The sequence below is a fragment of the Citrobacter sp. XT1-2-2 genome (assembly GCF_023516235.1).
Taxonomy (GTDB): domain Bacteria; phylum Pseudomonadota; class Gammaproteobacteria; order Enterobacterales; family Enterobacteriaceae; genus Citrobacter; species Citrobacter werkmanii.
The window spans coordinates 1-57,671 of the sequence record NZ_CP097324.1 but is presented as its reverse complement, the minus strand read 5'-3'; the positions used below and the strand labels follow the sequence as shown (position 1 = coordinate 57,671).

General features: G+C 53.0%; 55 protein-coding genes, 1 pseudogene and 1 other annotated feature (1 of these 57 running past the window's edge). Of the genes and pseudogenes, 16 read left to right on the top strand and 40 right to left on the bottom strand.

The window, feature by feature from the left end:
- Both M4I31_RS00280 and M4I31_RS00275 read left to right on the top strand, forming a co-directional pair.
- Positions 1–102, top strand: the 3' end of a protein-coding gene (locus tag M4I31_RS00280) for a LysR substrate-binding domain-containing protein (protein ID WP_085049125.1). Its footprint begins 843 nt before the window's first position; 102 of the gene's 945 nt are visible here — the last part of the coding sequence; its start codon lies off the left edge, out of view; the stop codon is at positions 100–102.
- A gap of 25 nt (positions 103–127) precedes the next feature.
- Positions 128–1,030: a carboxylate/amino acid/amine transporter gene (locus M4I31_RS00275; RefSeq protein ID WP_085049126.1), complete on the top strand. Its 903-nt coding sequence runs from the start codon at positions 128–130 to the stop codon at positions 1,028–1,030.
- Between the two features lie 26 nt (positions 1,031–1,056).
- Here the strand turns inward: M4I31_RS00275 and nlpA are convergent, their stop codons facing one another.
- The 10 genes and pseudogenes from nlpA to M4I31_RS00225 form a co-directional block, all read right to left on the bottom strand.
- Entirely contained in the window at positions 1,057–1,875 is an 819-nt protein-coding gene (nlpA, locus tag M4I31_RS00270) for a lipoprotein NlpA (protein ID WP_069323679.1), read from the bottom strand.
- 139 nt (positions 1,876–2,014) lie between these two features.
- Positions 2,015–2,929 (bottom strand): annotated as a pseudogene (locus M4I31_RS00265) (Rpn family recombination-promoting nuclease/putative transposase).
- Positions 2,930–3,140: 211 nt separating this feature from the next.
- The gene (locus tag M4I31_RS00260) at positions 3,141–3,884 is read right to left on the bottom strand and encodes a 2-dehydro-3-deoxy-phosphogluconate aldolase (RefSeq protein WP_085049127.1); all 744 of its coding nucleotides are present in this window, start codon (positions 3,882–3,884) and stop codon (positions 3,141–3,143) included.
- The gene (dgaE, locus tag M4I31_RS00255; protein ID WP_085049128.1) at positions 3,871–4,980 is read right to left on the bottom strand and encodes a D-glucosaminate-6-phosphate ammonia lyase; all 1,110 of its coding nucleotides are present in this window, start codon (positions 4,978–4,980) and stop codon (positions 3,871–3,873) included. Before dgaE ends, M4I31_RS00260 begins: the two co-directional genes overlap by 14 nt.
- A gap of 3 nt (positions 4,981–4,983) precedes the next feature.
- Entirely contained in the window at positions 4,984–5,844 is an 861-nt protein-coding gene (locus M4I31_RS00250; protein WP_176281248.1) for a PTS system mannose/fructose/sorbose family transporter subunit IID, read from the bottom strand.
- The gene (locus tag M4I31_RS00245) at positions 5,841–6,590 is read right to left on the bottom strand and encodes a PTS sugar transporter subunit IIC (protein ID WP_003023960.1); all 750 of its coding nucleotides are present in this window, start codon (positions 6,588–6,590) and stop codon (positions 5,841–5,843) included. Before M4I31_RS00245 ends, M4I31_RS00250 begins: the two co-directional genes overlap by 4 nt.
- A 25-nt stretch (positions 6,591–6,615) precedes the next feature.
- Entirely contained in the window at positions 6,616–7,101 is a 486-nt protein-coding gene (locus M4I31_RS00240; RefSeq protein WP_085049130.1) for a PTS system mannose/fructose/N-acetylgalactosamine-transporter subunit IIB, read from the bottom strand.
- 12 nt (positions 7,102–7,113) lie between these two features.
- Positions 7,114–7,539 (bottom strand): PTS sugar transporter subunit IIA, encoded by a 426-nt coding sequence (locus tag M4I31_RS00235; protein WP_038635600.1) that lies wholly within the window; start codon positions 7,537–7,539, stop codon positions 7,114–7,116.
- A gap of 120 nt (positions 7,540–7,659) precedes the next feature.
- On the bottom strand, positions 7,660–10,458 hold the full coding sequence (gene dagR / locus M4I31_RS00230) for a transcriptional regulator DagR (protein WP_085049131.1): 2,799 nt from the start codon (positions 10,456–10,458) through the stop codon (positions 7,660–7,662).
- Positions 10,459–10,548: 90 nt separating this feature from the next.
- Positions 10,549–10,965 carry a GNAT family N-acetyltransferase gene (locus M4I31_RS00225; protein WP_038635605.1) on the bottom strand — a complete coding sequence of 139 codons (417 nt, stop codon included), beginning with the start codon at positions 10,963–10,965 and terminating at the stop codon, positions 10,549–10,551.
- A gap of 129 nt (positions 10,966–11,094) precedes the next feature.
- On the opposite strand from M4I31_RS00225, the gene M4I31_RS00220 reads away from it, so the two are divergent.
- Together M4I31_RS00220 and M4I31_RS00215 are read left to right on the top strand one after the other, a co-directional pair.
- Positions 11,095–11,388, top strand: coding sequence for a YicS family protein (locus M4I31_RS00220; protein ID WP_038635608.1), 294 nt, complete (start codon positions 11,095–11,097; stop codon positions 11,386–11,388).
- Between the two features lie 94 nt (positions 11,389–11,482).
- Entirely contained in the window at positions 11,483–12,865 is a 1,383-nt protein-coding gene (locus M4I31_RS00215) for a glycoside hydrolase family 1 protein (protein ID WP_085049132.1), read from the top strand.
- Between the two features lie 56 nt (positions 12,866–12,921).
- Here M4I31_RS00215 and nepI read toward each other — a convergent pair whose 3' ends face one another.
- The 3 genes from nepI to M4I31_RS00200 all read right to left on the bottom strand — a co-directional run bounded on the left by nepI (position 12,922) and on the right by M4I31_RS00200 (position 15,504).
- Positions 12,922–14,106 carry a purine ribonucleoside efflux pump NepI gene (nepI, locus tag M4I31_RS00210; protein ID WP_085049133.1) on the bottom strand — a complete coding sequence of 395 codons (1,185 nt, stop codon included), beginning with the start codon at positions 14,104–14,106 and terminating at the stop codon, positions 12,922–12,924.
- 170 nt (positions 14,107–14,276) lie between these two features.
- Positions 14,277–14,729, bottom strand: coding sequence for a DUF1198 family protein (locus M4I31_RS00205; protein ID WP_038635635.1), 453 nt, complete (start codon positions 14,727–14,729; stop codon positions 14,277–14,279).
- Positions 14,730–14,748: 19 nt separating this feature from the next.
- Positions 14,749–15,504 (bottom strand): IclR family transcriptional regulator, encoded by a 756-nt coding sequence (locus M4I31_RS00200; RefSeq protein ID WP_038635638.1) that lies wholly within the window; start codon positions 15,502–15,504, stop codon positions 14,749–14,751.
- Positions 15,505–15,749: 245 nt separating this feature from the next.
- Between M4I31_RS00200 and M4I31_RS00195 the strand changes: the two genes are divergently transcribed.
- From M4I31_RS00195 to M4I31_RS00175, 5 genes are all read left to right on the top strand, one after another.
- Positions 15,750–16,649 (top strand): dihydrodipicolinate synthase family protein, encoded by a 900-nt coding sequence (locus M4I31_RS00195; RefSeq protein WP_085049134.1) that lies wholly within the window; start codon positions 15,750–15,752, stop codon positions 16,647–16,649.
- Positions 16,650–16,670: 21 nt separating this feature from the next.
- Positions 16,671–18,188, top strand: a complete 1,518-nt coding sequence (locus M4I31_RS00190; protein ID WP_085049135.1) for a UxaA family hydrolase — start codon at positions 16,671–16,673, stop codon at positions 18,186–18,188.
- A gap of 63 nt (positions 18,189–18,251) precedes the next feature.
- The gene (locus tag M4I31_RS00185; RefSeq protein WP_085049136.1) at positions 18,252–19,562 is read left to right on the top strand and encodes an MFS transporter; all 1,311 of its coding nucleotides are present in this window, start codon (positions 18,252–18,254) and stop codon (positions 19,560–19,562) included.
- 53 nt (positions 19,563–19,615) lie between these two features.
- Positions 19,616–20,512, top strand: a complete 897-nt coding sequence (locus M4I31_RS00180; RefSeq protein ID WP_085049137.1) for a 2-dehydro-3-deoxygalactonokinase — start codon at positions 19,616–19,618, stop codon at positions 20,510–20,512.
- The gene (locus M4I31_RS00175; protein WP_038635651.1) at positions 20,505–21,125 is read left to right on the top strand and encodes a 2-dehydro-3-deoxy-6-phosphogalactonate aldolase; all 621 of its coding nucleotides are present in this window, start codon (positions 20,505–20,507) and stop codon (positions 21,123–21,125) included. The genes M4I31_RS00180 and M4I31_RS00175 overlap by 8 nt, the downstream gene beginning before the upstream one ends.
- A gap of 47 nt (positions 21,126–21,172) precedes the next feature.
- Here the strand turns inward: M4I31_RS00175 and uhpT are convergent, their stop codons facing one another.
- The 7 genes from uhpT to rbsK all read right to left on the bottom strand — a co-directional run bounded on the left by uhpT (position 21,173) and on the right by rbsK (position 29,572).
- A complete protein-coding gene (gene uhpT / locus M4I31_RS00170; RefSeq protein ID WP_038635654.1) occupies positions 21,173–22,564 on the bottom strand; it encodes a hexose-6-phosphate:phosphate antiporter in 1,392 nt (463 codons plus the stop codon).
- Positions 22,565–22,706: 142 nt separating this feature from the next.
- A complete protein-coding gene (locus tag M4I31_RS00165) occupies positions 22,707–24,035 on the bottom strand; it encodes an MFS transporter (protein ID WP_085049138.1) in 1,329 nt (442 codons plus the stop codon).
- A gap of 9 nt (positions 24,036–24,044) precedes the next feature.
- Positions 24,045–25,547, bottom strand: a complete 1,503-nt coding sequence (gene uhpB / locus M4I31_RS00160) for a signal transduction histidine-protein kinase/phosphatase UhpB (protein WP_085049139.1) — start codon at positions 25,545–25,547, stop codon at positions 24,045–24,047.
- On the bottom strand, positions 25,544–26,137 hold the full coding sequence (gene uhpA / locus M4I31_RS00155; protein ID WP_038635664.1) for a transcriptional regulator UhpA: 594 nt from the start codon (positions 26,135–26,137) through the stop codon (positions 25,544–25,546). The genes uhpB and uhpA overlap by 4 nt, the downstream gene beginning before the upstream one ends.
- A 145-nt stretch (positions 26,138–26,282) precedes the next feature.
- Complete coding sequence (locus M4I31_RS00150; protein ID WP_085049140.1) at positions 26,283–27,296, bottom strand: aldose 1-epimerase family protein; 1,014 nt, start codon at positions 27,294–27,296, stop codon at positions 26,283–26,285.
- 11 nt (positions 27,297–27,307) lie between these two features.
- On the bottom strand, positions 27,308–28,624 hold the full coding sequence (fucP, locus tag M4I31_RS00145; protein WP_161668276.1) for an L-fucose:H+ symporter permease: 1,317 nt from the start codon (positions 28,622–28,624) through the stop codon (positions 27,308–27,310).
- Positions 28,625–28,651: 27 nt separating this feature from the next.
- Positions 28,652–29,572 carry a ribokinase gene (gene rbsK, locus M4I31_RS00140; RefSeq protein ID WP_085049142.1) on the bottom strand — a complete coding sequence of 307 codons (921 nt, stop codon included), beginning with the start codon at positions 29,570–29,572 and terminating at the stop codon, positions 28,652–28,654.
- Between the two features lie 324 nt (positions 29,573–29,896).
- Between rbsK and M4I31_RS00135 the strand changes: the two genes are divergently transcribed.
- Complete coding sequence (locus M4I31_RS00135) at positions 29,897–30,682, top strand: DeoR family transcriptional regulator (RefSeq protein WP_085049143.1); 786 nt, start codon at positions 29,897–29,899, stop codon at positions 30,680–30,682.
- Between the two features lies 1 nt (position 30,683).
- Here the strand turns inward: M4I31_RS00135 and ilvN are convergent, their stop codons facing one another.
- The 3 genes from ilvN to ivbL all read right to left on the bottom strand — a co-directional run bounded on the left by ilvN (position 30,684) and on the right by ivbL (position 32,872).
- On the bottom strand, positions 30,684–30,974 hold the full coding sequence (gene ilvN / locus M4I31_RS00130) for an acetolactate synthase small subunit (RefSeq protein WP_038635677.1): 291 nt from the start codon (positions 30,972–30,974) through the stop codon (positions 30,684–30,686).
- A 3-nt stretch (positions 30,975–30,977) separates the two neighbouring features.
- Positions 30,978–32,666 carry an acetolactate synthase large subunit gene (gene ilvB, locus M4I31_RS00125; RefSeq protein ID WP_085049144.1) on the bottom strand — a complete coding sequence of 563 codons (1,689 nt, stop codon included), beginning with the start codon at positions 32,664–32,666 and terminating at the stop codon, positions 30,978–30,980.
- A 107-nt stretch (positions 32,667–32,773) separates the two neighbouring features.
- Entirely contained in the window at positions 32,774–32,872 is a 99-nt protein-coding gene (gene ivbL / locus M4I31_RS00120; protein WP_003827118.1) for an ilvB operon leader peptide IvbL, read from the bottom strand.
- Positions 32,873–33,394: 522 nt separating this feature from the next.
- On the opposite strand from ivbL, the gene tisB reads away from it, so the two are divergent.
- From tisB to emrD, 3 genes are all read left to right on the top strand, one after another.
- The gene (tisB, locus tag M4I31_RS00115; RefSeq protein WP_003023909.1) at positions 33,395–33,484 is read left to right on the top strand and encodes a type I toxin-antitoxin system toxin TisB; all 90 of its coding nucleotides are present in this window, start codon (positions 33,395–33,397) and stop codon (positions 33,482–33,484) included.
- A 123-nt stretch (positions 33,485–33,607) separates the two neighbouring features.
- Positions 33,608–34,441, top strand: a complete 834-nt coding sequence (locus M4I31_RS00110; protein ID WP_085049145.1) for a DMT family transporter — start codon at positions 33,608–33,610, stop codon at positions 34,439–34,441.
- A gap of 193 nt (positions 34,442–34,634) precedes the next feature.
- Positions 34,635–35,819, top strand: a complete 1,185-nt coding sequence (gene emrD / locus M4I31_RS00105) for a multidrug efflux MFS transporter EmrD (protein ID WP_038635685.1) — start codon at positions 34,635–34,637, stop codon at positions 35,817–35,819.
- On the opposite strand, the gene M4I31_RS00100 is transcribed toward emrD, so the two are convergent.
- Positions 35,746–36,828: a cellulase family glycosylhydrolase gene (locus tag M4I31_RS00100; protein ID WP_085049146.1), complete on the bottom strand. Its 1,083-nt coding sequence runs from the start codon at positions 36,826–36,828 to the stop codon at positions 35,746–35,748. The two genes, emrD and M4I31_RS00100, sit on opposite strands and share 74 nt — an antisense overlap.
- Positions 36,829–36,906: 78 nt before the next feature.
- Positions 36,907–37,833: a DNA-binding transcriptional regulator DsdC gene (dsdC, locus tag M4I31_RS00095; RefSeq protein WP_085049167.1), complete on the bottom strand. Its 927-nt coding sequence runs from the start codon at positions 37,831–37,833 to the stop codon at positions 36,907–36,909.
- Positions 37,834–38,061: 228 nt separating this feature from the next.
- Between dsdC and dsdX the strand changes: the two genes are divergently transcribed.
- Together dsdX and dsdA are read left to right on the top strand one after the other, a co-directional pair.
- On the top strand, positions 38,062–39,399 hold the full coding sequence (dsdX, locus tag M4I31_RS00090; protein WP_085049147.1) for a D-serine transporter DsdX: 1,338 nt from the start codon (positions 38,062–38,064) through the stop codon (positions 39,397–39,399).
- Positions 39,400–39,416: 17 nt separating this feature from the next.
- Positions 39,417–40,739: a D-serine ammonia-lyase gene (gene dsdA, locus M4I31_RS00085; protein WP_085049148.1), complete on the top strand. Its 1,323-nt coding sequence runs from the start codon at positions 39,417–39,419 to the stop codon at positions 40,737–40,739.
- 11 nt (positions 40,740–40,750) lie between these two features.
- Here the strand turns inward: dsdA and M4I31_RS00080 are convergent, their stop codons facing one another.
- From M4I31_RS00080 to ibpA, 6 genes are all read right to left on the bottom strand, one after another.
- The gene (locus M4I31_RS00080) at positions 40,751–41,263 is read right to left on the bottom strand and encodes a radical SAM protein (protein WP_038635697.1); all 513 of its coding nucleotides are present in this window, start codon (positions 41,261–41,263) and stop codon (positions 40,751–40,753) included.
- Between the two features lie 14 nt (positions 41,264–41,277).
- A complete protein-coding gene (locus M4I31_RS00075; RefSeq protein WP_085049149.1) occupies positions 41,278–41,640 on the bottom strand; it encodes a DUF202 domain-containing protein in 363 nt (120 codons plus the stop codon).
- A complete protein-coding gene (locus M4I31_RS00070; RefSeq protein ID WP_038635701.1) occupies positions 41,630–41,977 on the bottom strand; it encodes a YidH family protein in 348 nt (115 codons plus the stop codon). Before M4I31_RS00070 ends, M4I31_RS00075 begins: the two co-directional genes overlap by 11 nt.
- Positions 41,978–42,152: 175 nt before the next feature.
- Positions 42,153–43,814, bottom strand: coding sequence for a putative transporter (locus tag M4I31_RS00065; RefSeq protein WP_038635704.1), 1,662 nt, complete (start codon positions 43,812–43,814; stop codon positions 42,153–42,155).
- Between the two features lie 124 nt (positions 43,815–43,938).
- Complete coding sequence (ibpB, locus tag M4I31_RS00060; RefSeq protein ID WP_005121488.1) at positions 43,939–44,367, bottom strand: small heat shock chaperone IbpB; 429 nt, start codon at positions 44,365–44,367, stop codon at positions 43,939–43,941.
- 92 nt (positions 44,368–44,459) lie between these two features.
- Positions 44,460–44,873, bottom strand: a complete 414-nt coding sequence (gene ibpA / locus M4I31_RS00055) for a small heat shock chaperone IbpA (protein WP_006687722.1) — start codon at positions 44,871–44,873, stop codon at positions 44,460–44,462.
- Positions 44,867–44,939: a sequence feature (ROSE (Repression Of Heat Shock gene Expression) occurs in the 5'-region of heat shock genes and acts as an RNA thermometer to modulate expression.), on the bottom strand. (Overlaps the previous gene by 7 nt.)
- 238 nt (positions 44,940–45,177) lie before the next feature.
- On the opposite strand from ibpA, the gene M4I31_RS00050 reads away from it, so the two are divergent.
- A complete protein-coding gene (locus M4I31_RS00050) occupies positions 45,178–45,510 on the top strand; it encodes a YceK/YidQ family lipoprotein (RefSeq protein ID WP_085049150.1) in 333 nt (110 codons plus the stop codon).
- On the opposite strand, the gene M4I31_RS00045 is transcribed toward M4I31_RS00050, so the two are convergent.
- From M4I31_RS00045 to dnaA, 9 genes are all read right to left on the bottom strand, one after another.
- The gene (locus tag M4I31_RS00045) at positions 45,511–46,737 is read right to left on the bottom strand and encodes a DUF3748 domain-containing protein (RefSeq protein WP_085049151.1); all 1,227 of its coding nucleotides are present in this window, start codon (positions 46,735–46,737) and stop codon (positions 45,511–45,513) included.
- Positions 46,738–46,873: 136 nt separating this feature from the next.
- Entirely contained in the window at positions 46,874–47,995 is a 1,122-nt protein-coding gene (locus M4I31_RS00040; protein WP_085049168.1) for a DUF4056 domain-containing protein, read from the bottom strand.
- A gap of 17 nt (positions 47,996–48,012) precedes the next feature.
- The gene (locus M4I31_RS00035; protein ID WP_233638395.1) at positions 48,013–49,098 is read right to left on the bottom strand and encodes a BamA/TamA family outer membrane protein; all 1,086 of its coding nucleotides are present in this window, start codon (positions 49,096–49,098) and stop codon (positions 48,013–48,015) included.
- 41 nt (positions 49,099–49,139) lie between these two features.
- Positions 49,140–50,150, bottom strand: a complete 1,011-nt coding sequence (locus M4I31_RS00030) for a hypothetical protein (protein WP_051594498.1) — start codon at positions 50,148–50,150, stop codon at positions 49,140–49,142.
- A gap of 173 nt (positions 50,151–50,323) precedes the next feature.
- The gene (gene yidA, locus M4I31_RS00025; RefSeq protein WP_038635719.1) at positions 50,324–51,136 is read right to left on the bottom strand and encodes a sugar-phosphatase; all 813 of its coding nucleotides are present in this window, start codon (positions 51,134–51,136) and stop codon (positions 50,324–50,326) included.
- Between the two features lie 212 nt (positions 51,137–51,348).
- Positions 51,349–53,763, bottom strand: coding sequence for a DNA topoisomerase (ATP-hydrolyzing) subunit B (gyrB, locus tag M4I31_RS00020; RefSeq protein ID WP_204526749.1), 2,415 nt, complete (start codon positions 53,761–53,763; stop codon positions 51,349–51,351).
- Between the two features lie 28 nt (positions 53,764–53,791).
- Complete coding sequence (gene recF / locus M4I31_RS00015; RefSeq protein ID WP_069323651.1) at positions 53,792–54,865, bottom strand: DNA replication/repair protein RecF; 1,074 nt, start codon at positions 54,863–54,865, stop codon at positions 53,792–53,794.
- Between the two features lie 197 nt (positions 54,866–55,062).
- The gene (gene dnaN, locus M4I31_RS00010) at positions 55,063–56,163 is read right to left on the bottom strand and encodes a DNA polymerase III subunit beta (RefSeq protein WP_005121477.1); all 1,101 of its coding nucleotides are present in this window, start codon (positions 56,161–56,163) and stop codon (positions 55,063–55,065) included.
- A gap of 4 nt (positions 56,164–56,167) precedes the next feature.
- The gene (gene dnaA / locus M4I31_RS00005) at positions 56,168–57,571 is read right to left on the bottom strand and encodes a chromosomal replication initiator protein DnaA (RefSeq protein ID WP_003827078.1); all 1,404 of its coding nucleotides are present in this window, start codon (positions 57,569–57,571) and stop codon (positions 56,168–56,170) included.
- Between the last annotated feature and the right edge of the window lie 100 nt (positions 57,572–57,671).

Below are 57,671 nucleotides of genomic sequence, written 5' to 3'. Positions count from 1 at the left end.
GCGGTAATGCGTCCGGAAGTGAAAATCTTTAATGACTGGCTGATTGCGGATGTGCTGGCAGAAATCGCAGCTATCTCTGCTATGATGCCTGCACACAAATAAAACAAAACAACATGCCGAGGGAAAGATGGGTTCCACCAGAAGAGGGATGATGAACGTCCTGATTGCCGCCGTATTATGGGGAAGTTCGGGCGTTTGTGCACAGTACATCATGGAGCAAAGTCAGATGTCATCTCAGTTCCTGACCATGACGCGTCTGATTTTCGCCGGACTTATTCTGCTGATGCTCTCTTTCGTTCACGGCGACAAAGTATTCTCCATTATCAAAAACCGCAAAGACGCGATTAGCCTGCTGATTTTCTCGGTGGTAGGCGCGCTTACCGTACAGTTGACCTTTCTGTTAACTATTGAAAAATCTAACGCCGCCACTGCGACGGTACTGCAATTTTTATCACCAACCATCATCGTGGCGTGGTTTTCCGTAGTACGTAAAGCGCGACCAGGCATTTTGGTGCTAACCGCGATCCTGACCTCGCTCATTGGCACGTTCCTGTTGGTCACCCACGGTAACCCGACATCGCTGTCTATCTCACCTGCCGCGCTGTTCTGGGGAATTGCCTCCGCATTTGCCGCCGCGTTTTATACCACCTACCCTTCAACGCTTATCGCGCGCTACGGTACGCTGCCGGTTGTTGGCTGGAGTATGTTAATTGGCGGGATGATCCTGCTGCCGTTTTATGCCGGGCAGGGAACCCACTTTGTCGTCAATGGCAGTTTGATTCTGGCATTTTTCTATCTGGTGGTTATCGGTACGTCACTGACGTTTAGCCTGTACCTGAAAGGTGCGCAGATGATTGGCGGCCCGAAAGCGAGCATTTTGAGCTGCGCGGAACCGCTAAGCAGCGCGTTGCTGTCTCTGCTGCTGTTAGGCATTACGTTCACCCTGCCTGACTGGCTGGGCACGATGCTGATCCTCTCGTCGGTAGTGCTGATCTCAATGGACTCACGTCGCCGCGCCAGAGCGGTTTAACCCCAACCGGCGCGGCAACGGGTTAATTACCAGCCCGGAACCGCGCCGCCGTTGAAGATGGATTCCGCCGCTTTTGCCACTTCCGGTGATTGATAAGATTGCAGAAATTCTTTCACGTTTTCGGCATCTTTGTTGTCTTCTCGCGCCACCAGGATATTCACATACGGCGAGTTCTTATCTTCGATAAATACGCTGTCATGCACCGGGGAAAGTCCGGTTTGTTGGATATAAGTGGTACTGATAATAGCCACATCCACTTTCCGATCGTCCAGTACGCGTGGTAGCTGCGCGCCTTCCAGCTCCATGATATTCAGATGCCGTGGATTATCAGTAATATCCAGTGCCGTAGGCAGCAGGCCTGTCCCCGCTTTCAGGGTGATTAACTTTTCTTTTTGCAGCAACAACAGCGCCCGCCCAAGGTTGGTCGGATCGTTAGGTATTGCAATCGTTGCGCCGTCTTTCAGTTCCGCTACCGTTTTGATTTTCTTCGAATAACCGGCCATTGGAAAAACAAAGGTATTTCCCACCGCCACCAGCTTATAGTTATGCGCTTTATTATCCTGTTCAAGGAACGGACGATGCTGGAAGACGTTGGCATCCAGCTCACCATGATTAGTGGCATCGTTGGGTAATAATGAACCGCTGAAGCCCACCAGCTCGACGTCCAGGCCGTATTTCTCTTTGGCTACTTTCTTCGCGACCTCCGCCACGTCCTGCTCTGCGCCGTTAATCACGCCCACTTTAATATGTTTCGCGTCGTTGCTCTGCTGATCGCACCCTGCCAGCAATAATCCCGCCAGTAATACCACCGTCCCGGCTGCAAAATGAGGTATCTTCAGTTTCACGTTTTTATCCTTTTGAAATAACCGCCTGATGAGTAATGAAATGACTATAGCGGGAAGGCCACTGCGGTTTAAAAAACGAAAAAGCATCAGCAAGAAGAAAAAAGCATAATGGAAAAAAGGATAATGGAAAAAAGGATAATTAGTCAGAATGTGCCGTGAGCTCATCAATGGAAAGCCCGGTAATCATCAGCACCAGTTCACGATCGATGCCCTTCTCAAGCATGGCATGGGCGATCCGCAACGCTTCATCCTTTTTGCCTTCGAGTTTGCCTTCCAGCAATCCTGTTCTTCGCCCCGACTCACGTAAGCATTCTGCAATCGTCATTTATCTCTCCTTATGTCTGGGAACACGCCTGGCAACCTCGCGAATAAACGCTTCAAAACGCGGTGCGCTGCCGGACTGTACCAGGTAATTAAATAGCGTTTCTACCTGACTGTCATTAGCGTGTCCCTTAATCAGCAGGGCAACCAGTTTATCGACCAGCACCATCAAATCGCGCTCACGTATATGCTTTTGGACAAGTTCCAGTAGCGCCATGCGCCGATGCTGCATAATCTCGTCATCAGACACCACTGTGATGTCTACCAGCGGGAAAGCCGCGCCATAAAGCTGCCGCGCAGTTTCTGAATCGTCAAACTCATCCAGCCAGCACAGTGAAAAAGGGTACGGGCTAGCAACGCCATGATAAAAAAGTATCGGCACCACTAGCGGCAGCGTTTTGTTTCCGGCATCAAGATGGCTCTGCATCGCGGCAATGGCATAACGCATCATCCGGAACGCCATATGCGCATCCGGCGAACTCTGGTGTTCAATCAACGCATAGATATAGCCTTTTCCAGTCCTTGTTTTTAGTGACCACAGTACATCGGAATATCTGACACGCAGGTCTTCCTCAATAAAACTCCCGGATTCCAGCTTCAGTGTGTTCAGATCGCAAAGTTCACGCAATGACGCTGGGAGATAGGTATCAAGAAAATCCCTCGCCGTTTCTGGATGGTTTAAGAACTTTTTAAAAACTGCATCATGCGGGGTAGAAGTTGTAGGATTTTTCATGGCGATCCGTCACCAAAAGAACAAGATGACGGAACCTTACTCGCCAGCAGCGCAACCAACATTAGGGAAACTCTTCATCTGCGAGGCGCTTTGGCGAATAAATACATACTTTTGCAATGTATTCATTTTCCGGGAATGGTGTTCGCAAAAATGCCCGGTGAAACCTAACGCTTACCAGGCATCTTTTATGCACCATCCGGCGATAACAACGTCACACCATCTCTTTCACTATCTCCATTAACCTGGCGACATCTTCAGGGCGGGTATTACCCGTTTGTGGATCGATAATCGAGCTGTAAACATGCGGCATCACGCGGGGCACTCCCGCCTCCAGACAGGTTTTCAGGATAATGCCGAAGTTATCGAGATCGATCCCGCCCGTCGGTTCAATCAGCGTCATGCCGTTGCGCGCAGCGGTCGTCGCCAGTGCGTACAGCTCTGGCAGCGACAGCTCTCCCCCCATGGGGAAAAACTTCGCCGCGTGCGCCCCTGAATCCAACATCATCCGTACCGCTGCATCGCAGGAAACGCGGGCAGGCGTGCCCTGGCTACTGCAAACGCCCGTCGAGATCAGCACTTCCCCCGGTGTGCCCGTCGGGCTGACCAGCGCATTGATATGGGTTTGTTCGCCGCCCGTTGCCGCCAGCGCCCCTGCCGCAAACCCGCAGCCGGTAAAGGTCTGGTTGACGTGCGCCGGATGAACCGCTGAGGCTATCATCGCCGCTTTGTAATACTGTGCCGGGTCGCCAGCCCCCAATCCGACGGAGATCGACGGCACCTCCGTCATCCAGCGTTTAACTTCCCGAACGCCCTCATCAACTGACGTAAACTGCGCGGAAAGCACGCCGATCACCGCATGGCCTTCAGCGGCATCATAGATTTCCCGGGCATTGGCGATATCCTTCGCCAGCACGTTAATGGCCACTTTATTCCGATAAAAATTAATGTGCTGCATGGTCTGCAATCTCCTTTAATCGCGCTACGATCAACGCCATTTCCCCTTCTGCGACCGTACGCGGGTCAAGACTAAAAACGCCCTGATGAAGGTTGTAACGACGAGCGTAAATCGCGATATCGCCCCCGCGAAGTTGCGCTTCTACAGCATAAGCATCCAGCCCCAGTGCCTGCGCGTTCACCCGGATTCGAATCCGCCAGATGGCGCGTCCGGCTTCGTCCTGCTCGATATCGGCGTCCAGTCCGTGAATCGCTGATATCGCCTGTGCCACGGGCTGGAGTTCCTCAGCAGTCACCACAGCCTGCCCCTGATGGTAGTTTTCCAGGGCATACACCAGCCCGACCATATTCTCTTTGCCGATTTTCATCGCCCGGGCAATCCCGTGGTGTTGCGCTTTACACGCGGCAATCCACTGTTTCTTACCGGTGATAAACCCGGAGGTCGGCGCATTAAAGGCTTTTGCCCCGCTGTAGACCACCATATCCGCCCCGCTCGCCACCCAGGCGTGTAAATCCTCCTCGGCGGCGGCATCAACAATCAGCGGCAGATTGTGAACCTGCGCGACCTGCACAAAATCCGCAATGCTCAACATGCCCTTCTGCACGCAATGGTGCGATTTCACGTACAACAGCGCGGCGGTGTTATCGGTAATCGCGCTCTCCAACTGCCAGCGGGCCGCCAGATTACTTGAGCCGACTTCCACCACGCGACCACCGCCCAGGCGAATAGCGCTGGTGATTGGCGCCCCGTAGTCAACGTTATGCCCGCGCAGCATGACCACTTCATTCGCCATACCTGTGCTATCAGGCATTAGCGAGACTCGCGCCGGGTCGCCGCGGGTAATGGCTGCGGCGACAGAGATAGCAATACCCGCCGACGCACAAGAGGTGATATAGCTGTCCTCCGCGCCGGTATAGCGGGAAACCAGCTCGCCGGTGCGGTCCACCAGCCGATCGATTTCAACAAAGGCTGAGGCCGCCCGCGCGGTGGCCTGCATCACCTCCGGCGCTACGCTGGAAACGCCCAGAATCGTCATCTTGCCGCAGGCGTTAATGACCTGTTTTAGCCCCAGTTGTTGATAAATATTCTGTGTCATGGCTTACAGCACTCCCAACAGCGAACAAACCACGCTGAGCGCGACAATTGACAGCAGGATCGTGGTGTAACGTGGCCCTTTCTTCACCAGATAAAAGTAGATGGCGAACACCGCCGCCAGCGGCAACAGGCCGGGGGCAATAGAGTCGAGAATTTGCTGAACCACCACTTCAGAGCCTTTCAGGGCGCTGAGTTTTAGCGGGGTGGTGATCTTGACGTAACTCGCAGAAAGCGCGCCCATCATGATCAGACCCAGCACGTTAGCACCGTAGATAAGCTCCTTAATTCGCCCTCCCTGCAGCAGACCGATAATCGAGTCACGCCCCAGCGTATAACCTTTGTGGACCATGCCGTAGCTGATTGCCAGCGTAATAGCAGGATAGAGAATTAACGGTACAATTCCGCCCATCGCGCTGCCATTGGCGGCGAACGGGATGAAAATAGCAATTAACAGCGGCATAACGGCGGCCCAGATAATGGAGTCGCCCATCCCGGCCAGTGGTCCCATTAAGCCAGTTTTAATCCCGGTGATCGAAGCGTCGCTAATCGGCTCGCCGCGCGTTTTCTGCTCCTCCATCGCAATGGAAATCCCCTGAATCACCGCCCCGAACGTTTGCTCCGAGTTGAAGAAGTTCAGATGGCGTTTCAGCGCTTCCACCTGCTCCTCTTTTTGCGGGTATAGTTTTTTGATGATCGGTGTCATCGAGGCGCAGAAAATCAGGCTTTGCAAACGCTCATAGGAGCTGGAAACTTCCGCACCCAGCCAGTAGATAAACCAGGCTTTGGTGATATCTGCTTTGGTCAGCGTGCCGCTTTCACGTGCACGCCCCACCAGTTCATGCTGCATTACGTCGCTGCTCATCATGCTGCTCCTTCATTTTTCGCCAGACCTTTAATCAGGAAGGCCACGCAGGTACCAAAGATTGCCATCGCCATGATGTCCACCTTCAGGTACAGCACTGCAAAGAATCCGCCGATAAACCACGGCAGCAGGCTCTTTTTACCGATCACCATAATGGTGATGGCAAAGCCCAGCGCCGGCAGAATGCCGCCCATAATTTCAAAGGAGTGTGTGAGCCAGTGCGGCATCAGCTTCAGGAAGCTTTCCACCACGTCCTGACCAAAATAGTTAGCGGCAAAGACCACCGGGAAACGCAGCACCAGCCCGAGTAACGCCGGGTAGAGGAACGCACAGCGCATAATCCCCGCCATGTTGGCCGTTTCCGCGTGCTTGTCGGCCATATGTACCCACGCGGCGTTTAACGTACGACGCAACTGGTCGAGGAACACACCGATAACGCCAAACGGGATCGCCAGTGCGATGGCCAGGTTCGGGTCCATTCCGGCCTTCACGGCGATAGGAATTGAAATACAGGCAGCCAGCGCCGGATCCGACGGGACGTTGCCGCCCGGCGTAGAGGTCACGCCGAGGTAAACCAGTTGCATACCTGCGCCGATGATCATCGCCGTTTCCATGTTGCCTAACAGCAGGCCAACGAATACGGCAATCACCACCGGCTGTAGCAGCATGGCGGAAAAGGTGTAGCCAAGGCGTAATCGGGCAAACCAGTAATACAACCCCATCAGGCTTGCAAAGACTAAAGTATCCATAGTTAAGTACCCTGTTATCAACGAATTAGAATTTTTTCAGGATATCGTCCAGCGACTGCGGCTTATCTTCCGGGATAGTCTGGAAGAACACCTGAATCCCACGATCTTTCAGGTCGCTCAGAATGCCGACGTCTTTTTCATCCAGCGTGATGTTCTGGAATACCGCTTTGCGGTTTGGCCCACCGCCCAGCCCACCGACCTGAATGGTGGAGACATCAAAACCCAACTGGACCGCCTCCTGGACCGCAGCCAGAGAGGGGAACAGCACCAGAACCTTGCCGTCACCAAGCTGATTTTCTTTCCATGCGGCGGCAAAACTCTGGTTACCGAAGCAATCCACTTTGATATTTGGCGGCGCTGCCATCAGGTAGATATTTTTCATAAATGGGTCGGCGTCCAGCTCATCGCTAACCACCGCAATCCGGTTTGCCTGAGATTGTCCAACCCACTTAGTCACAACCTGACCATGAATCAGACGGCTATCGATACGACATAAAACGATGTTTGCCATGATGTTTAATCCTTATTGTGATTGTTGTAATTGACGTACGTGAGCAACAACGTCCAGGCAGCTGCTCCGCCCGGCCTCGACCAGTTCGGCCACACAGGCGGTCAGTTGACCGTGCTCGCGTTTGTCCAGCGCCTCCAGTAACAAAGAGGCATTCAGCCCGGAAATGACTGCCACCGGGTAATCGGCGCTCAGCCGCGCCGCAACATTAGAAGTGGTGCCGCCAATAAAATCGGTCAGGATCAGTGAGCCTTCCGGCATGGCTTTCACCACGACTTCGACGCGCTGATAAAACTCGCCGAGCGTATCAACGGGCATCAACGCAATTTCGGTCACGCCTTTGATTTCGCCCATCACCATGCGCAGGCTGTTGCAAAGCTGTTGCCCCCAGCCGCCATGGGTCAGCAGCAGGATCTGGGGCAAGGATTCAGTGGTAGTCAAAATGGCCTCCTGGCTCGATTACATAGACATAGGTAAACAGAGCAAAGGCTGTGCCAGAATTTGTGTCACACGGGGGAGTTGTGGATGCTGGCGGGGCGCAAAGCCCCACCAGACAAGAGATTAGCTATACAGCAGTTCGTAGATATAAAAATATTCCGCGTCCGATAAGCGAATGGCATAGGCCTCTTCGATCGGCAGGAAAGCCGATTTAATGACACTAAACGCGCGGATATCAAGATCCGGCTTGTTCTCTAACGCCATCTGTAACGGTTTGCGGTTAATCACGATACGCTCAACCATACAGCAGCAGTGGATCAGGAAGCGCAGTGTCACCTGGCGGCTCGGTTTTAGCGAAAGCACGGTGGTCAGATGATTCAGCACACCTTCCATCTCTTTCAGAATGCGCTGCGGGTTAAGCACCGAAATGTGGTTAATGATGCTTTCCATGGTCAACGCGCTGATGAAACGCATTGCGCTGCGCTCCATCTCCAGACGACGTTCACTGCTGGAGAGATCCGGCGTCAACAGGCTGAGCACCAGTTCGGGTCCCTGCTCAGAGAACAACTCCTCGAGCGAGATAAACGGTATATCCGGCAGTCCCGGCTGGAAAGTGCCAACGATCCCCGCCAGACGCTCGCTGGCGTTAATCGCCTGCTGAACGCGCTCCAGGCTGCGGACTTCGTTATAGTCGAGGATCACCATCCGCGTGTCCTGCGACATCAGCTCGCCGAAGCTCTCTTCCAGCACCTTTTTGATTTTTTCCGCCGTACCCATACCGGTAATACAGGAGATGACCAGCACTTTACCGCTGTTTTCCTGCTGCGGCGTACAGAGCTGACAGGGAATATTTTTGCTCTGCATTAATGCCGCCAGCTGCGGTAACTCACTGGTTTCATAGCTTAAATCCAGTCCTACCTCCAACAAGCTGGTGAGCGTAATATTTGGCATCAACAGAACGTCTATCTGGAATAATTTGCTGATCGTGCTGCCAAAATGGACCAATGAGCCAATATCCACCATCAGGATCAGTCGGCGATATTGCCGGGCCTGGATCATCTGCGTCAGGGCTTCCAGCGTATCATGCACCGACTGCTCGAAAGGCATATCAATAGCGCTGAACAGCTCGCGCTCCAGCACGCGATTCACATACTGCGCCTGGCTGGTGGCGGTCGTCGCGCCGTGAGCAATCAAAATCACCCCGCAGTCCGGGCTGGCGTCAATTCGTTGGCGGTAATGCCGACACTCTTTGAGGAACAGACACAGCCAGACCACCTCCGTCGCCGGACACTGAATATGCAGCAGTTCGTTGATTTTTCGGCATAACAGCGTGGCGTTTTCGTATTCATCTTTACAGCGGTCGAGGATCAGACTGGAAGAATAAAGCTGGGGAATAAGCCCGCGCTGCACGTAGCCAATCAGCGCCAGAAAGTGTTTGCGCAGCGGGTTAACCAGATTCTCCGGCAGCGTGAAACCAAGCACTTGCTCAACGCAGCCGATCAGCAGCGTCACGCGTTCTTCTATCTGATCGCCATAGCGCGGGGGATGCGCCACGCTGTCGCGGCTGTAGAGACCGTATTCAAAAATCGAGCTGAGTTTGTTTTTAAGTATCGCCAGGGTTTCAGCTGGCGGAACATTGCTGTTACGCAGGTTGATATATTCCCGGGTCAGGAAGCTGTAAAAGAGATCGCTCTCTTCAATTTCGGCTCCGGTCGCCAGCGAATTTTTCAGTGCGGGCAGCGTACGGGCGTCGATGCTTAGGTGCTCTTTGCCTTCAAACAGCGCTCCCACCAGCAGGCGTTGTTCCGGCGTGGCGTTAAACGGCATTTCTGCCAGACGTTTATCCAGCTGTAGCGTATCGCTGTGTTCCGTCATCCCCGAGGCCCAGGCCTGGGCGCAGAGAAACTGAATGTCGCTCTTGAGCTGACCAATATTGCCTTCCAGCGGCTTATTCAGCAGCCAGAGCAGCAGGGTACGGTCGATGCTTATCGTGCGTTCGATTTTACGGCTCTCACGCTGTAAAAAGCCGACGATAAGTTCAACCTGCTCTTCCACCGAGCGCTGGCGGATGCCGGGTAAATCGATGCACACCTGAATACGTCGCTGGAAGGTGCGCAGCAGCGCCGAGCTGACCGGTTCGGTGGTTGCACAAATCAGACGGACCGAAATAGAACGCGCCACGGCGCTTGAGCCGAGCGGTCGGTATTCGCCTTTGTCGAGAATTGAGAACAGCTTTTCCTGACCTTCATACGGCAGGCGATGCACTTCATCAAGCAGCAGATAACCGCCGTCAGCCTGCTCGACCAGACCCGGTTTATTCTCATTTGCGCCGGTAAAGGCCCCCTGTCGATGGCCAAATAAATGGGACGAGAGCAGCTCCGGGTTATGGGCGTATTCCGCGCAGTTAAAATAGACCAGCGGCGGCGATGTTCCCGTTGCGCGTTCGCAGGCAAAACGGTGCATCAGTTCGGCGAAAAAGGTTTTGCCCACGCCGGAAGGACCGGTCAGCAGAACGTGCAGCCCGTGGGGATAAAGCACCGCCGCGCGGCCTTTTTCCACCGCATCGCGCAGACTGCGATCGTAACCAATCAGGCCGAAAAAGGGATCGTCTGTCGCCTGGGCTTCCTGAACAGGCAACAGATCGGCAACGGTTTGCACTTCGCGCTCGGACTCATCCAGTTTGCGTCCCAGCAGCGTTTCAATCGTCTGACGATGCAGAAAGAATACCGGACGTCCGCGACTTTTAATCGCCAGACCGTCATTCCAGAGTTGATTGAGATCTTTACTGACCGAGTTACGCGCCAGCCCAAGATTAAAGCCGATGGCCTCCGCGGTGAACGCCGTTTCCTGCGCCAGTTGGGCAAGATTCAGTCCTCGCGTCAGCCGTTCCAGCTCTCCCAGTATTATCTCAATCCGTCTCATCTCTTTACCGCTTAAGAAATAAATGATTGTTCAGAACATACACTATTCTGCTGCGCAAGAAAGTGAGGCGGCATCCAGACCTTCCGGTCATCAAAATGTTTTCGACAAATAATGGCGCGCGGCACCGGTTTCCGGGAAGTTATCGAGGGTCATTTGCAGCTGATAGCCGTTTTTCTGATAAAACGGCAGCGCCTGGAAACTCATCGTATCCACCAGCGCATGCAGACACCCTCTCTCACGCGCGGTTTGTTCCGCCGCCTGCATCAATTTTGTGCCGTAACCGCCTTTACGCAGCGAATCATGCATCCATAAAAACTCAATGCATAGCCATTCGCCTTTAATTTTGCCGATCAACCCGCCCAGAATTTCATTGTGCTCATCGCGCCAGTACACCGCCAGGTCGCCAAAATTGGTGGTTCTGAGAAACTGGCGATTGTACGCACGCAATCCGGCCAGCAGCGCGTTTTGATCGTCTTCGGTAACCGTATCGGTAATCTGTATTTGCATCCTATCCTCCTGAAAAACTACAACGTCTGGCTGATTTAGTTTTAGGCATTAACACAGGCTGATGAGTGAGTCGTATGCCGTCTACACTTACTCTTGAGATGATGCGCATAGACAACAAGGATTATTATCATGAAACGAGTCATTTTTCCGATTATTGCCGTCCTTTTCACGCTACCCGCACTGGTACAAGCCGACTCGGCGTATGGCGGACTGCAGGCAGTGCACGAAAAAAACACCGTTATGAAGGACTTACGTAAGATTTGCACCCCGCAAGGGTCGCCATCGGATGAGGTATGGGAAAAAACGATTATGGCTGATACGCGTAATCAGCAGCACATCCGCGAAGCCATTCTGGCAATACAAAGAAATAACCAGAACAACTACTGGGAAGCGCTTGGCAAAGTGGAATGCCCGGATTTATAGGCGTTTATGTTGTAAAATGAGTACTGTAACCGGTTTCTGTATCGTAAAAACACGTATTGTTGCCTGAATGAATCAATAGCAATGGAGCAACAATATGCGATACCGTTTTCCTGAAAACTTCTGGTGGGGCAGTGCCTGCTCGGCGCTACAAACCGAAGGCGATAGCCTGAACGGCGGTAAAAGCCCGACCACGTGGGATGTGTGGTTCGACCGCCAGCCAGGTCGTTTCCATCAGGGGGTTGGCCCGGCGAACACCTCGGGCTTTTATCAGCACTGGAAACAGGACATCGCACTGCTCAAACAGCTGAAACACAATAGCTTCCGTACATCTCTGAGCTGGTCACGCCTGATCCCGGACGGCACCGGTGAGGTTAATCCTGAGGCCGTCGATTTTTATAATAACGTCATCGACGAGTTGCTGGCGCAAGGCATAACGCCATTTATCACCCTGTTCCACTTCGACATGCCGATGGTGATGCAGGAAAAAGGCGGCTGGGAAAACCGTGAAGTGGTTGAGGCGTTTGGCCGCTACGCACAGACGTGTTTCAAATTGTTCGGCAACCGCGTTAAGCACTGGTTCACCTTCAACGAGCCGATTGTTCCTGTAGAAGGCGGTTATTTGTATGACTTCCATTATCCTAACGTGGTGGATTTCAAGCGTGCCGCCACTGTGGCGTACCATACCGTGCTGGCGCATGCGACGGCGGTGCGGGCGTATCGTGATGCAAACCATGACGGTGAAATTGGCGTAGTGCTGAATTTAACGCCTTCGTATCCGCGCTCGCAGCATCCGGCAGATGTCAAAGCCGCGCACCATGCGGATCTGCTGTTTAATCGCAGCTTCCTCGACCCGGTACTGAAAGGGGAATATCCGGCGGATCTGGTGGCATTGCTGAAAGAGTACGATCAGCTTCCGGCCTGCCAGCCAGGCGATGCGCAGTTGATCGCCGACGGCAAAATCGACCTGCTGGGGATTAACTATTACCAGCCGCGTCGTGTGAAATGTCGCGATACGGCAGTCAATCCGAATGCGCCGTTTATGCCGGAGTGGCTGTTTGATTACTATGAAATGCCGGGACGTAAAATGAACCCTTACCGCGGCTGGGAAATTTATGAGCCGGGTATTTACGATATTATTACCAATCTTCGCGATAATTACGGTAACCCACGCTGCTTTATTTCAGAAAACGGTATGGGTGTAGAAAACGAACAGCGCTTTATTCAGGAAGGACAAGTTAACGATAGCTACCGTATTGAATTTATTACTGAGCATCTGAAATGGCTACATAAAGGCATTAGCGAAGGCTGTCATTGTCTTGGCTACCATATGTGGACCTTTATTGATAACTGGTCATGGCTCAACGGCTATAAAAACCGCTACGGTTTTGTCCAGCTGGATTTAGAAACACAAAAACGTACAGTGAAAAAGAGCGGCGAATGGTTTGCCCATACCGCCGAAAATAATGGTTTTGATTGATTAAGTTGCCGGATAACCGTGTTGACTGAAAACGATGCGCCATCCGGCAACAGTTTTCACTGAATCCGGACCTTCATCGTTACCAGAAGCGCTGTCAGCAGCATCAGGCTGCCCGAGAGCATCAGGGGCGACAGCAGTCCGAGGTTATCGAGCGCATAGCCTCCCACCGCAGCCCCGCAGGTATTGGCAAGCTGGATCACGGCGACCTGGACGGATCCGGCTTTTTCTGCCTGATCGGCAAGCGAGCGGGTGATCCACGTCGACCAGCCAACCGGTACCAGCGCAAACGCCAGCCCCCAGATAATCGCAATGCCCGCGGCCACCACTTTATCGTTACCCCACAAAATCAGGACCAGCGCGCTGAGCGCCAGCACCAGCGGCGCACCGGCCAGGGCCAGTTTGACCGAGCGCTTCAGAATCACCGAAGAGAACGACGTCCCGACAAAGCTGGCGATACCAAAACTCAACAGCACCAGCGTCAGGCCATCAACATCAAAGCCCGCCAGATTCATATAGACAGGGCGAATATAGGTAAAGAAGGCGAACTGCCCGGCGAAGGACATGAAGATAGCAATCATCCCGGCCATTACTCCGGGGCGCTGCAGCAGGCTGAACATATTTTGCTTGTGATGCGCAGGTTCGCCCGGCAGCGAAGGCAGCGCTCTCACCCCCCAGATGGTGCACAGCACGCCCATTACCGCCGCCGCGTTAAACACGTTGCGCCAGCCGATGATGCCGCCCAAAAAGCTCCCCAACGGCGCGGCAATCACCAGCGCGATGGACACCGCGCCAAATATCACCGACAGCGCTTTCGGTACCGTACGCGCGGGAACCAGACGCATGGTCAGCGACGCTGACATCGCCCAAAACCCGCCGAGCGCCAGCCCCAGACAGGCACGACCGATCAGCAGGAGCGTAAAAGAGTTAGCAAATGAAACCAGCAGGCAGGAAAGCGTCAGCAGAACCGAAAACAGGATCACCACATAGCGACGATCGGTCGCCTGGATAATTTGCGTCACAAACAGGCTGGCGAACATGGCGACAAACGCCGTCACGGTCACTGATTGTCCGGCAACGCCTTCTGAAATGCCCAGATCCTGCGCCATTGGCGTCAGCAGGCTAACGGGCAGAAACTCAACGGTTATCAGGCAGGCAACACAGAACGCCACGGCGAATACCGCCGACCAGTTTGGCCGGGTATTTACCTCAGCGCGGGATTTTTGTTCAACAGCGTCACTCATTTTGTTACCTGCGTGGGGTTATTGTAGAAAAGTTACGCATTGTAACATTAAAAGTGTGACGTATTTAACGTTTTGACAACTCTCACCGCCGGATGGCGGCGTCGCCTTATCCGGCCTACGGCTGAGCTCTTTTGTCGGCCTGATAAGCGTAGCGCCATCAGGCATCACTATCAGTGCAGCCAGTGCACGCCATCTTCAGGTTGGAAAAAGGCGTTATAGCGCATCTGGAACGCGTTAAGCTCCTGCATATCCGGCTCCATTTCACGTAGAAACCCGAGCGCCAGGCGCACCTGCGCGTCGGTGATCGGGGCGGCCAGGCGAGATTTTTGTAGCAGGCGGTGCCACTGCAGCAGGTTCTGCTCGCTGCCGTCGACAATGACGATTTGCCAGATTAACAATACCTGGGCGGCATTTTGCAGATGCGATTCATCAGGGCGGTGCAGGTACTGTAAAAACGCCTCCCCCTGTACTTTTCCCATCTGGTCAATCATCGATTCTACTGGTACTACATCAATACTCAGTCGCTCACTCAGACGGCGAATGGCCCGTCGTGATCCGGACGTCAGCACCCGGAAACCCACTACAAAAACAACCACCAACGTGGCCAGCATTATCCAAATCATTAATGACGATACCGCCCGTTTAAACTAATTTTTCCGAGAGTGACTGACAGGCTTCGCGCACCCACTGCGAATATTGTGGAATACAATTTTTTGGCATTTGTAGTTCAACGCCGCTGATACTTATTGCCGCAATCACGTCTTTATTACGGTTAAAAACCGGTGCGGCAATGCAATAGATGCCAGGGGAGTCTTCGGCGTTATCAAAGACCCAGCCTTGCTCGCGGATTCTGGCAAATTCCTTCATTAATGCTTTTTTGCTGGTAATGGTGGTTTCGGTATATCGTGGCAACACTTCATCAGGCAACAGCTCATCAATTTTATCTTGCGGCAGCCAGGCACAAAGCGCTTTGCCCACACCGGAGCTGTGCATCGGTAATTTTTTACCGACCCAGGTCCGAATGCCAATCGGCTGGGTATTCTCCAGCTTCATAAGATAAATTGGCGCGACTTCATCCAATATACCTAAGTGACAGGTCAGGTCCGTTTGCTGACGCAGTTTTTCCAAAACAGGAAGTGCCGCATTACGAATATCAAATTGTTCCAACGAACGATTTCCCCATTCGTACAGCTTCAAGCCCAAAAAGAAACGTCCCTTTTCCAGGCGCAAAAGATGATGCGCAACCAGTGCATTTAGCAGGGAAGACGTGCTGCTTTTTGGTAATGCCAGATCCTGCTGAATCTGACTGAAGGTCGCTCCTGGGGAGTTAAAAAGATAATTACAGATTTTTACTGTCTTATCCAATGCGGGAACAGAGGTCGTAATGTCTTGGTTCATGCGCTATTAATCTTTTTTATTCATAGACTCTGCACAGTATACCGCAATCACTTTTCTCAGGAATGCGGCTTTTTTGCACATACGCAAACTGGGCTCTATTACCTAAATTTTATACCCACAAACCCGATCCATCTCACAGTTGTTCATTTGTTCTGCAAAAAACGTTGACGAACGATTTGGATATTTGCTGTACTAACTTCAATATACAGAACATGAGTTCCATATACAGAACTAAAGGAGTGGCAATGTTGAACATTTTTAAGGGCATCTTCCCGCCAGTACCGACTATCGTTGACGAAAGCGGGGAATTGGATCGCGCTGGAATGGCAGTAATGATTGACCATGTGATTAGCAATGGTGCCGACGGAATGCTCATTCTGGGCAGTGGCGGCGAATTTTCCCATTTCTCGTCCGAACAAAGAAAGCAAATTGCAGAGTTTAGCCTGCAGCATGTTGCCGGTAGAGTTCCTGTTCTTATTGGTATCGCCTGCGCCAGCACAGCGGAAACTATCCAACTTGGAAGGCATGCTGAAAACGCGGGCGCAAAAGGAGTACTGGTAGTCAATCCTTATTATGCAAAACTCAGCGATGAGGCCCGCTTTACGCATTACAAACGAATTGCTGAAGCGCTAAGCATTCCCGTCTTCTTATATAATTTTCCAGAACTAACTGGCCAGGATATTGGTATAAATGTCATCACTCGCCTTGCCCGCGAAGTACCAAATATCGTTGGCATTAAAGATACAATTGATAACATTAGCCACACCAGGGAAGTTATCAATCAGGTTCACTGTTTCCGCCCAGATTTTATCATTTTTAGCGGCTATGACGAATATTTACTTGATACATTATTACTCGGTGGACATGGCGGCATTCCGGCAACATTTAACTTTGCGCCTCATATTACACGCGGAATTTATCAGGCGATTCAGCAGAACGATCTCGCTACCGCCAAAGCACTTCAACAACAACTTGCCGGATTATCACCTTTATATGCCTTAGAACAACCTTTCTTTGCCGTTATCAAGACCGCCATTAAATTAAGTGGCGTGGATATATCAACTGCAGTTGTCCCGCCAGCATTACCGTTAAATGAAGAAAAAAGAGAACAGGTTAAAAATATTTTATCCCGTATTACGGTATAAACCAGCATGAGAGCAAAGATAATGAACATCAACCCTGTATTAAAATTGAATCCCAAAGATGATGTGGTTATCGCAAGGCAGGCTGTCCCCGCAGGCACCCGGCTTGAAGAAGAGCACATTACTGTACTCAGTGATATTCCCGCAGGGCATAAAATCGCCCTGCATGCACTGAAGGTTGGCGATGCGGTCAGACGTTATGGGCAAATTATTGGCTTCGCAACTCAGCCCATTAAGCCTGGCGAACACATCCACATGCATAATTTGGGAATGGGTGACTTTGAACGCGACTATGCCTGGGGTGAAGATTGCCATTCACCTTCTCCAGCCCCTCAACAGGATACCTTTATGGGTATCCGCCGCGCCGATGGCCGTGCAGCTACACGTAATTACATCGGTATTTTAAGCTCCGTAAACTGTAGTGCCACGGTCGTAAGAGCTATTGAGGATCACTTCCGTCTGCAGGGTCTTGCAGATTACCCGAATGTTGATGGCGTGGTGTCATTACCACAAAGTTTTGGCTGTGCTATTGGCTCTAAAAGTGAATCAATGGACGTCATGAGACGTACGATGGCCGGTTATGCCACCCATGCCAACTTTGCCGGCGTAATCATCGTTGGACTGGGATGCGAATCCAGTCAAATTCAAGACATGATGAATGCCCATGGACTAGCCGATGGCCCAATGATGCACAGTTATACCATTCAGGATGTGGGCGGTACACGTCACGCCATTGAGAAAGGAATTTCCCTGGTTAACCAAATGTTGCCCGTTGCTAACCAGGTAACACGTCAACCTATCCCTGCATCAGAAATCATACTCGCGCTCGAATGTGGCGGTTCCGACAGCTATTCCGGGATCTCAGCCAATCCAGCTCTGGGCTATGCGGTAGATAAACTGGTGCAACAAGGCGGAACAGCGATTTTATCTGAAACCTCTGAAATTTATGGTGCAGAACATCTTCTTACCCGCCGTGCCGTTTCCCGCGAGATAGGTGAAAAACTCATTGCCCGCATTCACTGGTGGGAAGAGTATTGTCGCCGCACCGGAAGTGAAATGAACAATAACCCCTCGGCGGGTAACAAAGTCGGCGGACTGACGACAATTCTGGAAAAATCACTTGGTGGTATTGCTAAAGCGGGTACAACCAATCTGACAGAAGTGTATGAGTATGCTGAACCGGTAACCGCGAAGGGTTTTGTCTTTATGGATACCCCTGGATATGACCCTATTGCCGTCACGGGGCAAATCGCCGGAGGAGCAAATCTTCTGTGTTTCACCACAGGCCGAGGTTCTGCCTTTGGTTCCAAGCCAACCCCAAGCTTGAAGCTGGCCACCAATAATGCGCTTTGGCAACGCCAACAGGAGGATATGGATATTAATTGCGGAACCATTGTCGAGGGGGAAGAATCCATTGCAGAAGTCGGTGAACGTATCTACCAGATGATCCTTGAGATGGCATCAGGTAAAAAAACGAAGAGTGAGGAATTTGGCTATGGCAGTCAAGAATTCGTCCCCTGGACTGTTGGCTCCATAATGTAACACTCCACAAGATAATAATACCTCGTACCGCCATACTCATTATGAGTATGGCAAGGAGCCCTTATGTCTATTGTTAACGTAAATACTGAAGAAGAAAAATTAAAGGCAACAACAGTAAGGTGGCGCATATTTATTATTATGCTCTTATTAGGTGCTATTAACTATATTGACCGCACCTCTCTTTCTATTGCTATGCCTTATATTACAGATGAATTTGGTATTACCGATACTCGCGTTGTTGGTGTGATTCATAGTGCCTTTTTCTGGGCTTATGCATTAATGCAAATTCCTAGTGGGGTCATTGCTGATAAATTCAAAGCCAGACATATCATTGCGCTGGCCACTATCTTATGGGGAGCATTTCAAGCCGTTGCGGCTCTGTGTCACTCTATTTTCACCCTTTCACTTTCTCGTCTGGGGTTAGGCGTCACTGAATCTCCAATCATGCCCGCCGGCGCGAAGTTAATGGGTACATGGTTAACGCCAACCGAACGCGGACGTGGTTCGATGCTACTTGATGGCGGCGCGCCATTGGGTACGGCACTGGGTGCGGTGATCATCGCCGGACTTATTGCCTTTTTCGACTCATGGCGTATGGCATTCGTGGTGGCTGGTGTGGGAACCATGATTGTCGGTTTACTGGCCTGGTGGTACATCCGCACTTATCCATCAGAACACCCCAGCATCAATAAAGCTGAACTAGACCATATTGTTGCGGCAAACGGTGCTGAAACCAGTAGCAAGAAATACCGTCTGGCCGATATCAAACCTTACCTGAAACAACGTAATGTGATTGCACTTATCTGTGGCTGGGTCTGCTACAGCTTCGTGTTCTATGGCCTGATGACCTGGCTACCGCTCTATTTCCAGGCCACCTACGGTTTTGATATCAAATCGATGGGCGGAGCAATGGCGCTGATCTTCCTGGTGTGTTTTGTCGGCCAACTGACTGGCGGCTACATTATGGATAAATGGCGCAGCAAAGGAGCAAAAACAAGCCGCGTTATGCATACGATGTTGGCGATTTCGGCTACCACCGCTGGTGTTGGTATTTTCCTTTGCGCACAAAGCTCGACGCCAGCCGTCGCAATTACCTTGCTCACTATTGCCCTTTTTCCCCTGCGATGGGCCAGCGTTTACTGGTCAATACCCGGACTACTGGGCGCACAATCAGTTGCAGGCACCATTTGCGGAACCATGAACTTCACCAGTAATTTGTTTGCAGCCATCCTGCCTATTTTTATCGGTTTCCTGGTGCAATCCACGGGGAACTATTACGCAGCGATGATGTTCTTTGCGCTGGCTGCTGTGGGTTATCTCATCTGCTCGCTGCTGATCAACTTTGATAAAAAAATGGTCATTACTGACGAGTAATCCGCCTGAATCTGGCCCGTTTACGGGCCATCTTTCAACATCAGGAACGATGTATGTTCAATTCAGAGAATTTCATTGCCGTAGACTGGGGCTCAAGCAACCTGCGCATTTGGGTCTATCAACAGAATCAATGTGTCTGGCAACACGTCAGTCAGAATGGGGTACTCAAACATCAACCAGGTGTATTCAAAGACACCTGGTTAACACTGCTCAGTTTGTGTCCGCGGCCATTAAACACAGATACAACCGTCATAATGAGCGGAATGGTGGGCAGTAATATCGGGTGGGTAGATAGCCACTATTTACGCTGTCCAACCCCGTTAAATGAATTATCACAGCATCTAACAAAGGTTGAAGATGCGGGCCCTTTTCCCACTTTCATCGTTCCTGGCCTGCAAATTGCCGGGCCGGAAAACTACAACGTCATGCGTGGAGAGGAAACTCAGCTTTTTGGCGCCTTAGCTGATGAGAACTGGTACGTATTCCCGGGAACACACAGCAAATGGGTGCAGGTACAAGAAAGTAACGTCTGCGATTTTCAAACCGTCATGACCGGCGAGTTTTTCCACTTACTTTCACACTACTCCATCGTTGGGAAAAACGCCGAGGAACAAAACAAGAACGAACAGGCTTTTTTAGCAGGAGCCGAACGCGGCTGGCAGGAAACATGTTTATCCCGCAGCCTATTTGATCTGAGAGCCAGAATACTCACCCATGCGTTGTTACCCGATACGCTTTACGAATCTCTGTCAGGGTTATTGATTGGCCATGAAATAGCACAAATGCTACAGCACTATGCCATTAACACTGAAGAAGAAGTCATTCTGGTGGGCAATGACGATTTGCTCAGCCGCTATCAAAGCCTGTTTCATCATTTCGGTTATCGCTGTCGGCTGTGTAACGGTGAAAAAGCATTTATTAATGGCATCAGGAGACTTTTAAATGAATAGTCGTAACCCTTTGGTCGCAATTTTACGTGGGGTGAAGCCCGATGAAGTGCTGGCCCATATTGATGCACTTATCACAGCCGGATTCAGCACAATAGAAATACCGCTGAATTCGCCAGACTGGCAACGTAGTATTGCTCTTGCCGTGGAACATTATGGTCATACAGTAAAAATCGGTGCCGGAACGGTCACTAATGTCAGTGATGTCAGCACACTCTCTTCGCTGGGATGTGCATTTATCCTTACGCCCAACACCGATCCGGAAGTAATTGATACTGCGCGAGCGGCCAAAATGACCACCTGCATCGGCTGCCAAACAGTCAGCGAAGCATTTGTTGCATTCCGGCATGGCGCGGACGGATTGAAAATTTTCCCTGCGGGGGAACTGGGACCGAATTACATCCGGGCATTAAAAGCCGTTTTGCCTCCTCAAGTCCCTTTGTATGCCGTTGGCGGAATTAGGCCAGACAATTTGTCCCATTACCTGAAGGCAGGTTGTTTCGGTGCCGGCTTAGGCAGCGATCTGTATCGTGCCGGACAATCTATCCACCAAACAGCCGCAAATGCGAAGGCATTTATCGAAGCTTACAATACTTTCTGTCAGTCTCAGGCATAAAAAAGCCCGCCATTAAGGCGGGCAAAAGTTACCAATGCACACTTAACTCAAGCAACTTTCAATTGTTGAATCTTTTTCTCACGGCGAATTTTACGTTCTTCAAACACGGCCACGATGGCCATCAGGCAGATACAGCCGATGGCGGCGGTATCCAGCGCGGCAAAGGTGCCCGCCCAGCCGGTGAGACCGAAAATCGGCGTGCCGTCGGCAATCATCCCAAGCCCCAGCTTGGCGAAGCTGTCGCCAATCAGGTAGGCGAAGGTGCCTTTAATCCCGTCGGCCGCGCCGATCGCTTTTTTCGGCACAAATCCGACGGCGGCCACGCCGATTAACAACTGCGGGCCAAACACCAGGAAGCCGAGCGCAAACAGCGAAGCCAGATAGACGTACTGGTTGCTGGCGTGCTGGTAAACACCCAGCGTCGCGATGATGAGTGCCAGCGCCACGCAGGCCACCAGCGCACGACGACCGTTAGCGAGATCGGAGAGCCAGCCCCACAGCAGCGTGCCGACCAGCGCGCCCACTTCAAACAGGGTGAAGCCCTGAATTGCCACCTCTTTGGAGAGTTTTAGCTCCTGGAAGGCGTAGACGGTGGACCACTGGTCAATACCGATACGCACCACGTACAGGAAGATGTTGGAGAAGCACAGCAGCCAAATCACTTTGTTTTTCAACACGTACTCAACAAAGATCTGCCATTTGGTCATCTCGTTTTCTTCGGTCTCTTTGTCCTCTTCGCTGATCTCCTCGCCGAACAACTCTTCGGCTTTACCGAGGCCATAAGATTCCGGGGAGTCGCTGCCGTAGCGCAGGCCGATGAAACCGACAATCAGGGCAATAATCGACGGGAAGATAAACATACCGATGACGTGGCCATCGAACAGGTAATTCGCGCCGAACAGCGCTACGCCCGCCGCACCCGCACCGCCGAGGTTGTGGGAAATATTCCACATGCCGAGGTAGGAACCGCGCTTACGGCGTGGCGTCCACTTGGTGATGGTGGAATAGCTGCACGAGCCGCCGGTGCTCTGGAAGAAACCGCTCAGCGCGTAGAAAGCAATCATCAGGAACAGGCTGGTTGACCCCGCGCCCATGCTGGCGCTGAAGCCGAGCATACAGATGGCGGAGAGGATCAGCATAAACGGCAGGAACTGCTTGGTATTTTTGCCGTCCGCGTAGTAGGAAACCACGGTTTTACCCACGCCATAGGTGATGGAGAAGCCGAGGCCAATCATCCCCAACTGCGTCATGCTGAGCCCGTAGGTGGAGATCATGTCGTTTTGCGCGATGTTGAAGTTTTTGCGGATCAAGTACATGGTCAGGTAGCCGATAAAGACCACCAGATAGGACTGCATGAACGGTTTGAACCACATTTTGCGCCGCACATCGAGCGGCAGATCCAGGGTCGGCTTGCGCACCTGGTTGAGAAAGGCCAGCATTTGACACTCCCGAGCTGATTTTTTTACCTGCGAATGGCAGGCATTGTAAAAATCAGACGGGAGACACGCCTGAGACAGCGTCCAGGTGAAACCGGGAATATTTCTTAGTTTTGCCTAACTCGGGGCAAAAAGGTGAGGTGCATCACGCTTCGTTGAGATCGCGCGGTGCCTGGGCGTTTAAGAACGGCAGCAACAGCAGTGCTGAGATGCCGGCCGCGATGGCGATCACCACAAAGAATCCGCTCCAGTGCCAGACTTCCATCACCTTCGCCAGCGGCCAGCCAGAGAGCGATGCCCCCAGATAAGCAAACAGGCCGACAAAGCCGGTCGCCGCGCCCGCCGCCTCTTTGTGCGAGCACTCCGCCGCCGCCATGCCAATCAGCATCTGCGGGCCAAAGACGAAGAAGCCGGTGGTGAAGAAGCACGCCGCCTGCATCACGTAACTGGCAAACGGCATCAGCCACAGCGAGCCCACGGAGAGCAAAATTCCGGCGGCGAAAATCAAGTTCATCGGCCCACGATTGCCGTTGAATAGCTTGTCCGAGCCCCAACCTGCAACCAGCGCGCCGATAAACCCGCCCAGTTCAAACATGGTGACGGCGGTGTTGGCGGTGACCAAATCGACGCCGAGCGTCTCCGACATATACAGATTGCCCCAGTCGTTGATCGCCGCGCGTACCACGTACACCAGCACATAGCACAGCGACAACAGCCAAATATATGGATTGAGCAACACATATTTGGTGAGGATCTCTTTACGAGTTAACCCCGCACCCTCCTGCTGCTGGGCAATTTCCAGCTCATCGTGCCGCCAGTCGCCAATCGGCGGCAGACCAATCGCCTGCGGCCTGTCGCGCAGCCGCCAGCAAAGAAAAACGCCCACCACGATCGCCAGCGTACCGGCAATCATCATCCCGGCGCGCCAGCCGTAATGCAGCGCTGCCGCCGCCATGACGATCGGAATCAGCGCGCCGCCGACGTTGTGCGCGGTGTTCCAGATTGCCCACCAGCCGCCGCGCTCGTTGCGTGAATACCACGCGGTGAGCAGGCGGGCGCACACCGGCGCGCCCCAGCCCTGGAAGAAGGCGTTCAGCGCCCACAGTACGGCAAAGGCCCAGACCGAGGTTGAGAAGCCGAACAGGATGTTAACCACGCCGGTGGCGATAAGCCCAATGCCCATAAAATAGCGGGCGTTGGAGCGATCGCTAACAATGCCGGAGACAAATTTCGACAGCCCGTAGGTGATGTAAAACAGCGTCGCCAGCAGGCCAATATCGCTGCGGGTCAGCACGCCGCTGGTGATAATTTCCGGCACCGCGGCGTTGAAGCTTTTGCGCGTGAAATAAAACAGCGCGTAGCCGAGCCAGATAGTCAGCAGGATATGCCGCCGCCAGTAACGGTAGCGGGCGCCCACTTCCTGCTTGTCGGTGATAAGCGGCGCGCTGGCCGGAGCTTTTAAAAACTGAAACATGGCCGTTCCTTAGGCGTAGCGCTGGGGCAGCGACACGCTGACGCGCGTACCGTGCATACAGGAAATCGTGAGTGAACCGCCGAGCGCCGTCACCCGCTCGCGCATCCCGGTGAGGCCGAAACCCTGCGGGTTCGACCCAGGCGGCAGGCCGCTGCCGTCGTCTTCCATCACCAGCATCAACCGCTCACCCTGCTGCCAGCCCTGGAGCGTCACCGCGCTGGCGTTGGCATGCTTCACAATGTTGTTCAGCCCTTCCTGACAGACGCGAAACAGCGTCACGCGCTGGCTTTCGCTCAGCAATGACTCATCAATTCGCCAGTCAAGGTGGCTGACAATACCGCGACTTTCCAGCTCCATTTCGCGCATCAATGAACGGATGGCCTGTTCCAGCGTGAGATCGTCCAACTGTCGCGGTCGCAGGCGACCCAGCAGGCGGCGCACCGAATCGTACACGCCCAGAGACAACTGCTCGATATGCGCCCCGCTTTGCTTAACGCCCGCGTTCTCGGGTGCCAGGCGCTGTACAATACCCGCCTGCGTGCGAATGGCGGTGATGGTCTGGCCGATATCGTCGTGCAGCTCGCGCGCCACGTCGCGGCGCACGCTCTCTTCGGTCTCCAGCAGACGTTCCGCCAGCCGATGATTACGCGCCAGCTCGTTTTGCAGCGACTGGTTAAGCTCACGCAGCCGCTGAATACCCGCGCCAAGCAGCAGGCCGGTCAGGCTTTGCACCAACAGCGAGAGCAGTAAATCGACCGGGTGATCGTGCCAGGTCTGGCTGGCAATCAGCGCGATGGCGTTCATCAACGTCGCAATCAGCGCGCCTTGCCAGCCGTAATGCCAGGCGAGCGCAATAATCGGTAAAGCGAGACAAAACGGCGTAAAGCGCGAAAGCTCAGCGGGCAAACCGAGCTGTAGCCACAGGCTGACGGTGAACAGCAGCAGATACCAGACCAGATGTCGCCCGCGCCAGTTCACCGGCTGCGACACCAGCGCCGGGCCGAGCGGCAGCCAGGTGGTGCTGGTGAGGTAGTGCCAGAACACCAGGCAGATCGGCGCCAGCGTTAATCCGCCGGTCAGGGTCAGTAACAGCGCATTCCACGCTTCCTCCCCCTGCCCCAACCACGGCAGCGATTGCAGCAGCGCCGCCGCCGTCAGCGCTGCGCCCTGCAACAGCAACGTGCGCCAGTCGCGTTGATGGCGGTATCGCGAAATCAGCATCACCGGGAGTAGCGTGAGGGCGCTTCCGATCATCAAAAGTGGCAAATGGGCCAGCGCAACCTCCTGCGCCAGCCAGTACATCAACAGCCATTCCGCACCCAGCAGCACCGGCCAGTAGCCGCGCGGGCATTGCAGCATTAATCCCAGACGCAGGCCAAACGGAAACAGCAGCACCGCCAGCTCCGGGCGTTCGACCAGATGCAGGCTGATGCTCCACAGGCAAAACCACGCGGCGGAAAAGATAAAGAAACAGGCGACAACGGTAATCAACCGGGAGAAAAGTGCGTTCATTGCCAGCCGTCAAACATCCGGCGCGCCAGTTCAACATCGTTGCTGACGTTCAGCTTTTCCATCAGGTTGGCGCGATGAACGTGCACCGTTTTCGGCGACAGCCCCAGCTCGGCGGCAATCTCTTTCACCGCCATCCCCTGCGCCAGCTTCTCCGCCACCTGACGCTCACGTTTGGTCAACGGATCCTGACGCCCGGCCGCCAGCTTGACGGCGATGTCCGGCGTCAAATAGCAACCGCCGGTCGCCACGGTATGCACCGCCGCAATCAGTTCATCCGGGCTACAGCGTTTTGAAAGAAAGCCACGCGCGCCTGCGTTGAGCGCCTGCTCGACCAGTGCCGGGCTGTCGTGGACGGAGAGCATGATGATCGCCATCCCTTTTGGCAGTTGGCTGAGTAGCTCCAGGCCCGAGATATCGGGCATCGAGATATCGCAAATACACACCTGCACGCCGCGCCCCGGTAAACCGGCCAGCGCCTCGCGCCCGGAGCCAAATTCCGCCACAACCTGCAAATCAGCTTCCAGCCCCAGCAGTTGGGCAAAGCCGGAGCGGACGATAGTGTGGTCGTCGATAAGGGCGATGGTGATCATGGGTTTGTCCTGGGGCCGGGAAACGCCTGATGGCGCTGCGCTTATCAGGCCTACGGGCAGGTAGGCCGGATAAGGCATTTATGCCGCCATCCGGCAAAAACGCTTACCTTAACGATAAGCGCTTTGGTGTTCAAGCCTTGAGCGATCAGGCTATGCCTGTCGTGACGGTAAATGTCCGGGTGTGCTGCGGTTCTATTTCAATCAAGGTGCCATTGCGTTGTGCCGCCAGGAACCCTTCGGGTCGACAGGTTGCAGGCAAGGCGAATGCCGCAACCTGTTGATCGCCGTTATACAGGATCCATCGCGTCACATAATTCAGCTCCGCGCTGGAGAAGCGTGTAACGAACGTGGTGCCATCTGGTGCTATCATGCTAAATTCCGGCTTATCTGTGTACCTGTCCAGTTGGTCAGCAAAGAAGACAATTTCCGGATCGTAAAAATTGGGTTCATTGAGCCGCGCCAGAGAAGCCTCGCCCTGCACAATCCGCTGATTAAACGCCAGCCATTGCTCAGTCGGCTTAACATGCGCGGGTATCGACTCACGCAGCTTCATGGCCTCATCCGGAATATTCTGGCTGAAGGAGGCTTCCGGTACGTAGGCATAGTTCATATGGCACATGTACTGCAACGGCATTGCCACTGAGGCGAGGTTGGTAACCGCCATCTGAATATCAAACAGCGCGCTCGCTTTGTGCATTACCACCGCAGGATGCGCCTGATAATGATGACCGAACCCCATCACATACTCATAGCGTCCACCCACGCGCAAATTCTCACCCTCCAGCTCCAGCCAGGCTTCATCCATCGCGGCACAAGCCATTTCACCGTGCAAAGGATGTGAATCTTCTGACGATGGGCAACCATTAGCCAACAGACCTGAGTGGAAGGCAAAACAGCCGTAGGTCGCCACCACTTCCGCCGCCGGTTTCGGCTGACTGAACATGTTACGCATGGTCAGGTCATGGCCATCAAACTGAGCATCCCAGATCATTTGCCCCATCCAGGGCAGAATAACCAGATGTCCACGACTGTTTTCTACCTTCAGCCCTTCCACTCCGCTGGCGTAACGAAATGCGGTAACCGTGAAGTCACTATTCTTCAGTAAGATTCGCGGATGCTCTGCAAAGAGTTCTCGCCACAGCGTTATACGTGTTGTCATGATCGCTCTCCTCAGGAAACTGTCGCTTCTGCCAGGTTGTTGCGCACTTTGCTTTCACGCCAGAAGTAGATACCGACGTACACGAAGCAGAGCATGGAAACCAGGAACGAAAGTTGCAATGAATGGAACATATCAGCCACATAGCCCTGAATCGCCGGAACCACCGCCGCGCCGACAATCGCCATAACAATGACGGCACCTGCCATTTCGGTATGTTCGTTATCCACGGTATCAAGCGTACCAGCATAGATTGTCGCCCAGCAGGGTCCAAACAGGACACTTACCAGCACTGCGACATACACAGCGCTGAAACTTGGCGCCAGTGCAACATAGATGAGGAACAGGGCACCAATGATGGAATAGAGAATCAGCACTTTTTCCGGATTGAAGCGTGTCATCAAAATGTTGGCGATAAACTTACCGATAAAGAAGCAGGCGAAGCTATAGACCATGAAGGTTGAGGCGTCGCGCTCGTTGATATCACCTAATTCCAGGGCCAGACGGATGGTGAATGACCACACCGCGACCTGCATCCCCACATAAAGAAATTGCGCCACAATTCCACGACGGAAACGGGCATTGCTGGCCAGATAACGCAGTGTATCCATCGCTGACGGGCGTTTACGACTCGTGGTTTGCGCGACTTTACAGGTCGGGAAGCGGGTCAGCAGGAATAACACCATCACCACAACCAGCACCATAATCATGTACTTGTATGGCTCAAGAGTATTTTCCAGCATCATCACTTTAAAGTTATGGATCTGCTCGGCGTTCATCCCGGCCATCTGTTTTTCCAGGCTTTCGCCTTCAGAGAAGACCAGATATTTACCCAGCAGAATACCAGCCGCTGCGCCAATAGGATAAAAGGTCTGGCTGATGTTCAGGCGTAAGGTCGCATAGGCTTTTGGGCCTATCATTGAGCTGTAGGTGTTGGCTGCCGTTTCCAGGAAACTCAGGCCAATCGCAATCGCGAAAATCGCCGCAAGGAACATGGTGTAGGTGGCCATGTGCGATGCCGGGAAAAAGAGTGTACACCCAACGATATAAAGGGTCAGCCCCATTAAGATGGCGATTTTATAACTGGTTTTTTTTATCACCAGAGATGCCGGGATCGCAATTAAAAAATAGCCGCCATAAAAGGCACTCTGAACTAATGCCGAGGCAAAGTTACTGAGTGAAAATACACTTTTGAATTGCGTAATCAGAATATCATTTAATGCGGTTGCGCATCCCCATAACGGGAATAAACAGGATAACAAAATAAACTGGAACAGAGGGGTCTTATTCAAATAGCCATCAGGCATCTGAATGATGTTTTTATCGTTCATAGTGCTACCTTTTACAGTGCAGGAGTATTATTCGTTTAAGGTAAGAAACTCATTAAATTGTTCGATGCTTGGATAAGATGATTGAGTGCCTTTCCCGGTAACGCTGAAAGCAGCGAAGAGAGCGGCTTTTTTCATGGCGGTTTCCACATCACCGCTTTGTACGTAATAGTGAGCAAAACAACCGATGAAAGCGTCGCCTGCGCCACTGGTATCGACAGCGTTCACTCTAAACGCCGGAACATGGACTTCCTGGTCACGCGTCATCCACAGCGCACCTTTCTCACCCATGGTGACGATAATATTGTTCAGACCTTTATCAACCAGAGAACGTGCCGCTGCACGAATATGGTCATAGGTATCTACTGACATACCGGTTAATATTTCCAGTTCGGTTTCATTCGGCACGAAAAAATCACATTTACAGGCATAAGACATATCTAATTCCCGTAATGCAGGGGCGGGATTTAGTAACACTTCAATACCGTGCTTTTTGCCGAATTCAATCGCGTGATAAACAGTTTCCAGCTGCACTTCCAGTTGCAGGATAATAAGCTGACATTTTTTTAGATCTTCCGCCGCACGATCGATATCTTCCGGGGAGAGAAATTTGTTCGCTCCTTTAATAATCAGAATGCTGTTGCTGGAGTTGGCATTAACAAAGATCGGTGCGACACCGCTGCTGGTGCAGGGTACCTTTTCGACATAGGTGGTATTAATTCCCCAGGATTCGAGATTACGAATAGTGTTATCCGCAAAAATGTCATCACCGACTTTTGTCAGCATCAGCACTTTGGAATTGAGCTTAGCGGCCGCAACGGCCTGATTTGCGCCTTTGCCCCCGCAGCCAATTTTGAACGCTGGCGCTTCCAGCGTTTCCCCTTCTTTGGGCATCTGGTTGATGTAGGTGATGAGATCCACCATGTTGGAGCCAATAACCGCGATATCCATTTTACTACCTCTCAGAAACAATCACACAACAATGATATTAAAATAACATTACCATGTTACTTTTGTATCATTTGTGACTAGGATCGCGATTGGAAGATCATTTTATTGTTTATTTATTACGCTAAATGTTGCTATCCGATCACACTAAAAATGATGAAGTTGCTTACAATTGACTGAAAGTTAACTGTATATAATCAATAAAACGTGAAAAAACACGCTTTTATTTCCGAATAGTCAGACGTATAGTAATGCGGCAATGTCATGTTCTCAGAAACACAAAAATGTTACTGAAGGAACATGGAAATATGATTCGTGGAGAAGCACATGGAAACCAAGCAGAAAGAACGTATTCGACGTCTGATGGAATTGTTGAAGAAGACCGACCGAATCCATCTGAAAGAGGCGGCACGAATGCTGGAAGTTTCCGTGATGACTATTCGTCGGGATCTCAGTCAGGATGACGAGCCGTTACCCCTCACGCTGCTCGGTGGTTACATTGTGATGGTGAACAAACCTGCTACCATCGTTAACGCGCCACTCCCCGCGCAAAAGCAGTATCACCGCGACGATTTACCGGTTGCCATTCTGGCAGCGGGACTGGTGAGTGAAAATGATCTGGTCTTTTTTGATAATGGTGCGGAAATGCCGTTGGTGGTCAGCATGATCCCGGACGATATTTCCTTTACCGGGATTTGCTACTCGCATCGGGTGTTTGTAGCGCTAAATGAAAAACCCAACGCCACAGCGATTCTTTGCGGGGGAACCTACCGGGCGAAAAGTGACGCCTTTTACGACACCAGCAATCCCTCCCCGCTGGATGCACTCAACCCACGGAAAGTCTTTATCTCCGCCAGCGGAATCCATGAGCATTTCGGCGTTAGCTGGTTCAATCCGGACGATCTGGCCACAAAACGCAAAGCGATGGAACGCGGATTACGTAAAATTCTGCTGACGCGCCACGCCCTGTTCGATGAGGTCGCCCCCGCCAGCATTGGTCCACTCTCCACCTTTGACGTACTGATAAGCGACCGTCCGTTACCGGCAGATTACGCAACCCACTGCCGGAACGGCTCTGTCAAAGTGATTACCCCGGATTCAGACGGCGACTAACTCACTCGAAGAAGACGGAGATTTTATTAAACATCGACGGGTCTGACTGGTTTCGGGCGACTTTCACCACATCTTCCAGTTTGTCGATCTGGCTTATCATCTGTTCCAGACGCTGATCGTCGTTGACCAGTAGCCAGATACGGCTCTTATCGCTGTCCTGGATCGGTAGGCAAAGAATACCTTCCACGTTGAACGCGCGGCGGGCAAACAGCCCGCAGACGTGGGTCATTACGCCCGGATGGTTGCGTACGGTGAGTTCCAGGATTACGTTGTCATGAGTCTGCTGTTGCATGGCTTATTCCCCCACCATTTCAGTGTTTGCCGCGCCCGGCGGCACCATCGGGTACACTTTTTCTTCCGCGTCGATACGCACGTGGATCAGCGCAGGTCCAGGACGATTAATCATTTCCTGCAACGCTGCCTGTGGATCCGCTTCGTTATTTAAATCACAAGTTTCCAGACCAAATCCGGCTGCGATCTGCATAAAGTTAATCATCCCCGGATAGGTCGCGGCAAAAACACCCTGCTTATAGAACAGGCTCTGCTGCTGATGTACCAGACCCAGCGCTTCGTTATTCATCAGAATGATTTTAATATCCAGCTGATTTTCGCTGGCCGTCGCCATTTCCTGAATATTCATCATCAGGCTACCGTCGCCAGAGAAGCACAGGACTTTTTTATCCGGGTTCGCCAGCGCCGCGCCAATGGCCGCCGGCAGACCAAATCCCATGGTGCCCAGACCACCAGAGGTCAGCCACTGGCGTGGACGGTTCAGCGGATAAGCCTGCGCCGCCCACATCTGATGCTGGCCGACGTCGGTGGTGATAATGGCGCTGTCATCCACGCAAGCCGCCACAGCGTTGATCAGCCCATAGTGACTGAGCGGGTCGCTTTCCTGCGGAATAGCGCAAGGAAACTCACGTTGTAAATCGGCCACCATCTGATGCCATGCCTCTCGCGGCTGGGCTGCAACCAGTGGGATCAGTTGCGCCAGAACCTCATCGACATCCGCCTGAATCGCGACATGCGGCTGTTTGATTTTACCCAGCTCCGCACGATCGATATCCACGTGGATGATTTTGGCGTTCGGGCAGAACTGTTCGGTTTTACCAATCGCCCGGTCATCAAAACGTGCGCCCAGAACAATCAGTAAGTCCGCTTCTTGCAGAATAAAGTTGGTGCTGCGCGCGCCGTGCATACCCAGCATGCCTAACGACAGCGGATGCGCCTTTGGCAGCATGCCCAGCGCCATCAAGGTCATGGTGGTAGGCAGCATGGCTTTTTCGGCCAGTTCACGCACGCGTGCGGGCGCGTTAATCACGCCGCCGCCGAGGTACAGCACCGGACGCTGTGCGGCATTAATCATGGCCGCGGCATCGCGAATGCTGTCCTGACTGAACGCCGGCGCCGCCATTTTCTGCGCGGGTTCCGGCATCTCTTCAATGTCAAATACGGCGGTTTGAATATCCTTAGGAATGTCTATCCACACCGGGCCTGGACGTCCGGACTGCGCAATGCGGAACGCATCGCTCATGACCTGCGGTAATTCATTGATATGGCGGACCAGATAGTTGTGTTTGGTGATGGGGATAGAAATACCGTAGGTGTCGACTTCCTGGAAGGCGTCGGTACCGATCATCGAGGCCGGAACCTGCCCGGTGATACACACCAGCGGGATGGAATCCAGACGAGCATCGGCAATCGCGGTAACCAGGTTGGTGGCGCCCGGCCCGCTACAAGCCATACACACGGCGGGTTTACCATCGGTTCGCGCCATGCCTTGCGCGATAAACCCCGCACCCTGCTCGTGGCGCGCCAGGATATGACGGATTTTCGTGCTTTGGCTTAACGCGTCATAGACGGGAAGGATCGATCCGCCAGGGATACCGGTGACTACCTGGATTCCCTGACGTTCCAGGAAATGAACGATGAATTCTGCGCCCGTAAAACGCGTACGCTTGGATGTTATGCCCGAACTTGCCATGCTCCAGTCCTTTTATTCTGGGCCGTTGCTCCGGGCAGGTCTCTTAAACGAAAAACCCCGCCCGGTTTGCGCCGGCGGGGTTTTGGAATCGTGTGTTGATCCGGACCCTACGGCGCATTGCCGACGACCACCACCACACGCACGACGACCGCTGCGCGAGATGGCGCAGTTTTTAGTAGGGTCGCAGTCAGCATGGAAGGGTTCATTAGGGACCTGTCTGTTTGTTGATTAACTGGATTTATACAAACACAGGTTTTTCAGCGTGACAATGGAAAAATTTTCATCTGCACAAAAATGCGTCAAAGATCACATTTCGCTATGTGATGATGAAAAACAAAAAACCCCGCCGGAGCGAGGTTCTTTTCAGCGTTGTGCGGTTGGTAGCCGCCGAGCACACTGTGTTATGTCAACGAGAAAAGTATACGCGTTCTGCGAAGAACACGCAATTTCGGCACGAATTTTGATGATGTTGAGTATGGCCTAATGTTGACGTCTCGTCCATAAAATACTGTTAATTTATACAGTATTTATCTATAATATTTCGGTACGCAATGTGTTATGCGGGGGCCGCATCGTAAACCGGCGCATCAAAGTCCTGGCTGAAACGGGTGGTGCCGTCAGCGCCTTAACCCCCGTGTGAGCACACTGTGTTATGTCAACAAAGGTGCTGGCGACAGGCAGCGGCGAGGTACGCCAGCACCGTGCTCCTTGTACCAAAAGGAGAGCGTATGAGCCTCGTGGATATCGCTATTCTTATCCTCAAACTCATTGTTGCAGCACTGCAACTACTTGATGCCGTTCTGAAATACGTTAAGTAATTCAGATTCAAGTCGCACCTAAGGGGAGCGGGTAACACTCCGCTCCCCTTTCACCTTTTCCCAGGTGCTTGTCACGCGTCAATATGTTACGTTTTTATGACATTCTCAGGGAAGAATTCCGCCATGACGCTTTCTGTTTTCTGCATTTTGCTGTTCGCCGCGTTGCTGCATGCCAGCTGGAATGCCATTGTTAAGGCTGGAAACGATAAACTGTACTCGGCGATCGGCGTCAGCGGCTCGGCTGCGATTATGGCATTGATCTGCTTACCCTTTGCGCCTCAGCCTTCTGCCGCCAGCCTGCCGTTTTTGGCTGTCTCAACGGCCTTACAAGTGGTGTACACGGTTCTTGTCGCCAAAACCTATCAGGTTTCGGATATGAGTCAGACCTACCCTTTAATGCGCGGCACCGCACCGTTGCTGGTTGCGATTATCAGCGTCCTGTTTCTTGGCGATAGTCTCTCTATGCTTGCCTGGGTGGGGATTGCCACCATCTGCCTGGCTATTCTCGGCATGGCATTTAACGGACGAAGCAGCTCGCAACGCGGGATCGTTCTGGCGCTCATTAACGCCTGTTTTATTGCCGGTTACACGCTGGTCGACGGCACCGGGGTACGCTTATCAGAAACCGCGTTGGGTTATACGCTGTGGACCTTCTTTCTGAACGGTTCTTGCCTGCTCACATGGGCGATGATCGCCAGACGCCGGGAAGCGTCACGCTATCTGGTACAGCAGTGGAAGAAAGGTATTCTTGGCGGGATTGGCACGATGGGTTCCTACGGACTGGCGCTGTGGGCCATGACCCAGGCGCCGTTGGCGGTGGTCGCTGCGCTGCGTGAAACTTCCATCCTGTTTGGCGCGCTGCTCGCCTGGCTGCTGCTGAAAGAGAAGGTCGCAGGGATACGTCTTGTCGCAGCCGCAGGTATTGCCATAGGCGCGGTTTTGCTACGCTTGTCATGATCTGTTGGTCGACCTGATGCAATCCGGCAACATTTGTTGCCGTTTTTTGTTTACATTTCCTGCCGTTCATCGCTTAAACATTCCAGCCTACTATCTGGCCTTCTTTTTCTGTTGTGGTAGATTCCACGCGCATTTACGGGAAAGTGCAGCACCTTATTCTTATTTTTTCACTTTTTTAAAAGTTATCAGCGAAATGAAAAGGCATAGAAGCGTCAATTTGTTGTTGATGTTGGTATTACTGGTGGCGGTTGGACAGATGGCGCAAACCATTTATATCCCCGCTATTGCTGATATGGCGCGTGAACTGAACGTTCGCGAAGGGGCGGTGCAGAGCGTGATGGCCGCCTATCTGCTGACCTACGGCCTGTCACAACTGTTTTACGGCCCACTTTCCGATCGCGTTGGCCGCCGTCCGGTGATCCTCGCCGGGATGTCTATTTTTATGCTGGCCACGCTGGTCGCCATCACCACCCACAGCCTGACGGTACTGATTATCGCCAGTGCAATCCAGGGGATGGGAACGGGCGTCGGCGGTGTGATGGCGCGAACCTTGCCGCGAGACCTGTATGAAGGTACACAGCTTCGTCACGCCAACAGTTTGCTGAATATGGGGATCCTGGTCAGTCCGCTGCTGGCGCCGCTGATTGGCGGTATGCTGGATACCGTGTGGAACTGGCGCGCTTGTTATATTTTTCTGCTGATTCTGTGCGCGGGCGTCACGTTTAGCATGGCGCGCTGGATGCCGGAAACGCGCCCGGCAGGCGCGCCGCGTCCACGGCTTATCGCCAGCTACAAGACGCTGTTTGGCAACAGCTCTTTCACCTGTTACGTGCTCATGCTGATCGGCGGCCTGGCGGGCGTTGCGGTCTTCGAAGCCTGCTCCGGGGTATTATTGGGCGCAAGGCTGGGTTTAAGCAGCATGGTGGTCAGTATCCTGTTTATTCTGCCTATTCCGGCGGCGTTTTTCGGCGCCTGGTTCGCCGGTCGCCCGAACAAGCGTTTCTCAACGCTGATGTGGCAGTCGGTCATCTGCTGTCTGGTTGCCGGTTTGATGATGTGGATCCCAGGCCTGTTCGACGTGATGAACGTCTGGACGCTGCTGGTTCCCGCCGCGCTGTTTTTCTTCGGCGCCGGGATGTTGTTTCCACTGGCAACCAGCGGCGCAATGGAACCTTTCCCGTTCCTGGCGGGCACTGCCGGCGCGCTGGTCGGGGGATTACAGAACATTGGTTCCGGTGTGCTGGCGTGGTTCTCTGCGATGCTGCCACAGACCGGACAAGCCAGTCTGGGCCTGTTGATGACCCTTATGGGGCTGCTGATTTTTGTATGCTGGCTTCCACTGGCGTCACGCGTGTCGCATCAGGGGCAGGCGGTTTAAGCGCATGATGGCCCGGTTTATCGCCGGGCTTGTCACATTCAGGCGCAATCATCGTCGTCAGTAACGGCTCCAGCGCCGGACGCCAGGCTCCCTCCTCGCCATCATAGAACTGCGTATCCGCATTGACAGCATAGGGAATCTTCGCTTTCTTCAGCTCGCACGCCATAAAACGGGCGAAGGCCATTTGCGCAGCAGAAGGTCCATTTTTAATGGTTTCTCCCGGCGACCAGCCGCCTACCCAACTCACATGACCGGTTTTCTGCTGCCAGCGAATGGCGGTATTGATACGGGCGCGAATAGCCGTCTTTTCCGCTGCAGTCCCTGACGTCCATGGGTATTTGCCGTTATTTTTCAGCGGCCCCCACGGGAAGATATGCCATTCGGCCAGCACGGTATTCTGGCTTTGCGGCGGCAACTTCAGGTTCGGCAGTTCTTCCGGCGCGGCACGCAGTCGCGGCGCAATGAAGATCATCCGTTGCGGGTCAATAGCGTGGATGGTACGAATCGTTTTGTCATACACCCGGTTGAGCGATGCCTGATTATGGTTGAGCTTATCCGCAGGTTCATAAATCAGGTCAAAACCCAGAAGCGGCGAACGTTGACCAAAGTAATGCGCCACCGCCACCCACCAGTTCACCACCTCTTTTTCATTACCGGCGCTGGGGTCTTGTTTATATTCATCCGCCTGGTAAGCAATAATCGGGATTACGCCATACTGCTCGCAGGCTTCGACCAGCTTGCGCAGATGAATCAGTCTGGCTTCTGTCGGTTCTCCCGCCACGCGAATGCGCACATGGGAAATGCCTTTCGCCCTGAAATCCCGCACCACCAGCGGATCGAACTCGCGGATGCCACGCTCGGTTCGCGCCCAATCTACGTCCATCCCGACCCCAAGCTGCTGTGCATACGACGCCGCCGTCAGCGCAGGTTGCGCAGCGCACACGGTGGCGCTGGCGAAGAGTAACAGGGAAACAATCGACTTTAACACGGTCGTCCTTACGCAAATCATCAGGAGTGATATCACGTATTTAGCATGCTTTTTCACTTTCCGTGTAGAGAGAAAGCGTAAAAAATATGCATGCCCCGCTTATTTAACCTGCTCCTGTAGCCAGCCAATAAACGCCTCGATTTTCGGCCACTGCCTGCCGGGCAGCGTGGTGATGTAGTAATGCTGATGGCATTTCAGCGCCATATCGCCAAAAGGCGCGACCAGCTCTCCGCTATCGAGGCGTTTTTGCACCAGCCTCTTACGGCCCATCGCTACGCCGATGTGATTCATTGCCGCAATCACCGCTAAATCAGAACGATCGAAACCAATGCCCGACGATGTCGGCAAATTTACCGCAAAATGCTGCGCCCAGCTGTGCCATTCATCGGTCCCGGAATCGTTGCTCCACGCCTGTCTGTCATGCAGCAACGTACAGTGCGGCAAATTCACCAGCGAGCCAGTGAGACCATAACGAGAGGCATAGTCCGGGCTGCAGACCGGCAAAATCTCTTCATCCATCAGAAAATGATGCGTGAGCTGTGCGGAGGGCGCGTCGTCAAAATAGATCGCCAGATCGATGCCGGCACGCTGCAGATTGACGTTGTCGTTCCCAGTCAGCATGGTCAGCGAAATCGACGGGTAGCGACGGGTGAAGTCGCCGAGCGCCGGAACCAGCCAACACTGGGCGATAGAGGGCCGTGAGTACACGGTGAGCATCCCCGACAGTTCCTGATTTTTGATATCAAGAATTTCCTGGTTAAGCGTGTCCAGCGACGATTTCAGCGCCCAGAACACCCGTTTACCCTCGTGAGTCAGTTCCACTTTGCGGTGAGAACGGACAAACAGCTGAATACCCAGCTCATCTTCCAGCTGATTAATGCGGTGGCTGACGGCGCTGGGGCTTAATGACAGCTCATCTGCCGCCAGCGCAAACGACTGATGGCGGGCCGCCACTTCAAAGGTATACAGCTTTGACAGCTGCCAGCCGTTAAGTAGTCGGTTTCTGACTTCGCGTAGGGGATCCATATTCATCTCTGTCATCCTGAATCATGTGTCGGAGTGTAAAAAAAACCGCTGTAAAAATCAGCACAAAGATGATTCATACTGAATCATATCGCATTAATGACGTGTAATTAGACGTAAATCACTCACTTGATGCAATCTGGCTCATGTGAAAGAGGATTTATATCGTTTGTCAGACCCTGCCTTATTTTTGTCCAATAACCTCAGGTTAATCACAGGGCAAGGTGAGTTATGCACTCTCAAATCTGGGTTGTGAGCACGCTGCTGATAAGCATCGTGTTAATCGTTTTGACCATCGTGAAGTTCAAATTCCACCCGTTTCTGGCGCTGCTGTTAGCCAGCTTCTTCGTGGGTACGATGATGGGTATGGGGCCGCTGGATATGGTCAATGCCATTGAGAGCGGCATTGGCGGTACGCTGGGCTTCCTCGCCGCGGTTATCGGCCTCGGGACCATTCTGGGCAAAATGATGGAAGTTTCCGGCGCGGCAGAACGCATTGGCCTGACGTTACAGCGCTGCCGCTGGCTTTCCGCTGATGTCATTATGGTGCTGGTCGGGCTGATTTGCGGGATCACGCTGTTTGTTGAAGTCGGCGTGGTACTGTTGATTCCGCTGGCTTTTTCGATTGCCAAAAAGACCAATACTTCACTGCTGAAGCTGGCGATCCCACTGTGTACGGCGCTGATGGCGGTGCACTGTGTGGTGCCGCCGCATCCTGCCGCTCTGTTCGTCGCGAATAAGCTGGGTGCGGACATTGGCAGCGTAATTGTTTACGGTTTACTGGTGGGCTTAATGGCCTCGCTTGTCGGCGGGCCGCTGTATCTGAAATTTCTCGGTAACCGCCTGCCGTTTAAACCGGTGCCGGCTGAGTTTTCCGACCTGAAAGTTCGCGACGAAAGTACACTGCCGTCGCTGGGCGCAACGCTGTTTACCGTCCTGTTGCCGATTGGCCTGATGCTGGTCAAAACCGTTGCTGAGTTGAACATGGCGAAAGGCAGCACGCTGTATACGCTGCTGGAGTTTATTGGTAACCCGATCACCGCGATGTTTATTGCCGTCTTCGTAGCCTACTACATTCTCGGCCTGCGTCAGCACATCGGCATGGGCGCGCTGCTGACCCACACTGAAAACGGGTTTGGTTCGATTGCCAACATTCTGCTGATTATCGGCGCAGGCGGCGCATTCAACGCTATCCTCAAGAGTAGCGGGCTGGCGGATACCCTCGCGCTAATCCTTTCAAACATGCATATGCACCCAATTCTGCTGGCGTGGCTGGTGGCGTTAATTCTGCATGCTGCGGTGGGCTCTGCCACGGTGGCGATGATGGGCGCGACGGCAATCGTGGCACCAATGCTGCCGCTCTATCCCAACGTTAGCCCGGAGATCATCGCTATTGCAATTGGTTCCGGCGCCATTGGCTGCACGATCGTCACAGATTCCCTCTTCTGGCTGGTGAAGCAGTACTGCGGCGCCACCCTGAATGAGACGTTCAAATACTATACGACCGCGACATTTATCGCGTCCGTGATTGCACTGGTGTGCACATTCCTGCTTTCCTTTATTATTTAAGCGCGAAGAGACTGACTATGGAAAACATTCAAACACTTATCGCCCAGTATCCTTTAGTGGAAGATCTGGTGGCTCTCAAAGAGACGGCCTGGTTTAACCCTGGCACCACCTCTCTTGCTGAAGGTTTACCCTATGTTGGCCTGACCGAACACGATGTTCAGGATGCCCATGCCCGGCTGAAGCGCTTCGCACCGTACCTGGCACAGGCCTTCCCGGAAACCGCAGCCACCGGCGGCATTATTGAGTCTGAGCTGGCTGCAATCCCATTGATGCAAAAACGACTGGAAAAAGCATTCGGACAGCACATCTGCGGCGAACTGTTGCTGAAGAAAGACAGCCACCTGCCGATTTCCGGCTCAATTAAAGCGCGTGGCGGCATTTATGAGGTCCTGACCCACGCGGAAAAACTGGCGCTGGAAGCCGGTCTGCTGACGACAGAAGATGATTACAGCATTCTGCTTTCACCTGAATTTAAACAGTTTTTCAGCCAGTACAGCATCGCGGTAGGCTCCACCGGCAACCTGGGGATGTCGATTGGCATCATGAGCGCCCGTATCGGCTTTAAGGTGACGGTACATATGTCTGCCGACGCGCGCGCATGGAAAAAAGCCAAACTACGCAGTCACGGCGTGACGGTCGTCGAGTATGAAGAAGATTACGGCGTGGCGGTTGAACAGGGCCGCAAAGCGGCAGAGTCCGATCCGAACTGCTTCTTTATTGATGATGAAAACTCCCGCACGCTGTTTTTAGGTTACGCGGTGGCTGGTCAGCGTCTGAAGGCGCAGTTCGCGCAGCAGGGTCGCGTGGTGGATTCTGACCATCCGCTGTTTGTCTACCTGCCGTGCGGCGTCGGCGGCGGTCCTGGCGGGGTGGCGTTTGGTCTGAAGCTGGCGTTTGGCGGTAACGTACACTGCTTCTTCGCCGAGCCGACCCATTCACCCTGCATGCTGCTGGGGATTTATACCGGGCTGCACGATACCATTTCCGTGCAGGACATTGGCATCGACAACCTGACGGCGGCGGATGGGCTGGCGGTGGGCCGCGCTTCGGGGTTTGTCGGCCGGGCGATGGAACGTCTGCTCGACGGTCTGTACACCCTGGACGATCAGACGATGTACGACATGCTGGGCTGGCTGGCGCAGGAAGAAGGGATTCGCCTTGAGCCTTCAGCGCTGGCGGGGATGGCCGGTCCGCAGCACGTTTGCGCCTCTGCTGACTATCAGCAGATGCACGGCTTCAGCGCCGACCAGCTCAATAACGCCACTCATCTGGTGTGGGCGACCGGCGGCGGCATGGTGCCGGAAGTCGAAATGGCGCAGTATCTGGCCAAAGGGCGATAACGCCGCTGTGCTTAACGCAGCATCGCCATCAGTTCCATCGGTGAGCGATGCTGCTTAAGCAGGTCACGCATCACGCGCATATGCGGAGCGGTATGGTTGAAGAAAGCCTGATATCCTGTACACAGCACGCCCTTTCCATTCTCCTCGCGATACGCAGGACAATCTCCATGGTAGTACTGAAACAAAGAGCATGCCTGACAGCGTGTATTCTGCAGTGTCATCGTCTGGCATTCAAACAGTGCAGTCCGACCACACCACTGGCGTAGCGTATTATCGAAAAGCTGAATAGATATTTGATTAATATCTTCACGTACCCAGATATCAAATATCGCAATTAAAAATCGCCCCCACCCGTCCGGCGTCACTGAATCTTCAGTCAGGTAACCTGAAGCATCGCGCTTAATCAAAGGAGTAAACTGTACGAGGCGAACTTTTCCTTGTTGCAAACCACGATACAATTCAACCGGTTGTAAACTTTTCTGGTGGTTAATCACCATTTCTAAAACGTCATCACTAACATCCATGTTCTCACATCCTGTCATGCAAAATTCTCGATAAATACGATAAGTTGGCGAACATGCGTTACAGCAAACAGTATTGCGAGGGATAACACCGCGAGGGAGATCATAAATTTGTCACGCACCGCGCGAGATTCAGAAAAATCACTATCACTCACATCCATGAGATTACGGCTGCGGGTATAACGCCAGAGAATAATCGCCACCAACGTCAGTATGACGATAGATATCCAGAACAGTGCCCCAGCCTGATGCCAGTTGTGCTTAATCGCCAGCGCCATTAACGCGCCATAACCCAACAACGTACGAAACCATGCCAACGATGTGCGCTCCGGTTGTAGTCCCGGATCGGCGATACGTCGCGATTTACGGCTATCCGGCATACAGCACCAGCACCATAACAATCACCGCTACAATCGTCAGCATTGCGCTGATAATGAGCAAACTGTGGGTGTAAGGCAAATCCTCTTTCAAGCGCATTGCCTTTTCATTACGTAACCAGCGCAAATAACCATAAATAGCCAGACCGCCAGCAAACAGACACAGCAACAGGGCCAATACTTCGCGAATAACTGGCGTGGCGAAATCCGGAGCCAGTTGATCCAGACCAACGCCTGCGGCCAGAAAACCTAACGAGGTGCGTATCCATGCCAGAAATGTGCGTTCATTTGCCAGCGAGAAGCGGTAATCCGGCGCTTCCCCTAGGCGGGAAATCTTCATGACGACTCCTTCAATATTGTTGTCTGGTCGTTATACCGGAACAGTTCAGCAGTATGAACCTGATTCGCAAACGGAAGAGAACGTAATGTGATGAGACAATGGAAAAAAAAGATGTGGCGAATGGCGACTTGCACCGTATCCGACCTACAGAAGATGCAGGCCGGATACGCTGTTACTAACCTATTCCCCAGAAAATCACCGCCAGCAGCTGTGGGGTGATAATCCTCAGGAACATCACCAGCGGATAAACGGTAGCATAGGAGAGCGCCGCCGCCCCGCTGGTGGCATGCAGGTTGTTAGCAAACGCCAGCGCGGGGGGATCGGTCATCGAACCCGCCAGCATACCGCACAGCGTCAGATAGTTCATTTTGGCGAAGATACGCGCCAGCAGTCCCACGGTAATCAGCGGAATGGCGGTAATAAAAATACCGTACCCGACCCAACTCAGCCCATCGCCCTGGGTCAGCGTATTAACAAAATCACCGCCGGACTTCAGGCCAACCACCGCAAGGAACAGCACAATACCTAACTCTCGCAGCGCCAGGTTAGCGCTGGGAGGCATAAACCAGTACAGCTTACCAATACTGCCAATACGCCCCAGAATTAAGGCCATGATCAGCGGTCCACCGGCCAAACCCAATTTTAACGCCACCGGGAAACCCGGGATGAACAGCGGGATGGACCCCAGTAGAACACCCAGTCCTATACCGATAAATACCGGCAGCATCTGCACCTGTTGCAGTTTTTGCTGCGCGTTGCCGACAACATTGGCAACGGCATCAATGGATGCGGGACGCCCCACCAGATTGAGGATATCCCCGAATTGCAGGCTGGCATCGCTGCTGGCCACCAGCTCAACGCCCGCACGGTTCAGACGGGAGATAACCACGTCGTAACGTTCTTTAAAATGCAGGTCGCGGATACGTTTACCCAGCACCTGTTCGTTGGTCACCACCACGCGTTCAACGCGTAAATCAGTACCTCGCGTCGACAGCGATGTGTCCACCTCCTGCCCAATCACCACCTGCGCGTTATGCAGGTCACCGGGCTGGCCGACCAGGTGTAGCAGGTCGCCCATCTGGATAATCGTCCCTGGCGACGGCACCATCAATGTCTCTTCACGTTTCAGACGCGAGCAGATGATTTTATCGCTGTTCAGAATTGGGACATCCTGAATCGCCATATTGTTGAGGTTCGGGTTTTCCACGCGGATGTTCATGGTCTGAATCAGCGCGTGTCCGTTGGTCAACGTGGATTCATGCTGCTGAGCTTCAGCATCGACGTTAACGCGGAAAATAAGGCGCATCAGCCACATCGTGAGCAAAATACCGCAGATACCAAAAGGATAAGCCATGGCATAGCTCATCCCCATCTGGTCTACAATATCTGCTGGTGTCCCCAGATCGCGCAGAATTTGCTGCCCCGCCCCCAGCGCCGGCGTATTGGTGACCGCGCCGGAGAATATCCCCAGCACCACCGGAAGGGGAATGGCAAAAATCTTATGCAGGATCGCGGTGACCAGCCCCCCCATGATGACAATCAGTACGGCAAACAGATTCAGCCGCAGCCCGGAAACGCGCAATGACGCAAAAAAGCCCGGCCCCACCTGAATACCGATGGTGTAGACGAAAAGAATCAGGCCAAATTCCTGAATGAAATGCAGCATGTCGCCGCTCAGGGTCATCCCTGCCTGATCGACAAAATGTCCGACGATAATACCGCCGAACAGCACCCCTCCGATGCCAAAACCAACGCCACGTATTTTTATGTTGCCGATCCATAATCCGACAACCGCCACCAACGCCAGAACGCTGACCGTCAATGCTATATCACTCATTATCCTGTTCCCTGTGAATAACATCATTAAGTAAATGGATTCTCGCAGAGTACAGTCGCAATGTATGGGTGGTAAAGCACAAAAAAGCCCCGTCATTTCTGGCGGGGCAAAGGCATGGAGCTATTTAGCTATTTAATGCGGGACGTTCGCTGATAGCGATACGTTGTGGGGCAATGGTTTCAGGTTCATTACGGGTCAAATCGATATGCAGCAAGCCGTTAGTAAAGCTTGCGCCGGAGACCTCCATATTTTCAGCCAGCGTAAAGCTCAGACTGAACGACTGAGTAACCAGCCCCTGGTGCAACCATTTTGTCTCTTTTTCCGGCTGCTGCGGTGTACCTTTCACCGTCAGGCGTGTGCCTTCCAGTTGAATATCCAGATCTTCCTGGCGGAAACCGGCTAACGCAAGGGTAATGCGATAGTGGTTATCATCGCTCTTTTCGATGTTATAGGGTGGGAAGCTCTGGCTTTCACCGGCGTTTTGTAACGCATTGGCCAGTTTGTCAAAACCGATCCATTGACGCAGCAGTGGGGATAAATCGTAGTTACGCATAATAATCTCCTTCTAAGAAGCGAGTAGGTACCTTTCGGCTCCCTGACGGCAAGCCGATTGCTTAGCAGGGCCGCCTGAAGCGGCCCACAGAATTAGTTGATTTCGATGCGGCGCGGTTTGTTCGCTTCGGGAATAACGCGCTCAAGATCGATATACAGCAGACCATTCACCAGGTTTGCGCCGCGAACATGAATGTTCTCCGCTAACTGGAACTTACGTTCGAAGTTGCGCTCGGCAATACCCTGATACAGGTAAGTACGTTCTTTTTGCTCATCCGCATGAGCGCCTTTTACCACCAGCAGATTGTCCTGCGCGGTAATTTCCAGCTCGCTTTCAGCAAAACCGGCAACGGCAATCGCAATGCGGTAATGGTTTTCGTCTACCAGCTCAACGTTGTACGGAGGGTAGCCGCCATTACTCTGGCTCTGGTTGTTTTCCAGCAGGTTAAACAGACGGTCAAAACCAATAGCAGAACGGTACAGCGGGGATAAATCAAAGTTACGCATAATCAATAGCTCCTGAAATCAGCGAGAATGTGAGACCTTCCATCATGGACAGGTCAGGTAGCCAGGACACCCATCAGGCATGCCCTTCTGTTGTCTACATCCTAAAAATGGGTCTTAACACAAACTTTTCAAGTGTATTCATCTGACTTTTTTTGCAGTTTGTTGTCTATTGCATACACTGGGGAGAGCAGTTGTTATCGATAAATCGCGATAGCCGCCACAGTGCGACGAAATGGTGATGTTATTTTCGCAACGGATCGCTTTAACTCACCATGCAAACACGATGAAAACAGATGAATAAACGATGATAAAAAAAATGTTGGTAACACTGACAATGTGCAGCGGGATGGCGTTTTTGAGCGGTTGTTCCAGCATAATGTCGCATACCGGAGGCAAAGAAGGGACGTATCCTGGCACACGCGCCAGCGCCACCATGATCAGCGAAAGTGATACGAATTGGGGAACGAAGTCGCTGGCGATTCTGGATATGCCTTTTACTGCGGTGCTGGATACCGTATTGCTTCCGTGGGATCTCTTTCGTAAAGATAACTCGGTGAGATCGCGCGTAGAAAAGAGCGAGGAGAGAACGCAGGCCACGAATGCCGTTATCCCCCCGGCGAAAATGACTGCACCTTAATTAACGCCCTGTTTCAGTCATCCACAGTTGGCGGAACCCTTCGACCTCTTCCATCCACGCAACCAGTCGCCCATCAGGAGAGAAGACAACCGCATCGGCCGACGGAGGGTTGCCGTGACGCGCCGTTAAAAAATCAATCTCTCCCGTCTGAGCATCACAACAGGCTATTCTGTTTTCCAGCACAAACCCCAGCCATTTCCCTGATGGATGCCAGTTGAATGCCGACTGAATACCCGTGGCGCAACGGGTAAGCTGACGCGGCTCACCACCCTGCGGTGGAATTAACCACAGCTGCACAACGCCATGGTTGTCGCGCATTAAAAACGCAATTTCAGACGTCTGCGGATTACTGCGCACCCAGTGGCGCGGCTGATTCACCAGCCCCGGAAAGGCGCGCTCATGAGTAAACGTCAGGCGACGTTGGCGAATACCGGATGGCGGCGCAGGCATTGTCGCCTCTGTGCCCTCCAGCGGAGCATCACCCGGCTGTTTCCAGCCGCTTTCATTCTGAGGCAAATCAACAATAAACAGCTCCGGCACTTTCTCACCGGTCACTGACAACGTATCGCCGATAAACGCCAGTGTGCTTTCGCCCACCCAACCTTCTTCATAGGCGCGGTTTATCTCATCGCTCCCCGGTTTTGGCGCCGGCGTCGTTTGACTCACCAGCACGCACCAGCGGCTCCCGCTATATTCACGTGGATGCTGCGCGGATACGTTCACCGGACCATACGGCGCAGCCACGCCGACGTTACGTAAATCCAGCGCCGGGGAGCGTTCATGCAGCACATGGTCGTTATAAGTAAAACTGACAAACTCACCGTTCGGGCTAAAGACATGCACATGACTGCCGCCGCGTAACGCGCCAGGCGTGTACGGCGCGGTGATATCCATCGCATCCAGATTCGTCACCTCTGCCTGCGAAACAATCACCCCACGGCGATGATGAAAGTCGTAATCCCATGTTTCATCTGGATTTTCTGGCCCATGAATAAAAACATACTTTTCCGACTTTGGATGAACGGTCACCACGCCAACATGTGCCCCCTGAGTGGCCCGGTAAATCACCTCCAGTTCGCCAGTATGAACATTAACGCGTTCAATCGTTTCCCCCGTAAAAGAGGCACCGGAAGGACGCACGTCGAAGACCAGCCACTGACTGTCCGGGGTCCAGGTGTTGATATTGGTAAGCTGATGATTACGCGGCGTAAAGGTGATTTGCTTCATGGGATGCCCTGATACAAGACGATTTAAGCAATCATACTTCACAAGCACTTCACTTGCAGGATTTAGCGTAGCGATTATCGGATTGGGTCCGGCATGTGCAGAAAACCTCCGCCAGTGAAGTTCTGGTGGAGGTTTTTTAATAAAGGAATGAATGCTCATCCACTTTCGACAGATTATCCCTGGCACCTGCAAGCGTAGCCAGCGCAGGGAAATTAGCATCGCTATACCAGGATTGTGGTAAAGGTAGCCGCGCCATGTTACTTCCGGGCCGGAGTTGAAGTTGCGCCAGCGAATCAAGGGAATAATTTCGCCAGTGATGCGGTAATGACAGGCGTAGCGGCGCGGCTTTTTCGCCCGGCACTGGCGTTGGCAAACGCGAATCACTTACATCGTAGTTTCTGTGCAGCACCAGATATTTCTCCGGCACCCGACGCTGGCTGTTCCACCACTTGCCATCCAGCATATCAAACTGAAAACGGGTTATTGTTTCTGACTTAGCTCCCAACTGCGTTAACGCCTGACGCAGTGCATTATTCATTGCCGCATCGTACATCCCTGATGTTGCCAGTTGCCCATCAAGGATCAGCGACACCGCAATTCTAGCCCCCAACAGGTTGGAGTAGAGATCTTCCGGTGAAAATGCGGAAACTTCCTCAGAAAACCCAGGAACTGACTCAAAACCGTACCATTGTGCAATTTCATGCCAGGCCGCGAGCTGAAAGGCCAGATGTGCTGCCAGCCAGGCAGCTAATGCGTAACGATCGCCCGCCGTTTCAGGTGGTGTGAAGGCGTTGAAAACGATATGCCGCTCCGCCAGTTCATCTTCGAGTCGCAACGTAAAAGGCTGACCTAACTGTGGAAGTAGATGGCTAAAAAGCCAGACCGTCATATCTGCGGTATCTCGTACATGCGCGATATCGATGAAACCGCCGCGAGAGGTGTACACAATGCCATTGTGTTCATGCCCGATGCCGGCCAGGTTCACTAGCCCTAACAGCAGGCTATCGTTATAGCGATGCTCGCCAATACCATTAGCTGCCACGACGTTATTAAGTTCATAAAACGGTACCGGCATATCCAGCACCTGCGCGTGCAGGTCGTAACCAAAAGCGCAGCACGGACGTAACCCTTGGGGCGCAGGGAGCGGCGAAACAACTGGCCAGGCGGTGCTTTCGGCCTTGTCATCTTCATTTACCAACTGCAAAGGTACAGGTATCGCAGCATGGACCCCGACCGTTGCCAATAACAAGATAGTCATCAGCAGCACTTTATTGATCAAAACGCCTCTCCTACCTGAAAATAAAAACCGCTGCTCCCTTTGCCAATGCCATAATCCAGACGCACATTCACCCGCGGCTTAAATTCAAAGCGATACCCCACCCCCGCCGAGGGTAGCCAGCGTCCGTCATCCAGCGCGCTAAATGATGGTCCCATCGTCCCTGCGCCCAACCAGCCAACCACGCCATGCCGCCAGTCAAGTTTGCGGCGATACTCTATCTGCCCGCTGACGGCGTTTTTATCGCGATAGCGTCCTTCGTAATAGCCGCGCATCCGCTGATTGCTACCGAGCAGCGGCATCATGCTCCACGGCACATCCCCCTGAGTAAAGGCACCGTCCATCTCCCAGGCAAGCACATTCTTCTCGTCCAGAGAGTGGTAGCGGCTGTAGTGCAACTGGTATTCATCAAACCGGGTATCGCTCCCCGCATCGGGCGTATAGCGGGTATAGCGTACGTCGGCATATTGTCCCTGGCGCGGGTTAGGAACAAAGTCGCGGTCATCCCAGCTAAGTTCGACACTGCTGCCGGAACTTAGCACCGACGTGCCCTGCCCGGTATTTTCAATTTTTGGCGGATCGTTACCATCCATTTGCGCAGCATGTTGCGCGTTCAGCGACCAGCCGACGCCCAGATAGATATTAGGCGCTACCCGACGATATAACGTGGGGTGCAGATCCAGATCCTGAGCCGTATATTGCTGTTTCTGGCTGTCTTTATCTCCGGCACTAAATCCCTGCCCCCAGTACCAGGTTGGCGTATCGGTTAATGCGCCATTGAGAAAGAAACGCCAGCGATCGTCGGCAAAAAAGGCATAATTTTGCATAGTGACGCCGAAAGCGCCCGTTGAGCTAAAGTAGCCGCTGAGGGTCAGCGTCGAGTTCTGACTCACCGTGTCGTTTGGGTCTGGGCGATACATTCCCACCACCGCGGTACCTATCCCCAGCCCCAGCTCCGGAGTGTAAAATGGCCCCGGCATTACGCCCCAATCGATTCCTTTGCTGGCGTTAAAGTTATCGCTGGCGCCCAGTGTATTCAGCCAGCCGTCAACTTCGTCGCGGGTCGGTAATTCTGCCTGCGCAATGCAGGCGAACAGACTCACCAGCAACAAGAAAGCGAGGCGGATCAAAAGCGGTACTCTCCAGCCATGAAAAAACTGTTACGGTCTGCAAAGCCAATTTCGGTCGTCACGTTAAAGTTTCGGGTCAATTCATACTGCGCCCCGACCAGTACGTTCCAGGGGGATTGCAGATGCTGTTTAACGTCGAAACGGCCATTGCCGTCCTTATTCGCGATATCCACCATTTTCTGCAGCGTCTCAGACGGCATATTGAGATCGCTAAGGCTACCCCTGAATTCTTGCTGCACGTCCTGATACATACTGCCAATCCACAGATTCAGCTTGCCGGACGGCAAGTACAGTGCTTCCACACCCGGGGTGGTAAAGCGATAACCGACTCGCGGAGAAACCGTGAAGGCATCAATACTACCGTCAAGAATGTCAAACTGCGTCTGAGTATAATTGGCATCAAAAGCCGTAAACCAGTTACCCACACCGCCCACCAGTGTCGTCCCCACACCGTAGGTCGTGCCTTTAAAGTCGAGCTGAAACGCCAGGTTTTGCAAATTGTCTGGCGTGTGAACTTTGCGTGGACCTTTAATGCCTACACCAATCTGCGAAACGGAGTGACCGTCGGTATAGCCCACCAGGCCATAGACGTTCATAAACGGCAGCAGCCAGGCATCCAGTTTCAGGGTTTCTGTTTTGCTTCTCTCGCGCGTATTGCCAACGTTAATTTTGAATGCGTTATCCAGCGAATGACCACCCAAAGAAAGGCCATTAAAGTTAATACTGTCTACATTAATATTTTGCCTAATATTCATGTAGTTAATATTTACACCAAACGGCTCAGGCAGGTCGTAACCACGTTTACGCGCCTCGTCACCTAAGAAGGGCAAAACGGAGTGGCTTGCAGCAGGTTTAGTCGCCGGTTTTACCGGCAAAGAAGCGGCCTGACCATCATCCTGATAATCATACAAAGGTGTTAACGTTGAGCCAGAATCCGTCGCAGCACAGGCTTGAAAAATCAAACAGGAAGACGTCATCAACACCAGGCGAATGCTTGTGTTAGTCATAAGAAAACATAGTTGCAGGCAGGAACCGCCTGAATATAAAAGAAGGTGGGAGAGTATAGAAGTTGCGTACTAAATGGGGGGATTAATGTGCGGTTTCACATCTGATAATACAAACGTGATTTTTATAACATTCTTAATGTTTTATGCCTGGCCGAAGCCAGGCATAACGCACATCAGGAGAGGACGTACTTCTCAATGGCCCAGGCAACACCGTCTTCCAGATTAGATTTCGTCACAAAGTTGGCGATCTCTTTCACCGTTGGAATGGCGTTATCCATCGCAACGCCCACGCCGGCGTATTCAATCATCGCGATGTCGTTTTCCTGATCGCCAATCGCCATAACCTCTTCGGCTTTAATTCCCAACGCATCGGCCAGCGATTTTACGCCAGTCCCTTTGTTGACGCGTTTATCAAGGATTTCGAGGAAGTACGGCGCACTTTTCAGCACGGTGTACTTTTCTTTCACTTCCGCCGGAATGCGCGAGATGGCCTTGTCGAGGATCTCCGGCTCATCAATCATCATCACTTTCAGGAACTGGGTCGCCGGATCCATTTTTTCAGCCTCACAGAACACCAGCGGAATCGTCGCGACAAACGATTCATGCACCGTGTAATAACTGATATCACGGTTAGCGGTATACAGCGTGTTGCGATCGAGCGCGTGGAAATGCGAGCCAACTTCCCGGGAGAGTTGCTCCAGATAGCGATAATCATCATAGCTCAGCGCGGTTTGCGCCACAGTACTGCCATCGCCTGCTTTCTGCACCAGCGCACCGTTGTAGGTAATGCAGTAGTCACCGGGTTGTTCCATGTGCAGTTCTTTCAGATAGCTGTGAACGCCGGCATACGGGCGTCCCGTGGTCAGCACTACGTTCACGCCACGCGCGCGTGCCGCGGCAATTGCCGTTTTGACTGCAGGTGAAATGGTGTGATCGGGCAGCAGAAGTGTGCCATCCATGTCGATAGCAATAAGTTTGATAGCCATGAGTTCCCCGGATTAAATGAGTCCGCCCTCATGCTAACGCGATTCCGCTCAAAAAACAGCTACGAAAAGGAGGATAGAAAGGGGAATCAAGATTCCCCTTTTGTGGTTCGGTTGTAGACAGAATAGGTCTAAGCCGCCATCCGGCAAAAACAAAAAAACTGCCTGATGGCGCTTCGCTTATCAGGCCTACAGGAGCAGGCCCGGGATACACGTCAGATATCGATGTTCGCCGCTTTCAGGGCGTTTTCTTCGATAAATGCGCGGCGTGGTTCGACGGCATCGCCCATCAGGGTGGTGAACAGCTGGTCAGCGGCAATCGCATCCTTCACAGTAACGCGCAACATGCGACGGCTTTCCGGATCCATGGTCGTTTCCCACAGCTGTTCCGGGTTCATCTCGCCCAGACCTTTATAACGCTGGATAGCGAGACCGCGACGAGACTCTTTCTGCAGCCATTCCAGCGCCTGCTCAAAGCTGGCCACCGGCTGGCGACGCTCGCCACGTTCGATAAACGCATCGTCTTCGATCAGCCCGCGCAACTTCTCACCTAGCGTGCAAATACGATGGTACTCGCCACCGGTCACAAACTCGTGATCCAGCACATAGTCGGTATCCACACCGTGAGTACGTACGCGTACAATCGGCTCAAACAGATTCTGCTCTGCGTTATGGTGAACATCAAACTTCCACAGGCTACCGTGCTGTTCTTTATCGTTCAGCTCGGTAATCAGCGCGTTAACCCAACGGGTAACGTTCTGTTCGTTCGCCAAATCAGCTTCCGGCAGCGTCGGTTGATAAACCAGCTCTTTCAGCAGCGCTTTCGGGAAACGACGTTCCATACGGCCAATCATTTTCTGCGTCGCGTTGTATTCAGAAACCAGTTTCTCTAACGACTCACCTGAAAGGGCAGGCGCACTGGCGTTGGTGTGCAGCGTTGCGCCATCCAGAGCGATAGAAATTTGGTACTGATCCATCGCTTCGTCATCTTTAATGTACTGTTCCTGCTTGCCTTTCTTCACTTTGTACAGCGGTGGCTGCGCAATGTAAACGTGGCCGCGTTCAACGATTTCCGGCATCTGACGATAGAAGAAGGTCAACAGCAGCGTACGGATATGCGAGCCGTCGACGTCCGCATCGGTCATGATGATGATGCTGTGATAACGCAGTTTGTCCGGGTTGTACTCGTCACGACCAATGCCGCAGCCGAGCGCGGTAATCAGCGTCGCCACTTCCTGAGAGGAGAGCATTTTGTCGAAACGCGCTTTCTCGACGTTGAGGATTTTACCCTTCAGCGGCAGAATCGCCTGGTTTTTACGGTTACGCCCCTGCTTCGCAGAACCGCCCGCAGAGTCCCCTTCCACAAGGTACAGTTCGGACAGCGCCGGGTCGCGTTCCTGACAGTCCGCCAGCTTGCCCGGCAGACCAGCTAAGTCCAGCGCGCCTTTACGACGGGTCATTTCACGCGCGCGACGTGCTGCTTCACGGGCACGGGCCGCATCGATAATCTTGCCGACGACGATTTTCGCGTCAGACGGGTTTTCCAGCAGGTATTCGCTCAGCAGTTCGTTCATCTGCTGTTCAACCGCCGATTTCACCTCAGAGGAGACCAGTTTGTCTTTGGTCTGCGAGGAGAATTTCGGGTCCGGCACTTTCACGGAAACCACCGCAATCAGGCCTTCACGGGCATCGTCACCGGTAGCGCTGACTTTGGCTTTTTTGCTGTAGCCTTCTTTGTCCATGTAGGCGTTCAGGGTACGGGTCATCGCCGCACGGAAGCCTGCAAGGTGAGTCCCGCCGTCACGCTGCGGAATGTTGTTGGTGAAGCAGTAGATATTTTCCTGGAAGCCGTCGTTCCACTGCAGCGCAACTTCAACGCCGATACCGTCTTTTTCGGTGGAGAAGTAGAAGATATTCGGGTGGATCGGCGTTTTGTTTTTGTTGAGATATTCAACAAACGCCTTAATGCCGCCTTCGTAGTGGAAATGATCTTCTTTGCCGTCGCGCTTATCGCGCAGACGAATAGAGACGCCAGAGTTCAGGAATGACAGCTCGCGCAGACGCTTCGCCAGAATGTCGTATTCGAACTCGGTCACGTTAGTGAAGGTTTCATGGCTTGGCCAGAAACGGACCTGAGTACCCGTTACTTCCGTTTCGCCTGTTACCGCCAGCGGCGCCTGCGGCACACCATGCACGTAAGTTTGCTGATGCACTTTGCCTTCACGACGAATCACCAGCTCCAGTTTCTGCGACAGGGCGTTAACGACGGAGACACCTACGCCGTGCAAACCACCGGAAACTTTATAGGAGTTATCATCGAATTTACCGCCTGCGTGCAGAACAGTCATGATAACTTCCGCCGCCGAAACGCCCTCTTCCGGGTGAATACCGGTTGGGATACCACGGCCATCATCGGTAACAGACACGGAGTTGTCCGCGTGAATCGTTACCACGATATCTTTACAGTGACCCGCGAGCGCTTCGTCGATAGCGTTATCTACCACCTCGAATACCATGTGGTGCAGACCGGTGCCGTCATCCGTGTCGCCGATATACATACCCGGGCGCTTACGCACCGCATCCAGCCCTTTCAGGACTTTGATACTGGAGGAGTCATAAGAATTCGACATCAACGTTTCTCGCTCATTTTATCTTGGGTTAATCCGTTATTTTACCCTTTTCCACGGTAAACATCTTCGAATTTTCATCGGACATGTCTATAACGTGTTCAGCGCTGATTGCGCTGACAAAGACCTGAGATTGCGTGGCTTTTAAGCGGCTGGCCAGCAGCCCGCGACGCGCATCATCCAGTTCAGAGGCAAAATCATCTATCAGGTACAGGCAGCGCCGTCCGCTTTCACGGGTCAGGAACTCCCCTTGCGCCAGACGTAAGGCGCACATTAGCAGTTTTAGCTGCCCACGCGACAACGTGTCTTCTACCGGCGCACCGTCGGCACGAATGCGGAAATCCGCCTTATGCGGGCCGTGTGCGGTGTAGGTCAACATGCGATCGCGTTCAAAACTGCGTTCCAGCACCTCGGCATAATCTGTCTCCTTCTCCCAACCACGCTGGAAAGAGAACGAGAGAGAAAACTCGGGAAGAAACTGCTGGCAGGTATCCGCCATATCCTGCGCGATACCCGCGCTGTACTCCGCGCGCCAGGTGCTGATTTGTTCCGCCAGCGGAATAAGTTCTCTATCCCACGGGCGCAGTTGCTCATAACGACTCACCTGGCGCAGTGCCGCATTGCGCTGCTTGAGCAGTCGCTTCAGGTTGCTCCAGGCGGTGAAAAATCCGGCTTCATTGTGAAAGCATCCCCAGTCAAGAAATGCTCTTCTGTATTTGGGGCCGCCGTTGAGTAAAGTAAACCCCTCTGGCGTGATCAGCTGCATCGGCATCAGGTGCGCCAGTTCAGCGACCTTGTGCCCGTCAGTGCCGTCAATACGCACTTTGCTGTCGCCCAGTTTGTCTTTCGTCAGACCAATCGATGTCTCGCGCTCTTCTCCCTGTAATCGTCCGTGTAAAACAAACGACTCCTGCTCGTGGCGAATCACGCGGCCAATCTGCAAACTGCGAAACGCCCGGCCATGGCCGAGCGTATAGATGGCTTCCAGCACACTGGTTTTGCCGCTGCCGTTCGCGCCAACCAGGAAGTTAAAGCCGGGGGATAAAGCGAGATCCGCATTTTCAATATTGCGGAAATCTTTGATTAGCAGTCGGGATAGCGACATATCAACTCATAACCAGGGCGTTATCGTCGCAGTTAGTCTGGTTACGGCCAGCGCACAGCAACCGTAGCGTACTGAAGTACGTGAGGATTGCTCGCTGCGCTCGCCCTTCGGGCCGTCCATAGGACGTCCAAAATACTTCGTATTTTGTGCGAGCACTGCCCGGAGCCAGAATAACAAGTAAGATAGCCCGATATTCTTTACAAGCGCATAGGCATGACGACATAGGCTGCGGATTGGCTGGCCGCATCTTCAATCTGTACGCTCGATACGGAATCGGTCAGCAAAATACGCACGTTCTCGCACTTCAGCGCGTTCAGAACGTCAAGCACGTAGCTCACGTTAAAACCGATTTCCAGTTCTGTACCAGGATAGGAGACATCCAGAATTTCTTCTGCTTCTTCCTGCTCCGGGTTGTTGGCGGTGATTTTGAGCTGATTTTCGCTGACATACAGACGCACGCCGCGGAATTTCTCGTTAGAAAGAATTGCCGCACGGGCAAACGCCTGTTTAAGGATATCGCAACCGGCTTCCAGATGTTTGTCCGGATTCTTCGGCAATACGCGGCGATAATCCGGGAAACGGCCATCAACCAGCTTGGAGGTGAAGATGAAATCGCCCACGTGCGCACGAATGTTGTTGCTGCCAATCTGCACGCGCAGCGGGTTGTCACCGCCGTCGAGCATACGCATCAGTTCAATCACGCCTTTACGCGGTACGATCACCGAATGGCTGGGCAACGGCTGACCGACAGGCATTGAACAAACCGCCAGACGGTGACCGTCGGTCGCCACGGTACGCAGCTCTTCCCCTTCGGTTTCAAACAGCATGCCGTTTAAGTAGTAACGCACGTCCTGATGCGCCATCGAAAACTGCGTGGCTTCAATCAGGCGCTTCATCGTGGCCTGCGGCAGGGTGAATTCAACTTCGCTCTGCCAGTCATCCAGATTAGGGAAGTCGGCGGCAGGCAGCGTGGACAGCGAGAAACGGCTGCGACCAGAGCGTACCAGCATGCGGTCGCCTTCCAGTTGAACGGCAATTTCCGCGCCTTCCGGCAATCCGCGGCAAATGTCGAAGAATTTACGCGCCGGAACGGTAGTAGCACCAGGTTCATGAGGCTGGATCAACGCCACGCGCGCCACCATCTCCATTTCGAGATCGGTACCAGTCAGAGAAAGCGCACCGTCAGCGACCTGCAGCAGCAGGTTTCCAAGGATCGGCAGTGTAGGACGTCCACCCAGCGGGCCGCTGACCTGCTGAAGCGGTTTTAATAAATGTTCACGTTCAACGGTAAATTTCATAGCGTCACGAAGATAATGTTCTGATTAAATTGGAGAAATCTTCTTTAATATCATGGCTTTCTTCACGCAACTGCTCAATCTTGCGGCAGGCATGAAGCACGGTAGTATGGTCACGCCCACCAAACGCGTCGCCAATTTCCGGCAGACTGTGGTTAGTGAGCTCTTTTGCCAGCGCCATCGCCATCTGGCGCGGACGAGCTACCGAGCGAGATCGACGCTTTGACAGCAGATCCGCAATTTTGATTTTGTAATACTCCGCCACCGTCTTCTGAATATTGTCGATGGTGACCAGCTTTTCCTGCAAAGCCAACAGATCGCGCAGCGCTTCGCGCACGAAATCGATGGTAATCGCCCGGCCGGTAAAATTGGCGTTGGCGATCACGCGGTTCAGTGCGCCTTCCAGTTCACGCACGTTAGAGCGTAGACGCTTGGCAATAAAGAACGCCACTTCACCCGGCAGACGAATGTCGTTTTCGTCAGCTTTTTTCATCAGGATCGCCACGCGGGTTTCCAGCTCAGGCGGTTCGATCGCAACAGTCAGCCCCCAGCCAAAGCGGGATTTCAGTCGATCTTCAACGCCATTGATCTCCTTCGGATAACGATCCGACGTCAGGATGATCTGCTGATTACCTTCCAGCAGGGCGTTGAAGGTGTGGAAGAATTCTTCCTGCGAGCGCTCTTTGTTGGCAAAGAACTGGATGTCATCGATCAGCAGCGCGTCGACGGAGCGGTAGTAGCGTTTAAACTCTTCGATCGCATTGTTTTGCAGAGCTTTAACCATGTCCTGCACAAAACGCTCGGAGTGCATATACACCACTTTCGCGTTCGGTTTACGCGCCATAATGCCGTTACCGACAGCATGCAACAGGTGGGTTTTACCCAGACCCGTACCACCATAAAGGAATAACGGATTGTAGGCGCCGCCAGGGTTGTCCGCCACCTGACGTGCCGCCGCGCGCGCCAGTTGGTTAGATTTACCTTCAACGAAATTATCAAACGTATGTTTGACGTTGACGTTAGAGCGATAGGTAGGTTCTGCCGGAGCCGGAACGTTGTCCCAGCCTGGACGCGCCGCCGGAGCAGCACGTTGCGGTTGTACTTGTTGCGCCACATGGGCAGGCGCGACAACGTTGTTCACCGGCGTCTTCAGCGTTTGCGTGACGGGTTTAGTTCCGACCTCAAAACGCAGCTGTGGGGCATCCGCTCCGCAGAAGTTATTTAGTAATCCATTAATATTATTAAGGTATTTGTCCCTTACCCAATCGAGCACAAAACGGTTTGGCGCATACAAAGCCAGCGTGTTATCGCTCAGTTCCGCCTGCAACGGGCGTATCCACATACTGAATTCTGTGGCTGGTAACTCATCCTGCAATCGGGCAAGACACTGCTGCCAAAGCGAAAGTGACACGGCGGACTCCACTCGAACAAAAGTCGATAAATGACAAAGGCTGAAACATTCATGATTGTTGACGCACATCGACAAGACCCTATGCAAAGGGTGACGTGCG

Excerpts from the sequence above, each read along its gene's own strand:
- M4I31_RS00275 (WP_085049126.1), top strand. The coding sequence starts at position 128 with ATGGGTTCCACCAGAAGAGGGATGATGAACGTCCTGATTGCCGCCGTA.
- M4I31_RS00260 (WP_085049127.1), bottom strand. The coding sequence starts at position 3,884 with ATGCAGCACATTAATTTTTATCGGAATAAAGTGGCCATTAACGTGCTG.
- dgaE (WP_085049128.1), bottom strand. The coding sequence starts at position 4,980 with ATGACACAGAATATTTATCAACAACTGGGGCTAAAACAGGTCATTAAC.
- M4I31_RS00250 (WP_176281248.1), bottom strand. The coding sequence starts at position 5,844 with ATGATGAGCAGCGACGTAATGCAGCATGAACTGGTGGGGCGTGCACGT.
- M4I31_RS00245 (WP_003023960.1), bottom strand. The coding sequence starts at position 6,590 with ATGGATACTTTAGTCTTTGCAAGCCTGATGGGGTTGTATTACTGGTTT.
- M4I31_RS00240 (WP_085049130.1), bottom strand. The coding sequence starts at position 7,101 with ATGGCAAACATCGTTTTATGTCGTATCGATAGCCGTCTGATTCATGGT.
- dagR (WP_085049131.1), bottom strand. The coding sequence starts at position 10,458 with ATGAGACGGATTGAGATAATACTGGGAGAGCTGGAACGGCTGACGCGA.
- M4I31_RS00225 (WP_038635605.1), bottom strand. The coding sequence starts at position 10,965 with ATGCAAATACAGATTACCGATACGGTTACCGAAGACGATCAAAACGCG.
- M4I31_RS00220 (WP_038635608.1), top strand. The coding sequence starts at position 11,095 with ATGAAACGAGTCATTTTTCCGATTATTGCCGTCCTTTTCACGCTACCC.
- M4I31_RS00215 (WP_085049132.1), top strand. The coding sequence starts at position 11,483 with ATGCGATACCGTTTTCCTGAAAACTTCTGGTGGGGCAGTGCCTGCTCG.
- nepI (WP_085049133.1), bottom strand. The coding sequence starts at position 14,106 with ATGAGTGACGCTGTTGAACAAAAATCCCGCGCTGAGGTAAATACCCGG.
- M4I31_RS00205 (WP_038635635.1), bottom strand. The coding sequence starts at position 14,729 with ATGATTTGGATAATGCTGGCCACGTTGGTGGTTGTTTTTGTAGTGGGT.
- M4I31_RS00200 (WP_038635638.1), bottom strand. The coding sequence starts at position 15,504 with ATGAACCAAGACATTACGACCTCTGTTCCCGCATTGGATAAGACAGTA.
- M4I31_RS00195 (WP_085049134.1), top strand. The coding sequence starts at position 15,750 with ATGTTGAACATTTTTAAGGGCATCTTCCCGCCAGTACCGACTATCGTT.
- M4I31_RS00190 (WP_085049135.1), top strand. The coding sequence starts at position 16,671 with ATGAACATCAACCCTGTATTAAAATTGAATCCCAAAGATGATGTGGTT.
- M4I31_RS00185 (WP_085049136.1), top strand. The coding sequence starts at position 18,252 with ATGTCTATTGTTAACGTAAATACTGAAGAAGAAAAATTAAAGGCAACA.
- M4I31_RS00180 (WP_085049137.1), top strand. The coding sequence starts at position 19,616 with ATGTTCAATTCAGAGAATTTCATTGCCGTAGACTGGGGCTCAAGCAAC.
- M4I31_RS00175 (WP_038635651.1), top strand. The coding sequence starts at position 20,505 with ATGAATAGTCGTAACCCTTTGGTCGCAATTTTACGTGGGGTGAAGCCC.
- uhpT (WP_038635654.1), bottom strand. The coding sequence starts at position 22,564 with ATGCTGGCCTTTCTCAACCAGGTGCGCAAGCCGACCCTGGATCTGCCG.
- M4I31_RS00165 (WP_085049138.1), bottom strand. The coding sequence starts at position 24,035 with ATGTTTCAGTTTTTAAAAGCTCCGGCCAGCGCGCCGCTTATCACCGAC.
- uhpB (WP_085049139.1), bottom strand. The coding sequence starts at position 25,547 with ATGAACGCACTTTTCTCCCGGTTGATTACCGTTGTCGCCTGTTTCTTT.
- uhpA (WP_038635664.1), bottom strand. The coding sequence starts at position 26,137 with ATGATCACCATCGCCCTTATCGACGACCACACTATCGTCCGCTCCGGC.
- M4I31_RS00150 (WP_085049140.1), bottom strand. The coding sequence starts at position 27,296 with ATGACAACACGTATAACGCTGTGGCGAGAACTCTTTGCAGAGCATCCG.
- fucP (WP_161668276.1), bottom strand. The coding sequence starts at position 28,624 with ATGAACGATAAAAACATCATTCAGATGCCTGATGGCTATTTGAATAAG.
- rbsK (WP_085049142.1), bottom strand. The coding sequence starts at position 29,572 with ATGGATATCGCGGTTATTGGCTCCAACATGGTGGATCTCATCACCTAC.
- M4I31_RS00135 (WP_085049143.1), top strand. The coding sequence starts at position 29,897 with ATGGAAACCAAGCAGAAAGAACGTATTCGACGTCTGATGGAATTGTTG.
- ilvN (WP_038635677.1), bottom strand. The coding sequence starts at position 30,974 with ATGCAACAGCAGACTCATGACAACGTAATCCTGGAACTCACCGTACGC.
- ilvB (WP_085049144.1), bottom strand. The coding sequence starts at position 32,666 with ATGGCAAGTTCGGGCATAACATCCAAGCGTACGCGTTTTACGGGCGCA.
- ivbL (WP_003827118.1), bottom strand. The coding sequence starts at position 32,872 with ATGAACCCTTCCATGCTGACTGCGACCCTACTAAAAACTGCGCCATCT.
- tisB (WP_003023909.1), top strand. The coding sequence starts at position 33,395 with ATGAGCCTCGTGGATATCGCTATTCTTATCCTCAAACTCATTGTTGCA.
- M4I31_RS00110 (WP_085049145.1), top strand. The coding sequence starts at position 33,608 with ATGACGCTTTCTGTTTTCTGCATTTTGCTGTTCGCCGCGTTGCTGCAT.
- emrD (WP_038635685.1), top strand. The coding sequence starts at position 34,635 with ATGAAAAGGCATAGAAGCGTCAATTTGTTGTTGATGTTGGTATTACTG.
- M4I31_RS00100 (WP_085049146.1), bottom strand. The coding sequence starts at position 36,828 with ATGATTTGCGTAAGGACGACCGTGTTAAAGTCGATTGTTTCCCTGTTA.
- dsdC (WP_085049167.1), bottom strand. The coding sequence starts at position 37,833 with ATGGATCCCCTACGCGAAGTCAGAAACCGACTACTTAACGGCTGGCAG.
- dsdX (WP_085049147.1), top strand. The coding sequence starts at position 38,062 with ATGCACTCTCAAATCTGGGTTGTGAGCACGCTGCTGATAAGCATCGTG.
- dsdA (WP_085049148.1), top strand. The coding sequence starts at position 39,417 with ATGGAAAACATTCAAACACTTATCGCCCAGTATCCTTTAGTGGAAGAT.
- M4I31_RS00080 (WP_038635697.1), bottom strand. The coding sequence starts at position 41,263 with ATGGATGTTAGTGATGACGTTTTAGAAATGGTGATTAACCACCAGAAA.
- M4I31_RS00075 (WP_085049149.1), bottom strand. The coding sequence starts at position 41,640 with ATGCCGGATAGCCGTAAATCGCGACGTATCGCCGATCCGGGACTACAA.
- M4I31_RS00070 (WP_038635701.1), bottom strand. The coding sequence starts at position 41,977 with ATGAAGATTTCCCGCCTAGGGGAAGCGCCGGATTACCGCTTCTCGCTG.
- M4I31_RS00065 (WP_038635704.1), bottom strand. The coding sequence starts at position 43,814 with ATGAGTGATATAGCATTGACGGTCAGCGTTCTGGCGTTGGTGGCGGTT.
- ibpB (WP_005121488.1), bottom strand. The coding sequence starts at position 44,367 with ATGCGTAACTACGATTTATCCCCACTGCTGCGTCAATGGATCGGTTTT.
- ibpA (WP_006687722.1), bottom strand. The coding sequence starts at position 44,873 with ATGCGTAACTTTGATTTATCCCCGCTGTACCGTTCTGCTATTGGTTTT.
- M4I31_RS00050 (WP_085049150.1), top strand. The coding sequence starts at position 45,178 with ATGATAAAAAAAATGTTGGTAACACTGACAATGTGCAGCGGGATGGCG.
- M4I31_RS00045 (WP_085049151.1), bottom strand. The coding sequence starts at position 46,737 with ATGAAGCAAATCACCTTTACGCCGCGTAATCATCAGCTTACCAATATC.
- M4I31_RS00040 (WP_085049168.1), bottom strand. The coding sequence starts at position 47,995 with ATGACTATCTTGTTATTGGCAACGGTCGGGGTCCATGCTGCGATACCT.
- M4I31_RS00030 (WP_051594498.1), bottom strand. The coding sequence starts at position 50,150 with ATGACTAACACAAGCATTCGCCTGGTGTTGATGACGTCTTCCTGTTTG.
- yidA (WP_038635719.1), bottom strand. The coding sequence starts at position 51,136 with ATGGCTATCAAACTTATTGCTATCGACATGGATGGCACACTTCTGCTG.
- gyrB (WP_204526749.1), bottom strand. The coding sequence starts at position 53,763 with ATGTCGAATTCTTATGACTCCTCCAGTATCAAAGTCCTGAAAGGGCTG.
- recF (WP_069323651.1), bottom strand. The coding sequence starts at position 54,865 with ATGTCGCTATCCCGACTGCTAATCAAAGATTTCCGCAATATTGAAAAT.
- dnaN (WP_005121477.1), bottom strand. The coding sequence starts at position 56,163 with ATGAAATTTACCGTTGAACGTGAACATTTATTAAAACCGCTTCAGCAG.